Annotated in this window: 37 protein-coding genes; 19 read left to right on the top strand and 18 right to left on the bottom strand. The window is 71.9% G+C overall.

The features are described from left to right. The 5 genes from ACRX5S_RS28345 to ACRX5S_RS28325 form a co-directional block, all read right to left on the bottom strand. The coding region (locus ACRX5S_RS28345; protein ID WP_436775962.1) for a phytanoyl-CoA dioxygenase family protein at positions 1-733 on the bottom strand (733 nt) is incomplete at its 3' end. A 52-nt stretch (positions 734-785) separates the two neighbouring features. Continuing rightward, positions 786-1,715 carry an LLM class flavin-dependent oxidoreductase gene (locus ACRX5S_RS28340; RefSeq protein WP_436775961.1) on the bottom strand — a complete coding sequence of 310 codons (930 nt, stop codon included), beginning with the start codon at positions 1,713-1,715 and terminating at the stop codon, positions 786-788. Further along, on the bottom strand, positions 1,712-2,590 hold the full coding sequence (locus tag ACRX5S_RS28335; protein WP_436775960.1) for a phytanoyl-CoA dioxygenase family protein: 879 nt from the start codon (positions 2,588-2,590) through the stop codon (positions 1,712-1,714). The genes ACRX5S_RS28340 and ACRX5S_RS28335 overlap by 4 nt, the downstream gene beginning before the upstream one ends. A gap of 432 nt (positions 2,591-3,022) precedes the next feature. Next, entirely contained in the window at positions 3,023-3,562 is a 540-nt protein-coding gene (locus ACRX5S_RS28330) for a TetR-like C-terminal domain-containing protein (protein WP_436775959.1), read from the bottom strand. 495 nt (positions 3,563-4,057) lie between these two features. After that, on the bottom strand, positions 4,058-6,694 hold the full coding sequence (locus ACRX5S_RS28325) for a family 78 glycoside hydrolase catalytic domain (protein ID WP_436775958.1): 2,637 nt from the start codon (positions 6,692-6,694) through the stop codon (positions 4,058-4,060). A gap of 280 nt (positions 6,695-6,974) precedes the next feature. On the opposite strand from ACRX5S_RS28325, the gene ACRX5S_RS28320 reads away from it, so the two are divergent. The 7 genes from ACRX5S_RS28320 to ACRX5S_RS28290 all read left to right on the top strand — a co-directional run bounded on the left by ACRX5S_RS28320 (position 6,975) and on the right by ACRX5S_RS28290 (position 14,052). Further along, entirely contained in the window at positions 6,975-7,250 is a 276-nt protein-coding gene (locus tag ACRX5S_RS28320) for an alpha-L-rhamnosidase C-terminal domain-containing protein (protein ID WP_436775984.1), read from the top strand. Between the two features lie 30 nt (positions 7,251-7,280). Beyond that, positions 7,281-7,781 (top strand): MarR family winged helix-turn-helix transcriptional regulator, encoded by a 501-nt coding sequence (locus ACRX5S_RS28315; protein ID WP_436775957.1) that lies wholly within the window; start codon positions 7,281-7,283, stop codon positions 7,779-7,781. A gap of 51 nt (positions 7,782-7,832) precedes the next feature. Next, positions 7,833-9,017: an acyl-CoA dehydrogenase family protein gene (locus ACRX5S_RS28310; RefSeq protein ID WP_436775956.1), complete on the top strand. Its 1,185-nt coding sequence runs from the start codon at positions 7,833-7,835 to the stop codon at positions 9,015-9,017. After that, positions 9,014-10,180 carry an acyl-CoA dehydrogenase family protein gene (locus tag ACRX5S_RS28305; RefSeq protein WP_436775955.1) on the top strand — a complete coding sequence of 389 codons (1,167 nt, stop codon included), beginning with the start codon at positions 9,014-9,016 and terminating at the stop codon, positions 10,178-10,180. The genes ACRX5S_RS28310 and ACRX5S_RS28305 overlap by 4 nt, the downstream gene beginning before the upstream one ends. Positions 10,181-10,859: 679 nt before the next feature. Continuing rightward, entirely contained in the window at positions 10,860-12,485 is a 1,626-nt protein-coding gene (locus tag ACRX5S_RS28300) for a hypothetical protein (protein WP_436775954.1), read from the top strand. Positions 12,486-13,195: 710 nt separating this feature from the next. Beyond that, positions 13,196-13,564 carry a MerR family transcriptional regulator gene (locus ACRX5S_RS28295; RefSeq protein WP_436775953.1) on the top strand — a complete coding sequence of 123 codons (369 nt, stop codon included), beginning with the start codon at positions 13,196-13,198 and terminating at the stop codon, positions 13,562-13,564. 269 nt (positions 13,565-13,833) lie between these two features. Next, positions 13,834-14,052 carry a hypothetical protein gene (locus ACRX5S_RS28290; protein ID WP_436775952.1) on the top strand — a complete coding sequence of 73 codons (219 nt, stop codon included), beginning with the start codon at positions 13,834-13,836 and terminating at the stop codon, positions 14,050-14,052. A gap of 147 nt (positions 14,053-14,199) precedes the next feature. Here the strand turns inward: ACRX5S_RS28290 and ACRX5S_RS28285 are convergent, their stop codons facing one another. The 10 genes from ACRX5S_RS28285 to ACRX5S_RS28240 form a co-directional block, all read right to left on the bottom strand. Beyond that, positions 14,200-14,505: an SCO5918 family protein gene (locus ACRX5S_RS28285; protein WP_436775951.1), complete on the bottom strand. Its 306-nt coding sequence runs from the start codon at positions 14,503-14,505 to the stop codon at positions 14,200-14,202. A gap of 112 nt (positions 14,506-14,617) precedes the next feature. Continuing rightward, the gene (locus ACRX5S_RS28280) at positions 14,618-14,941 is read right to left on the bottom strand and encodes a CBS domain-containing protein (RefSeq protein WP_436775950.1); all 324 of its coding nucleotides are present in this window, start codon (positions 14,939-14,941) and stop codon (positions 14,618-14,620) included. Between the two features lie 52 nt (positions 14,942-14,993). Continuing rightward, positions 14,994-16,526, bottom strand: a complete 1,533-nt coding sequence (locus ACRX5S_RS28275) for a DEAD/DEAH box helicase (RefSeq protein ID WP_436775949.1) — start codon at positions 16,524-16,526, stop codon at positions 14,994-14,996. 301 nt (positions 16,527-16,827) lie between these two features. After that, positions 16,828-17,031, bottom strand: a complete 204-nt coding sequence (locus ACRX5S_RS28270; RefSeq protein WP_329421944.1) for a cold-shock protein — start codon at positions 17,029-17,031, stop codon at positions 16,828-16,830. Between the two features lie 376 nt (positions 17,032-17,407). Next, complete coding sequence (gene rpmF / locus ACRX5S_RS28265; protein ID WP_436775948.1) at positions 17,408-17,578, bottom strand: 50S ribosomal protein L32; 171 nt, start codon at positions 17,576-17,578, stop codon at positions 17,408-17,410. A gap of 74 nt (positions 17,579-17,652) precedes the next feature. Further along, the gene (rpsN, locus tag ACRX5S_RS28260) at positions 17,653-17,958 is read right to left on the bottom strand and encodes a 30S ribosomal protein S14 (protein ID WP_436775947.1); all 306 of its coding nucleotides are present in this window, start codon (positions 17,956-17,958) and stop codon (positions 17,653-17,655) included. Next, on the bottom strand, positions 17,958-18,194 hold the full coding sequence (rpmB, locus tag ACRX5S_RS28255; protein ID WP_436775946.1) for a 50S ribosomal protein L28: 237 nt from the start codon (positions 18,192-18,194) through the stop codon (positions 17,958-17,960). The genes rpsN and rpmB overlap by 1 nt, the downstream gene beginning before the upstream one ends. Positions 18,195-18,225: 31 nt before the next feature. Next, positions 18,226-19,389, bottom strand: coding sequence for a GTP-binding protein (locus ACRX5S_RS28250; RefSeq protein ID WP_436775945.1), 1,164 nt, complete (start codon positions 19,387-19,389; stop codon positions 18,226-18,228). Beyond that, on the bottom strand, positions 19,386-19,643 hold the full coding sequence (gene rpsR / locus ACRX5S_RS28245) for a 30S ribosomal protein S18 (protein WP_436775944.1): 258 nt from the start codon (positions 19,641-19,643) through the stop codon (positions 19,386-19,388). The genes ACRX5S_RS28250 and rpsR overlap by 4 nt, the downstream gene beginning before the upstream one ends. A gap of 31 nt (positions 19,644-19,674) precedes the next feature. After that, the gene (locus ACRX5S_RS28240) at positions 19,675-20,835 is read right to left on the bottom strand and encodes a GTP-binding protein (protein ID WP_436775943.1); all 1,161 of its coding nucleotides are present in this window, start codon (positions 20,833-20,835) and stop codon (positions 19,675-19,677) included. 154 nt (positions 20,836-20,989) lie between these two features. Here ACRX5S_RS28240 and rpmG point away from each other — a divergent pair, with 154 nt between their 5' ends. The 6 genes from rpmG to ACRX5S_RS28210 all read left to right on the top strand — a co-directional run bounded on the left by rpmG (position 20,990) and on the right by ACRX5S_RS28210 (position 26,623). Then, a complete protein-coding gene (gene rpmG / locus ACRX5S_RS28235; RefSeq protein ID WP_436775942.1) occupies positions 20,990-21,154 on the top strand; it encodes a 50S ribosomal protein L33 in 165 nt (54 codons plus the stop codon). Between the two features lie 98 nt (positions 21,155-21,252). Then, complete coding sequence (locus ACRX5S_RS28230; RefSeq protein WP_436775941.1) at positions 21,253-21,561, top strand: ferredoxin; 309 nt, start codon at positions 21,253-21,255, stop codon at positions 21,559-21,561. 65 nt (positions 21,562-21,626) lie between these two features. After that, positions 21,627-23,219: an ABC transporter substrate-binding protein gene (locus ACRX5S_RS28225; protein ID WP_436775940.1), complete on the top strand. Its 1,593-nt coding sequence runs from the start codon at positions 21,627-21,629 to the stop codon at positions 23,217-23,219. A gap of 40 nt (positions 23,220-23,259) precedes the next feature. Then, the gene (locus tag ACRX5S_RS28220; RefSeq protein ID WP_436775939.1) at positions 23,260-24,207 is read left to right on the top strand and encodes an ABC transporter permease; all 948 of its coding nucleotides are present in this window, start codon (positions 23,260-23,262) and stop codon (positions 24,205-24,207) included. Then, the gene (locus tag ACRX5S_RS28215; protein WP_436775938.1) at positions 24,204-25,040 is read left to right on the top strand and encodes an ABC transporter permease; all 837 of its coding nucleotides are present in this window, start codon (positions 24,204-24,206) and stop codon (positions 25,038-25,040) included. The genes ACRX5S_RS28220 and ACRX5S_RS28215 overlap by 4 nt, the downstream gene beginning before the upstream one ends. Beyond that, entirely contained in the window at positions 25,037-26,623 is a 1,587-nt protein-coding gene (locus tag ACRX5S_RS28210; protein ID WP_436775937.1) for an ABC transporter ATP-binding protein, read from the top strand. Before ACRX5S_RS28215 ends, ACRX5S_RS28210 begins: the two co-directional genes overlap by 4 nt. 30 nt (positions 26,624-26,653) lie before the next feature. On the opposite strand, the gene ACRX5S_RS28205 is transcribed toward ACRX5S_RS28210, so the two are convergent. Both ACRX5S_RS28205 and ACRX5S_RS28200 read right to left on the bottom strand, forming a co-directional pair. Beyond that, positions 26,654-26,845 carry a tautomerase family protein gene (locus ACRX5S_RS28205; RefSeq protein WP_436775936.1) on the bottom strand — a complete coding sequence of 64 codons (192 nt, stop codon included), beginning with the start codon at positions 26,843-26,845 and terminating at the stop codon, positions 26,654-26,656. Between the two features lie 153 nt (positions 26,846-26,998). Next, positions 26,999-28,216: a DegT/DnrJ/EryC1/StrS family aminotransferase gene (locus tag ACRX5S_RS28200; RefSeq protein WP_436775935.1), complete on the bottom strand. Its 1,218-nt coding sequence runs from the start codon at positions 28,214-28,216 to the stop codon at positions 26,999-27,001. Between the two features lie 220 nt (positions 28,217-28,436). Between ACRX5S_RS28200 and ACRX5S_RS28195 the strand changes: the two genes are divergently transcribed. Beyond that, entirely contained in the window at positions 28,437-29,504 is a 1,068-nt protein-coding gene (locus ACRX5S_RS28195; RefSeq protein ID WP_436775934.1) for an LLM class flavin-dependent oxidoreductase, read from the top strand. A 36-nt stretch (positions 29,505-29,540) separates the two neighbouring features. After that, positions 29,541-30,692: an N-methyl-L-tryptophan oxidase gene (gene solA, locus ACRX5S_RS28190; protein ID WP_436775933.1), complete on the top strand. Its 1,152-nt coding sequence runs from the start codon at positions 29,541-29,543 to the stop codon at positions 30,690-30,692. Positions 30,693-30,697: 5 nt separating this feature from the next. Here solA and ACRX5S_RS28185 read toward each other — a convergent pair whose 3' ends face one another. Continuing rightward, positions 30,698-32,317 carry a (2,3-dihydroxybenzoyl)adenylate synthase gene (locus ACRX5S_RS28185; protein ID WP_436775932.1) on the bottom strand — a complete coding sequence of 540 codons (1,620 nt, stop codon included), beginning with the start codon at positions 32,315-32,317 and terminating at the stop codon, positions 30,698-30,700. A 212-nt stretch (positions 32,318-32,529) separates the two neighbouring features. Here ACRX5S_RS28185 and ACRX5S_RS28180 point away from each other — a divergent pair, with 212 nt between their 5' ends. The 4 genes from ACRX5S_RS28180 to ACRX5S_RS28165 form a co-directional block, all read left to right on the top strand. Continuing rightward, positions 32,530-39,105: an amino acid adenylation domain-containing protein gene (locus ACRX5S_RS28180; protein ID WP_436775931.1), complete on the top strand. Its 6,576-nt coding sequence runs from the start codon at positions 32,530-32,532 to the stop codon at positions 39,103-39,105. After that, positions 39,102-44,564: an amino acid adenylation domain-containing protein gene (locus ACRX5S_RS28175; RefSeq protein WP_436775930.1), complete on the top strand. Its 5,463-nt coding sequence runs from the start codon at positions 39,102-39,104 to the stop codon at positions 44,562-44,564. Before ACRX5S_RS28180 ends, ACRX5S_RS28175 begins: the two co-directional genes overlap by 4 nt. Continuing rightward, positions 44,561-45,715, top strand: coding sequence for a saccharopine dehydrogenase NADP-binding domain-containing protein (locus tag ACRX5S_RS28170; RefSeq protein WP_436775929.1), 1,155 nt, complete (start codon positions 44,561-44,563; stop codon positions 45,713-45,715). The genes ACRX5S_RS28175 and ACRX5S_RS28170 overlap by 4 nt, the downstream gene beginning before the upstream one ends. After that, positions 45,712-46,525, top strand: an 814-nt coding sequence (locus ACRX5S_RS28165; RefSeq protein ID WP_436775928.1) for a Gfo/Idh/MocA family oxidoreductase, incomplete at its 3' end; no start/stop codon positions are given. The genes ACRX5S_RS28170 and ACRX5S_RS28165, both read left to right, overlap by 4 nt.

Genomic DNA, 46,525 nt, shown 5'->3' with positions numbered 1-46,525 from the left:
CGGGGTCGAGGTGGCGCGCCACCTCGGGCGGGCAGGACAGGTACTGGTTCTCCTCCTGGCGCAGCCAGGCGAGCGAGTACGTGAAGGTCATGCCGATCCGCGGCCCGTCGGAACGATTCTCCCCTCCGCCGTGGATGACGGTGCCGGTGTAGAGGAGGACCGATCCGCGCGGCATGACGGCCTGCACGCACTCCTCCGGTACGGCCTCGCGGTCGAAGTCCCAGGTCTGGCTGCCGGGCACGACGTTGGTCGCGCCGTTGTCCGCCGTGAAGTCGGTCAACGCCCAAATGGCGTTGAACTGCGGCTCGATGGGACGGGGGATCCCGCCCGCGCCGACGAAGCCGGTGCCCGCCCCGCCCCACACGAATCGGTCGCGGTGCAGGGGTTGTGCGCCCTGCCCCGGAAGGATCGTGATGAGCTGCGTCAGGTTGAGCTGGATCTTCTCGCAGTACGGGCCGAGCACCGCGTTGGCCGCGCCCAGCACCAGCGGATGCAGAACCGTCGGTCGGCTCGCCGGGCACAACGCGATCAGGCCGCCGGTGCGCTTGGTCTTGACCCCGGCCCACTCGTGGCCGCTCGGCTCGGTCCGGTCGATCAACGGCGCCACGTCCTCGTCGATGCGGCGCAGCGCCTCCGGCGAGAGCAGGTCGCGCACGATGCACGCGCCGTCCCGTTCGATCGCCGCCAAGATGTCGTCGACACCGCAGTCGGGGCCCAGCGTCTCAAGGTTCACGGAAGTCCTCGCTTCTCCAGGGTTCGTGCGGACGTGCGGACGGCCCAGCGCACTAGAGGCCGAGCACATCCCGGGCGCGGTCGATCTCGTCGGGATCTGCGGTCGTGGGGATGAGCCGGAGTTCGTCGAGACCTGCCTCGCGCGCGCCGTTCACGGCGTTCCGGAGCCCGGCGGCCCCGCAGTTCAACGTGCCCGCCCCGGGGCGGACGAGGAAGGAGCCCGGGACCGCGTCCGCGACACCACGCCCCCAGAACTCCATGACGTGGTCGGCCAGTTGGGTCTTCGGGTCGGGACCGAGCGCGAACCAGACCGGCGCGGAGAAGTGCGGCCGTTCGGTTCTTCCGGCGGCCTTCCACGCCTCCACGACCCTCGTGCGCTGCCTGGCCAGTTCCTCGGCGTCGAAGTGGAGGGACTGCGCGGGGTCGCTCACCCCGACGGCCCATCTCGCCGCCCGGGCAAGCGCCTTGGGGCCGGAGACGCCGGCCACCAGGGGCACGCCGCCCTCCTGGAGCGGCGCCGGGCCGACCGGGTGGTGCCCCGCGACGGGAGGCTCCTGCGCCCAGACCTTGCGCATGGCCGCGACCATCTCGTCCATGCGCTGCCGTTTGCGTTGGAGGTGGCTCCCGACCGCGACATAGTCCGCGTCCCACCCGCCGATCCCGACCCCGAGCGTCAGCCGCCCGCCGGAGAGGACGTCGATGGTCGCCAGGTCCTTCGCGAAGAGCACGGCGTTGCGGGTGGGGAGGGCGACGACGTCCGTCCACAGGCGCACCCGCTCGGTCATCGCCGCCGCGGCGGCAAGCTGCGGGACGACGGACCACCCGTCGGGGTACAGCAGGCGGTCCCACGTCGCGAGTCCGTGCCACGGTCCTTCGTCGATCCTGCGGTACCAGGAGAGCTCCACCTCGCGCCCGTGGGGGAACAAGGTGGGAAGCCCCATGCTGATGCGCAGCTCCGAGGTCCCGGCCGACTCCGCACTCAACGCTGTTCCCCGAACAGGACCGTGTACGGGTCGACCATGTCGAGGCGGTGCGAGCAGATCGGCGACTTGTCGCCGTACGCGTGGTACCCGGCGAAGCTGCACAGCTCGCGCATGCGCTTGGGAAGCGTCCGGGCGCGGTCCAGGGAGACGGCCAGCGTCTGCGCCTCCTCCGGCTTCAGCCACCCGACGCAGCAGGTGACGGACATGCCCCGGCGGCGGTGGTCGGCGGTCCGGTTCGCTCCCCCGGCATGGACCAGCTTGCCGGTGAAGAAGAAACCGCTGCCGGCCTTCATCACGACGGGGGTCGTGTCCCGGTCGATGTCGAGGGCGTACGGGTCGATCCCGGCCTCGGGGCGGTGACTGCCGGGTACGACGCGCGTCGCGCCGGACTCCTCCGTGAAATCGGTCAACGCCAACATGCAGCTCGCCATGATGTCGTGCGGCCCACCGGCCACCTGCGGCCAGGTGGACTCGTCGCGGTGGAGCGTCTGCGCGGGCTCCCCCGGGCCGATCTCGATGACCTGTCCGGCGTTGTACTGGTGGTCCGTGCCCCAGGTGAGGACCTCCGAGACCCACGCCTGGTGGTGGTCGTCGAGGATCACCTCGACGACCGCGTCGCTCTTCTCCACGAGGCCTTCCAGCCGCTTCGTGCGGGGCATGAACCCGCCGCCGGGCATCGCCCCGAAGTCCCGTACCGGGTCCATCCCCACGAGGTGGGGGTCAACGTCCGCGTTGATGCGCGCCAGGAGTTCCGACGACAGCACGTCCTCGACGATGACGCCGCCGTCGCGGTCGGTGATCTCCTTGATCTCCGCTGCCGTGGCCGTCGCCGGCAACGTCGTCAGCGGCGCGGGCACCCCGCCGGAAGCGCGCATAAGGGAATTCCTTTCACAAAGGACCGCGAGAACCGCGAGGACCGCAGTGGCGGTCAACTCCGGCTGGCATCAACGACGTTACTCAGCCCATGGCAACTAAGTCAACACATTGTCGTTTTACTGGTCGGCGTGCGGGGCTCCAGCGGGGCTTCGCCGGACGGAACGCGGAAGAGGGGACGTCGCGGGAGCGGACCGCACGGGAACGGACGGCGCGGGAACGGACAGCGCGGGAGCAGACGGCGCAGGAACGGACAGCGCGGGAGCAGACGGCGCAGGAACGGACCGCGCAGGAGCAGACGGCGCAGGAACGGACCGCGCAGGAGCAGACGGCGCAGGAACGGACCGCGCAGGAGCAGACGGCGCAGGAACGGACGTCGCCGCCGGACAGGCTTCTTCCGACGGCGTCGTCCGAGGGGCCTCGTCGGGCGGGTGTCAGCCCGGCCGCGCGGTCGTCGCCCGGCAGACCAGGTCGATCAACTGGTCGAGCTCGTGCGGCGACGTCCCGCCCTCGCCCAGCAGCGACGTGGCGATGAGGGGCGCCAGCAGGATCTTCACGACGCTGTACGGGTCCACCTCCGGGCGGACCTCTCCGCGGTCGACGGCCCGCTGGACCATCCCGGTCCACTGGGGCAGCGACTTCCGCCAGGCGCCCATGACCACCGCGCTGAACGCCGGATAGCGGCCGGTCGCCATCGCGGCCATGATCGCCCGTTCGACGGGCTCGTCGACCAGCGCCGCCACCTCGGTCACCACCGCGCGGACATCGCCTTCCCACGAGCCCGTGTCCGGCGGGTCGATGCGGTGGTCCCAGTGGAAGGCCACCGCATCGGCGAGCAGGTCGGCCGGAGTCGGCCACCACCGGTAGATTGTGGCGCGGTTCACTCCCGACCGTCCCGCGACCTCGGTCGCGGGCAGCTCGACCATGCCTTCCACCAGCAGGTCCAGACATGCCCGAAGGACGGCCTCCCGCACCCGCTCGCTCCGGCCGCCCGGCCGGACGCGGCTCCGCGACGGACGGTCCGTCCGGACGCCGCCGTCGTTCGCCGAGACGCTCACAAGGCCCCCGCGGATCCGCGCGAAGGGGCCTGCGGAGCACGGTGATCGCCGTCAACCGCAGCCGGCGTCCGCGGTTGCGGCACCGGACGGACGGTCCCCGCCGCGACCGAGGCGTAGGCCGCCTCCACACCGTGTACCTCGTCGATGTCCATACGTTCCTTGTCGTCGATACCGGGAGCGAGGGCGCCCATGCGCATGACGCCGGACCCGAGCGCGAACGCGCGTACCCGCCGGAAGCCGGGCGGTTCGCCCTCGAGCCACGAGCCCGTACGGGGAAGGCTAGCCACGCCGCCGCCCTTACGGCAACAGTCAGTGGCGTTAACACCTTGGGCCTATGTCGGTCGCGACCGCGGCCCGCCCTCGAACGGCTCAGAGGGTCGCGCATCCGGAGGGGCGGTGATGCGCGGTTCCCTACCCGACCGCGCAGGCGAAGTGGTGTTCTCCCGGCCCGACGTCGGCAGTGTTGCCGTCGGGCAAGGTGACGGTGGCGCGGGTGCCGGGCGGAACGGCGGTGGTGAGGTGGAAGGTGTCCTCTTCGGTGCGCCAGTGGCTCGTGATGCGGCCGTAGGGGGTGTCCAGGTCGGCCTCGGCTGACGTGAGGCCACCGCCTGGGTGCGGGTGGATGTCGAAGTGCCGGTAGCCCGGGGCGTCTTCGCGGGGGCGGATGCCCGCTGTATAGCGGTGCAGGAAGGAGACGACGGCGCCTTTGCTGTAGTGGTTCTGGGAGGCGTGCGGGATGGCGTCGGCGGACATGCCGTCCCAGTTCTCCCAGATCGTGGTGGCGCCGCGGTCGATCATGACCAGCCAGGAGGGCTCACTGTCCCGGAACAGCAGGTCGTACGCGACATCGAGATGGCCGGTGTCCGCGAGCACCGGCAGCAGGAACGGTGTGGCGAGGAACCCTGTGCCCAGATGCGTGTCGGCCGCGCGAACGAGTTCCACCAGCCGCCGCGCGGTCCGCGCACGCAGCTCGGGGGGAACCAGGCCGAACGCGAGGGCCCGCACGTGGGTGGCCTGGGTGTCGACGACCAGCGTGCCGTCGGGCCGGATGAACTCGGCGCGCCAGGCGGCCAGTACGTTCTCCGCATAGGAGGCGTGGCGGGCGGCGTCCTCGTGCTTGCCGAGGACCGAGGCGGTCCGGGCGAGCAGGGTCGAGGAGAGATAGAGGTACGCGGTGGCCACGACGCCCTGGTCGATGGCCCAGAAGGGCTGCTCCTCGTGCGGCTCGGTCCATTCTCCCCAGTGGAAGCCGGAATCCCACAGGAACTCCTCGTGCGGTGCCGGTTCCGGGCGTGCGACGGCGCGCTCGTGGTACCGGCCCTCGCGGGCACGCGTGGCGGCGAACGCCACCCACCGGGTCATGGACGCGTACTGCTCGGCGAGGACGCTCTCGTCGGCGTAGGCGAGGTAGGTCTGCCACGGCACGATGACGGCGGCGTCGCCCCAGCCGGCCGAGCCGTTCATGTAGTTGTACGTCTCGTCCGCTCGGCGGGCATGGCCCGGTTCGGGCGCCCAGTTGGGGACGCGTCCGTCGGGCCACTGGTCGGCGGCCAGGTCGCGCAGCCACTTCACGGAGAAGCCGGCGACGTCGTACAGGAACGCGGCGGTCGGCAGGAAGATCTGCCAGTCGCCCGTGAACGCCGCGCGTTCCCGGGTGGGGCAGTCGGTGGGCACGTCGCAGGCGTTGCCGCGGAAGCTCCACACCGCCGCCTCGTGCAGCCGGTTGATCCGCTCGTCGCTGCACCGGAACCAGCCCGTGCGCCGGAGGTCGGTGTGCACGACGACCGCTTCCAGGTCTTCGACGGTCAGCGCACGCGGGTGGCCTTCGATGCGGACGTACCGGAAGCCGTGGGTGGTGTGCCGGGGTTCGAACGACTCGCCGGGTCGGCCCGAGGACACGACGCGGTCGCGTTGGCCGACGCCGTACGCGGTCCCGGCCATGGCGTCTTCGGCGGCGAGGTGGTCCAGCGTCACGTCGCCGTCCGGACCGAGCGCCTCGCCGTGCGTGAGGGCCAGTTCGGTGCCACGCGGTCCCAGGTCGCGCAGCCGGACCCAGCCGTTGATGTTCTGACCGAAGTCGACGACCTGGACGCCTGGGCGGGGTGCGGTGATCGCCGTCGGCGTGAGCGTTTCGACGCCGCGCACCGGCGGCGCCGGGCTGGTGGTCAGGCGCGCCGGTTGCGCGCAGAGCGCGTCGCGAGCCGCCTCGGCCTTCGCCCACCCGGAGTCGTCGAACCCGGGCTCGGCCCAGCCGACGAACGCCTGGGTGAAGTCGGTCTCCTGACCGTCCATCAGGTCTACCGCGGTGGTCTCGCTCCGGTGGCAGCGCCAGTCGGGGCCGGTGCCGACGATCACGGGGCCGGCTTCGGTCTCCACATGCAGTTCCGCGAGCAGTGCCGTCCGGGTGCCGTAGCCGTCCGGGACGCGGTGGAACCCGGTGCGGCCGCGGAACCACCCGTCCGACAGCATCGCGCCGATGCTGTTGGCTCCCGGACGCAGCAGCGCCCCGACGTCGAACGTCTGCACGTGCAGTCGGGAGCGGTAGGCGGTGAATCCGGGCGTCAGCTCGTGGTCTCCGACGCGGACGCCGTTGACGAACAGTTCGTAGACGCCGTGCGCGGTGGCGTACACGCGGGAGCGGCCGGGGGCGCCGTCGAGGTGGAAGTCGCGGCGCAGCAGGTGGGCCGGACGCCGTCCCGCCTCGGGGACGACGGGCTCGGACGGTGCGATCCACTCCGCCGTCCAGTCGTCAGCGCGCAGCCCGGCCTCCCAGGAGCAGGGTTCCGACCACGGGCTCTCTCCCAGGTCGGTCCACACCTTGACCTGCCACGACACCGCCTGCCCTGGCGCCGGTCGGGGCCCCGCGTACGGGACCAGCACGCTCTCGCCGCCCTCGGTCCGCCCGGAGTCCCATCCGTCGGTGCGGATGCGGTACGCCAGCTGCCGATCCGCGCCTTCGGGCAGCCACCACGACAAGCGCGGTCGGACGACGTCGATGCCGAGGGCCTCGTCGAGATGCTCGACGCGGAGCCGGGTGGGGCGGGTCACAGTGGCCTCCGGGGGCGGGAGTCATGGGGTCCGTGTCATTGAAACGATTAAAACCTTGAAGTGCAAGGTTTCTTCGGCCCAGGTTGGACGCACGGCAGCATGCGCTCCGTCCCGTGCCGTGGTGGGAGCACCGGGAGGGCATCGACGCCGCCGGGGAGCCGCATGCCTCGCCCAACCACTACGGCAAGGGCGCGGTCATCCAGTTCCTCACACCCACGTCGCGGACATCCGCCCTCCGGCCGACCCCGGCGAACACACCGCCGCATAACGGCGCTTCACCATCGAGCCGGTCCCCGGCGGCGGCATCGACCGGGCACAGGCCGAACTCGACACCCCGTACGGCACCATCACATCGGCATGGCGCATCCACGACGGCGCCTTCCACCTCACCGCTACCGTCCCCCCAGGCACCACCGCAACCGTTCGACTCCCGGACGGACGCACCTTCCACGCCCCGCCAGGCACCCACACGTACCGGTGGGCACAGTCCCGCACCCGCCCAATTCGCGAGCGCACGCCGCCGAACCCGACCGTCGAGCGAGCGCCGGCCTTGTAGTTATGCATTGATGCATGTATGACTGGGGACGTGGCAGGCACTGTGGAAGACGACCCGGCGGTCCGGCGCATCGAGGCGTTCATCGGCCAGATCACGGCCATGAGCCGGTTGCCCGCCTCGCGACGACGGCTGCGGCGCCTCGCCGAGATCGACACCCACGAGTCCGGGCTGTCGATTCTGCTGCTCCTGCGCCGAACCGGCCCGCTCTCGGTGACCGACCTGGCCCGCAACCTGGGGGTCAACCAGTCGACCGCAAGTCGGCAGGTCGCCCCCCTGGAAGAGGACGGATTCATCACCCGGACCGTCCACCCCTCCCACCGACGCATCGCCCTGTTGAACCTGAGCGACGAGGGGCGCGCGGCGTGCGAGCGCGCCCAGGCCGTCGGCCGCCGCGACATCGCGTGGGCCATCAAGGACTGGACACCCGAAGACCGGGCCGTCCTCGGCGAGTTGCTGGAGCGCTTCGGAGAAGCCTGGTCCAAGGGCGCCGCCGTCGAGGGCCTCACGCCTGATCCCCCCGAGGGGCTGTAGTCCCACCGGTTCACGGCCGCACCACCGCTCCTACGTCCTTCGGAGAGTTCGTTGGAAGACCACGACAGCATTCGCAGCCGGGTTCGCGCCCTCGTCGCGCGGCACGACCCGGCCGGCCTGCCGCAGCAGGAGTTCCTCGGGTACCGCTTCGACGCGGGGCTGGCGTGGGTGCACGCGCCCGTGGGCCTGGGCGGTCTGGGGGCCTCCCGTGCGCTTCAGCGGGACGTCGACGACGAACTCGAAGCGGCAGGCGTACCCAGGCTCAACGCCGCCCGCAATCCGATCGGCCTGGGCATGGGCGCCCCGACCGTGCTCGCGCACGGCACCGGCGCGCAACGCGAACGCCTGCTGCGCCCCTTGTGGACCGGCGAGGAAGTGTGGTGCCAGCTCTTCAGCGAGCCCGGCGCCGGCTCCGACCTCGCCGGCCTGGCCACGCGCGCGGTCCGCGACGGCGACCACTGGGTGGTCGACGGGCAGAAGGTATGGACGTCCCTGGCCCACCACGCGCGCTGGGCGATGCTGCTCGCCCGCACCGACCCGGAGCTGCCCAAGCACCAGGGCATGACGTACTTCATCCTGGACATGCACGCCCCGGGCGTCGAGGTCCGCCCCCTGCGACAGGCCACCGGACAGGCCGAGTTCAACGAGGTCTTCCTCAGCGACGTGCGCATACCCGACAGCATGCGCGTCGGCGAGCTCGGCCAGGGTTGGACGGTCGCCACCACCACGCTGATGAACGAACGCGTCGCGATCGGCGCCGCCGCGGCGCCTCGCGAAGGCGGCCCGGTCGGGGACCTCATGCGCCTGTGGCGCGAACGCCCCGACCTGCGCACCCCCGGCCTGCACCACCGCCTGCTGCGCCTGTGGGTACGCGCCGAAGCCGCCCGCATCGGCAACGAACGCACACGCCAGGCGAGCGCCGCGGGCAAACCCGGCCCCGAAGGCTCCGCCGCGAAGCTCGCCTACGCCGCCATCGCCCAGGAGACCACCCGCCTCCACCTCGAACTCACCGGCCCGGACGCCCTGACCTACGACGACTGGACGTTCCGCCGCAGCGAGATGACCGGCAGCGGCCGGGTCCGCTGCCCCGGCTTCCACTACCTGCGCACCCGTGCCAACTCCATCGAAGGCGGCACCAACGAGGTCCTGCGCGGCGTCATCGCCGACCGCGTCCTCGACCTGCCGCGCGAACCGCGCACGGACACCAAGCTCCCCTGGAAGGACGTCCCCCGATGACCCCCGTCCGCCCGGCCGACCCGCCGATTCCGTCGCTCGTCCACAGCGACGTGGAGGACGACCTGCGCGCGACCCTGCGCGCGCTCCTCGGCGAACGCAGCTCCTGGCAGCGGGTGTTGGCCCGTCTCGACAGCCCGGACCAGCCCTACGACGACGACCTGTGGAAGGTGCTCGCCCAAGACCTCGGCCTGAGCGGCCTGCTGATCCCCGAACGTTTCGGGGGCGCCGGCGCCACGGCCCGCGAAGCCGCGGTGGTGTGCGAGGAGTTGGGCAGGTTCCTCACGCCCGTCCCCTACCTGGCGAGCGCCGTACTGGCCACCACCGCGATGCTCAGCTGCGGACCGTGGGCCGAGCCCGGCATCGCCGACGACCTCGGCGCGCTCGCCGCGGGCACCACCACCGCGACACTCGCCGTCCCCGCCCAGCACGCGCCCGACGCCGAATTCCCCCGAAACGTCACGGGCGTCCGCAGCGACGGCGGGTTGGCGCTCACCGGGACGGTCTCACATGTCCTCGCCGCGGACCTCGCCGACCTGTTCGTCGTCCCCGCGATCGTGGACGGCGCCGCCCATCTGGCCCTGGTCCGCGGCGACACCGACGGCGTGGCCGTCAGCCGCGAAACCGTCCTGGACGCGACGCGGCCGCTCGGCACCCTCGAACTGCGCGGCGCCGAGGCCCGCGTGCTCGCGGACCCGGTCGTCGCGGTCGGCGCCTTGCGGCACACCCTCGACACCGGCGCGGCCCTGCTCGCGTCCGAGCAACTCGGCACCGCCGAACAGGCACTGGACACCGCGGTCGAATACCTGCGCACCCGCCACCAGTTCGGCCGACCCATCGGCTCGTTCCAGGCACTCCGGCACCGCGCCGCCGACCTGTGGGCCGACCTCGCCGCGGCACGCGGCACCGCCCGGTACGCCGCCGCCTGCGCCGCCGAGGACTCCGGCGACTTCCCGCTGGCCGCCGCCCTCGCGTCCGCACACGTCGGGGAGATCGCCGTGCACACCGCGGAGGAAAGCCTCCACCTGCACGGCGGCATCGGCTTCACCTGGGAGCACCCCGCCCACCTCTACCTGAAGCGCGCAATGAGCGCCTCCTTGATGCTCGGCACCCCCGACCACCACTACGCGGCCCTGACCGACCTCGCCGACATCCCCGGCGCCTGACGCGTCCTTCGACACGAACGAGGTGTGGAAGGCGTCCGCGCAATGCCCGGGCTCGCGGGGCACAGGGCCCGGGCGAGAGTTCGTGAGTCCTGGTGCGGGCACCGACGACGTGTGGCGGCAGTCCGGGGTGCCACGCGTTCGGCTGAGCATCTGTCCCGCGGCGCGTGGTTGTCGGACGCCGCGTGCCGCGGTGCGAACGCCGTAACTCAGGTCGGTGCTGTGCCGGAGGCCTGTGCCGGAGGCGGCACGTGGTTTCCCGGGACGATGAGGCGCCGGTGCCGTGGTGCGGCGCCGGGAAGGGCGCGTCCGGTGGCGGTCCATTCGGCGGCCAGGGCGTTGTAGACAGGTGTGTTCAGATCCGCTCCGGGACGCCCCGGCAGCGGCGGGGGGTGCGGAGCACGGGGGTAAGGCAGCGTCATGTCGGGATTCAACGAGCGCGGCCCGGTCCTGGTCGTGGCCATCCGTGGTCTTTGACGGGAATGACAGGGTGACGCGTCGTTTCGGCCACAGTCGGGACCGGACTGTCAGGTGTGCTTGTCGGACGCGGGTGCTCGCGTAGGCCGGTCCGGCGATTTGCGCTGGGCAGTCGTCGACGGAAACCATGTCGCCGGCTGTCTCGCGAAGCGCCGCCGACCGCCAACGGCAAGCTCGCCCCCCGCTCCCCGACGACTGGATACGCATGTTCACGCCGATCGCGCGCCGTCGGGGCCTCCCCCGCGCGTACCACGACTTCCCCGAGACCCCGATCGAGGTGTCCGGCCAGTCCGTCCAGCGGATATGCCGGCAGTACGGGTTGAACCTGGCCGACACGATGAACGTGATCGACGCCTACCGCACCCTCGCGGCCGACTACGCCCCCTTCAACACGTGGCTTGCCGCCTCCATCCTGCGCGACCTGCGCGAGGCGGTGAGACTCGATCCCGACGTACACATCGTGTTCCTCGGGCGCGACGGCCACGCCTTGGCTGCCGGATGCCGCGGGCTGGATCCCGCTTTCGTCGCAAGACACACCACGGAGGCCCGTCTTTCGCGCCCCGTGATGAAAGCCCTGCTGCGACAGCACGAACGGCGCGAGGCACGCACAGCCGGCCGGCCCGCGCCGCGTACTGCCGCGAACAAACGGGATGAGGGAACCAGCAGGACGAGATTCGTCCGATCCGAAGTCGCCCGCATGTTCCGTGAACGCGGACAACTGCGCAATACCCGTGCGTACTTCCGGCGCCTCGGCTTACCGGTGGACGACCCCGACGCACGGGTGATCGTGGTCGACAACGGCTTGCTCGGAAGCACGTCCGAGGCGATGCACAAAGCGTTCGCCTGGGACGTCCAGTCGCATCTGGCCCTCGCGATGGTCACACCTGACCACCCCAGGCCCAACCGGATCAAAGGACATCTCGTCCACGTCCCTCCGGAACGACCGATAGGCACAGGGATCCTCCCCTACGTTCCGAACGACCCGAAGCTGGCGCTCTTGAGCAATCAGGTGATCACTCTCTGGGAGTCCATCACGCAAGGACCGCGTCAGAGTGTGGCGCGTGTGTCCGTTCGGGGACCGGTCGACGAACGCTTCCGCAAAATGGCCCCGAAATTCCATCTCACGCCCCCGCGCTGGAAGAATCCGCAGGCCGTACGAGCCATGCGCACGGCCGCGCTGCTGCTGGCCTACCGCCATGCGGCCGGATACCGCGACCGGGACCTCGACGGAGTGCTCGTCGAACTCAACGAAGCCCGCGACCGGTTCCCCCGGGAAGTACGTCGAGTGGCTGCCGGAGACCCGACGGTGGACCGGTCGCTCGCCGATCTGTCCTGGGCAGGCTCGTGGCGCTGGCAATTCGGAGGCGAGGCCGACTACAAAGCCGGAAAGCTCGCCAAATCCAGGGCAGTGGGCCTCGCTCCCCCGGAGCGACAGCCTTCCGCCCTCGACCCTGCGCCCGGACGAGCACCATTGCCGGGTATCGCGGCCTACGACAGCGTCGGGGCCGCGACCGGAGACACATGCGCGTGGTGCCTGCCCAGCGCCGATCCCGCGTTCGCCCCCCGGACAACAGCGCGGAGCGATGCGCGGCATCCGCGCCTTGAGGCCGCCCCCCCGGGACGCAACACACCTCCTGTACACGTCGATCCCGCCTACGATGCCGTGGCAGATGTGCTGAGGCGGTCGTTGGGACCCGTGCAGGACTCCGCAGCAGTTCCGAACCGGGGGCACCAGATCGCTCCGCCGGTGAAGACCGGCGTCTATCCCGACATGCACGTCACGCTCGGCCGGGGGCGGCACCTCGCGAAGGGCCTCCAATGGGGACTGTGACGCCCGAACCGGCGTGGCAGCCGGGTGACTGTCATTACCTCACCGGCGGACACGCGTAAATCTATCTTTGTCAGAGTAGACATTGGACGGTGGCGTGGCTATGGTTTCTGTTGTAGCCAGAAGGACAGCAGGGCCTGGCAGAGGACGAACTGCCGGCAAGCAGTACTCGTAGGGCGGTGCGGAGGTCGGGGTCTCGACGCCGGATTTGTGGTGGAAGGGCAACGGGACCGGTATCCGCACCGGGCGGCCTGCGACACAAGGGGCCGCCGCTAGCAGGACGGTAGAAGCAGCACGAGTAGATGCAGTTCGCAGTAACCGCGGTAGGTGGCGCTTGCGTCAGGCCACCCGCCTTCAACATCAGCGGTTCGCAACACCAGCAGGACACAGCAACACAGCAGTACCCCACCCCCAAAAAGTCGACCGCCGAGGAAGAACGGAGGCGCCGAACACCATCAGGATCGCCCGGACGCAGACGAATCCGGGTACCGCAGGACATCGATAGTGAGGTGGTCTCCGGTCGAGAATCAGCGATCCCCGCATCCCGACAACATCACGGTCGGGTCCGCGGACAGCACGCCGACAGAGGATTAGGTCGGCAGATGGTGTAGAAGTTCCTTCGGGGCCCTGGTGCCGTATGGCGCCGGGGCCCCTCCACGCGTTCCCCGACACGACGTCCCACAAGGGACAAGGCAAGAAGCAAGAGAGGTGCAATGACAGCTGAGGACTCGTTCGGCCGTCTCGACGACGACGACTACCCCGCCTACACGATGGGCCGGGCCGCCGAGATGATCGGCGCCACCCAGGGCTTCCTCCGCGCCCTCGGAGAAGCCCGCCTGATCACCCCGCTGCGGTCCGAGGGCGGCCACCGCCGCTACTCCCGCTACCAACTGCGCATCGCCGCCCGCGCCCGCGAACTCGTCGACCGCGGCACCCCCATTGAGGCCGCCTGCCGCATCGTCATCCTCGAAGACCAACTGGAAGAAGCACTCCGCATCAACGAACAGCTCCGCAAAGACCGCCCGCCCGGCCAGGACGGCAACGGCAACAGCGACGGCAACAGCGACGGCGACGGCGTCTAGGTTGCGTCTGCCGGATCTTTGTGGCGCTCACAGTCTCCGGTGCCGTGCGTCGGCAAGGCATCGGCCCGAAGCTCGCACTCGGTCGTGCTCGCCGCCCGGCCCTGACGGCCTCCTTACGCCCGCGACGCCGCGAGGCGCTGTGCCCAGGCGCAGTGAGCGGTGCGAACATCCGGCGGACCCGGTCCGGCCGACTTGTCCTGGGCAACCACCGCCCTGGCGGCCCGGGGATCCGAGACCACCCCTGGAACGAGACAGCACGGAGGACGGCCGTGGACCACGACCCGCAGGCACTCGCGGCACTCACGCGGCAACTCACGGCGGCTGCCGGGCAACTGCGGCTCGCCGTCCGGACGATGGACGATCTGGGGTGGACAACCGACAGCTACGGCAGACATCATCTGCGGCACCTCGCCGACTGCCTTGAGGACACCGCTCGGCAGGCCGCCGCCCTCCTGCGCCACGCGGGGCCGCCGCCCCTTCCCGGGTGAGCGGGTCGTCGCTCGCGCGGTCGGCGGCAGGCCCGGCGGTCCGCCGGGGGGCGTCGGCGCCGGCGGTGCTACGTCTTGGGCATGACGCGGCCGCCGATACGGAGCCACGGCATTTGCGGTGCCCTGATGCCCGTCCGCGGGACTGTGCTACGCGGGGGCGGTGGTGCCGAGCAGCGCCGAGGCGGTCTGGAACGGCGTCGGTCCGGGCTGCGGTGCAGCTTCGGAGGGGTGGCATGTGAAGCCGAGCCGGGACATGGCTCGGGTGACTTCGTCCGCGGTGAAGTCACGCTGGTCCTGCCGGGTGAGGATGCTCCCCACCTGCTTGACCGGGTACCGACGGCGGCCGATGACCACAGAACCGCTCGTGATGGGCTCGGGCTTGACGCCCTTCATGGATTCCAGAACTCCGTGCCTGGAGAAATCGAATGCGAAACCGGCGATGACGCAGCGCATTGTGCCTCACAGAAGTAGAGGGCCGATCGGGGTCGAGAGGCGACGGCGGCCGGCGGTGGCGCCCCGGGGTCGTCACTCTCTCGGGGGACGGGGTGTACGCCGCCCCGATGTGTCACACCGCGAGTTCCGCGCCCCGCGTCTCCGGCGCGGCTGCGGCGAAAGCCTCGTTCGCGTCGATGACGTCGCGGAGGCGGACGTCGTCCGTGTATGACGGGCTGTCGCGTACGGCAGCCAGAAGGGCCCGGGTGACCAGGCCCGTGCACTGGTCGTCCTCATCGCAGAGAAGCAAGTGCTCGGCGAGGGCTCCGGCCATCACGGCCAGGGCCACCTCGACAGTCATGTCGGCGCCGACCCGCGGTCCGGAAGCGTACGAGGCGTCGACAAGGACCGCGGGGGCGTCGCGCGCCGGGTCCGGATGCGTCTGAACCGGTTTCAAGGGTGCCTCCTCAAGGACGAGCGGCTGAATGGGCGCCTCGGTCGCCAAGGCGTCAGGCCGCCGTGTCGGAGGCGGACTGCCAGGAGGACGCGCGGCGCGGGGCTCGGCCGGTGCTCCGACCCTGCGTGGGACGGCTACGCCGGCCCCGGTTCACGGAAGAGCCGCGGCGGGGTCGTTCACGGGGAGCACCGTCCGCGGCGGGCGAGGAGATGGTGACCGGGATGCCCGAGGGTGCCTGCGCGCCCGTGATGCGGCTCAGTTCCGCGTCGCCGGAACGTACCTGGGTGATCTGCGCGCTGACACCCGCAGCCGCCATCAGTCGGCTCATGCCGCGGCGCTGGTCGGGCGTGACGAGGGTGACGACGCTGCCGGACTCGCCGGCGCGGGCGGTGCGGCCGCCGCGGTGCAGATAGTCCTTGTGGTCGGTGGGCGGGTCGACGTTCACGACCAGGTCGAGGTTGTCGACGTGGATCCCGCGCGCGGCGACGTTGGTGGCCACCAGCACCGTCACGTGACCGGACTTGAACTGGGCGAGCGTACGCGTGCGTTGTGGCTGGGACTTGCCGCCGTGCAGTGCCGCGGCGCGTACGCCGCTGTCCAGCAGGTGCCGGGTCAGGCGGTCGACGGCGTGCTTGGTGTCCAGGAACATGATCACCCGGCCGTCGCGCGCCGCGATTTCCGTGGTCGCCCGGTGCTTATCCGAGCCGTGCATGTGAAGCACATGGTGTTCCATCGTGGTGACCGCACCCGCGGAGGGGTCGACCGAGTGCACCACGGGGTCGGTCAGATAGCGGCGCACCAGCCGGTCGACGTTGCGGTCCAGCGTGGCCGAGAACAGCATCCGCTGCCCCTCCGGCCGTACCTGGTCGAGCAACGCGGTGACCTGCGGCATGAATCCCATGTCGGTCATCTGGTCGGCCTCGTCGAGGACGGTGACGCCGACCTGGTTCAGGCGACAGTGGCCCCGGTCGATGAGGTCCTTGAGCCGACCCGGTGTGGCGACGACGACCTCCACCCCGTTGCGAAGTGCGTTGCCCTGCCTGCCGATCGGCATGCCGCCGACCACCGTGGCCAGCCGCAGATGCACGGCGCGGGCGTACGGGGTGAGCGCGTCGGTGACCTGCTGGGCCAACTCGCGCGTGGGGACCAGGATCAGGGCCAGCGGCTGTCGCGGCTCGGCGCGCATCCCGGCCGTGCGGGCCAGCAGCGCGAGGCCGAAGGCAAGGGTCTTGCCCGATCCGGTTCGGCCGCGGCCGAGCACATCGCGCCCCGCAAGGGCGTTGGGCAGGGTGGCCGCCTGGATCGGGAACGGCTCGGTCACGCCCTGGCTCCCGAGCGCCGCCAGCAGCGGCGCCGGCATGGCGAGGTCGGAGAACGCCGCCACGGCCGGGAGTGCCGGAGTGACCGTCTCGGGCAGCGCGAACTCGCTCCGCGGTGCGGACGGCCGACGTCCGCTGCCCGCCGAACGGCTCGGTCCGCCGGAACGGCCGGAGGGGGCCGCCCCGTGGCGGCCGCCGCGCTGCGCGGAGCCCGAACGGCCGGTGCGGGTACGGGCGAAGGGATCGGCTTTACGTGTGCGGTTCATGCGGAACCTTCCTTGATGCGGCGCGCGCCAAGGAATTCCCGCGGCAGACCGGCCGGTGCGGAGAATTTCGGAACGAGCCGAGGGAGTTTCATCGGAAACCCGGCGGGTGTGTCGTCCGGCCGGCGGATCCGGAAAAATCGGTACGGGAAGCAGCCAGGGCGAATGCCGCCAGTGCAGGCCCCTCGTGAGCTCGGAAACGGCGGGAGCGCGCGGACGTGCGCGCGCCGGGCGTGCCGAACAGAAGCGCAGCCAGGGCCCGCACCCTCAGGTGCGGGCCCTGGCTGCGAAGTACGTGTGCGCGTCAGGCGGAAACGATGTTCTCGGCCGTCGGGCCCTTCTGGCCCTGCGCGATGTCGAAGGTCACCTTCTGGCCTTCCTGGAGCTCACGGAAGCCCTGGGCGGCGATGTTCGAGAAGTGGGCGAAGACGTCAGGTCCGCCGCCGTCCTGCTCGATGAAGCCGAAGCCCTTTTCCGCGTTGAACCACTTCACTGTGCCGCTTGCCATGTCAAATCTCCTCGAAAGGGGCCGGGCCCGGAGCCCGCACTTCACGGACTCCGCGTCGCCGCGATGATCACCCCACCGGTAATGATCCGGACCTTCAAAAGCGCTTCCCGCCGGGAAAACACGACGGGGACGCTCGGAGATTTTGGGAACCACAACTGCAACTGAGGACGACAGTAGCACGCGGTGAAGAAATTCCCGCAACAGGCGAACTCGTTCGTTTCGTCGCGAAAGAAATCCTCGCCGCCCGTCGAGGCAATTTCTCACTCTGCGGCCACATATTTTGCCTCTCGTCGGGCCCAGGACCTCATTCGATCACTCCCGCCGACGGCATGAGCCGGCGCACGAAAGCCGGCCGGTACTGGTCCGGGCTTCGCGGTCAGGCACCCGGCCGGATCAGTCCCCTCTGGTAGGCGCGGACGAGGCGGCGGGGGACGAGGTGTTCTCTCCCGTCGAGGGTGATCGGGATCAGGTCGGGAGTCGTCGCCTTCCACCGGGCCCGGCGGGTGCGGGTGTTGCTGCGTGACATGCGGCGCTTGGGAACGGCCATGGTGTTGTACGTCCTTCGAAGGTTCGGTCGGTGGTCCGGGACGAGGCGCTCGGTCGGTGGTCCGGGACGAGGCGCTACCAGCTCGCTTTGCGTACGCCCGGGAGAAATCCGGCGTGGGCCTGCTCGCGGAAGCGGACGCGGGACAGGCCGAAGGTGCGCAGGTGGCCCCGCGGACGGCCGTCGACCGCATCGCGGTTGCGCAGCCGCGTCGCACTGGCGTCGCGCGGCTGGCGGCGGAGTGCGCGCAGGGCGGCGGCGCGCTCGGCTTCGGTGGAGCGGGGGCTGCGGAGGACTTCCTTGAGTTCGGCGCGGCGTTCGGCGTACCGGGCGACGATCACGCGCCGCCGGTCGTTCTTCGCGATCTTGCTCTGCTTCGCCATCAGACCTTCTCCCCCCGCGCCCGGATGGCGGCGACGACGGATTCGATGCCGCGTCGGTCGACCGTCTTGATGCCCTTGGCGCTGAGCGTGAGGGTCACGTACCGGTCTTCGGAGGCCAGCCAGTACCGCTTGCGCTGGATGTTGGGATCGAAGCGGCGCTTGGTCCGGCGGTGCGAGTGCGAGATCGTGTTGCCGAACGCGGGTTTCCTGCCGGTCACTTGGCAGTGCGCGGACATGTGTCTCCTCCGGAGTCGGTGAGGTCGCCGGTCACGCGTGTGCGTGTGGGGCGGTGTCCCAGGTGGGGAAGGGGTCGTCGGACCCGCCGGGTGGCGGCTCCGCGGGGTCGAGCAGGCAGCGCGACAGGGCGTCGTGGAGCGGTTCCGGGTGCAAATCCGTGCCGATGAAGACGAGTTCCTGTCCGTCGGGGAGGTCCGGGTCGGCGATCCCGGCCGGTTCGAAGCGGGCGACCGGTCCGGCCTGCGACCACATCCCGGTGACGGTGGGTCGGGTGGCGAGCCGGAAGAACCCCTTGGCGCGGATGACGTCCCCGAACCGGCCGTTGCCGAGGTCTCCGCACAGCAGTTCCCAGAGCCGGCCGGGGTGGAAGGGGCGCGGGGCGCGGAACACCGTGCTGGCGATGCCGTACGCCTCGGTCTCCGGTGTGTGCGGGTCGCCGTTCAGTTCGGCGACCCAGCCCGGTGCCTGCCCGGCCCTCGCCACGTCGAACAGCCCGGTGCCGAGCACCTGGTCGAGCGGGACGACGCCGCGGTGGGCGCGCAGGATCCGGGCGAGCGGATTGAGCCTGCGCAGCGTGGCGTGCAGGCGCTGCTCGCGCGCGGCGTCGACCAGGTCCGTCTTCGACAGCACGATGACATCGGCGAACTCGACCTGGTCGATGAGCAGATCGCTGACCGTGCGGTCGTCGTCCCGGTACGCGGCCAGACCGCGTTCGGCAAGGTCGTCCCCGGAGGCCACGTCCGCGGGGAACGCCGACGCGTCCACCACCGTGACCATGGTGTCCAAGCGGGCCAGCGCCCTGAGGTCGGCGCCGTCGTCCCGTTCGAAGGAAAAGGTCGCCGCGACGGGCATCGGCTCGGACACGCCCGTCGACTCGATGAGCAGGTAGTCGAAGCGGCCGGTGCGGGCGAGGCGGGCGACCTCGTCCAACAGGTCCTCGCGCAGCGTGCAGCAGATGCATCCATTGGTCAGCTCGACGAGCCGTTCGCCGGTGCGGGTCAGTACACCCGTACCGGCGATGAGGGAGGCGTCGATGTTGACTTCGCTCATGTCGTTGACGATGACGGCGACCCGCAGCCCGTCGGTGTTGCGGAGGACGTGGTTGAGGAGCGTCGTCTTGCCCGCGCCGAGGAAGCCGGACAGCACGGTCACCGGCAGGCGGCCGTCGTCGGGGGACGGATCCGGCCGACTCACCGCTTGGCCCGGGCGGCGTCGGCGGACGCGAATGCATAGGGCAGCAGGGCCATTTCGCGCGCGTTCTTGACGGCGCGCGACACGGCGCGCTGCTGTTGCACCGTCAAGCCGGTCACCCGGCGGCTGCGGATCTTGCCGCGGTCGGAGACGAAGCGCCGGAGCAGGGTGGTGTCCTTGTAGTCGACGTACGTGATGCCCGCGGCGTCGAGCGGGTTCTTGCGGGCTTTGCGCGGGGCTGCGCCGGAGCGGGCCATGCGTGGGTTCTCCTTGCGGTGGGTCGTGCGGTCAGACGGCGACGTCGTCGAGGAACTCGGCGAAGGGATCCGCGAGTTCCCGCCAGCCGGCTGGGCCGCGCAGGTATTCCTCGTCGGTCAACAGGCAGGTGTCCAGGAGCTCGAACAACGGCTCGCGGTCGAGGTCCGGGGCAATGAAGCACAGGTGCTGGCCCCGGTCGCCGTGCAGCGGGTCCCAGTCCACCGCGGCGGCGGCCTGGCGGAGCGGCGGCATCGCGTCCCATTCGGCGTCGGTGAGCGACGCGAGCCAGGGCCCCGCCGACTCGACGGAGAGCGATCCGCCGGCGGCCTCCCAGGCGAGCAGTTCGTCGGGCCGACTCGCGAGCCACAGGCGACCGCGGCTGCGCAGCGCGGCCGGGACCGCGTCCTCCAGCGCGTCGTAGAGGCGCTGGGGATGGGCCGGTCGGCGGCGACGCCACACCGCGGCGACCACGCCCGCGGACTCGCCTTCCTGGGGGAGCAGCGAGCACGCCGGGTGTACGCGCGCCGCGGCGGCAGCGGCGTCGAAGGCCGCCGTCGTGAACGAGTCCAGGCCGCGTGCGTTCAGCGGGAGGAGCGTGGCCGCGGGATGCATCAGGCGCATGAGCGCCAGCCCGGTGGTCTGCCGGTGGTCGCTGACAGGGGGATGCGCGAGGACGGTCGCGTACTCGATCTGCCGGGCCAGAACCTCCGCGACGGTGCCCTGGTCGTCGGGCGAGGACGCGAGTCCCAACTCGGCCAGGTCGACGGGTCGGGCCAAGTCGTCGACGAGACGGCCCGGCGCGACGGCGGCGACCACGGCGGCGAGCCGCAACCGGGCGCCGGCATGCGTCGCGATCGCCTCGGCCACCTCCTGGGGTTCGACGCTGTCCCAGGTCTCGATGACCGCGAGCCTGATCCTGCGAGCCGTCGCAAGATGCCGCAACCGGGGCAGGACGTCCTCACGGATCCCGCAGCAGACGCAGGAGTTGGTGAGCGGCAGATCCACCCGTTCCACGACCTTCTCCGCGTCGCGAACCACGAGTTCGACCCGGGTCTCGGCACCGTGCACGAGACGCTGGTGGACGAGGACCGCCCCGGGGACCGCGCCGAGCAGGCGGTCGCCCGCGGCCCGGCGGACATCGGCGTGCAGACCGGTCAACAGGACGACCGGCAGGGGCGGATCGGGGAGCATCAGCGGGCCTCACACACTCTCAGATGGAAATGATTGTCATTACCGTACATGATGTCGCGGACGGCGCCACCCCCCGAGGCGCCGCTCTTGATGAAAATCATGTTCAGTAAGGTCGACATCGACATCGACCCCGACACCCCTTGGGAGTAGACGCATGGCCCGCAATGACGTACGTCCGATCGTCAAACTGCGCTCGACGGCCGGCACCGGCTACACGTACGTGACGCGCAAGAACCGCCGCAACAACCCCGACCGGCTCGAACTGCGGAAGTACGACCCGGTGGTGCGTCGACACGTCGCCTTCCGCGAGGAGCGCTGACCGGGACCCCGAACGGCGGGAGGGGTGCGCGACCGGAGGACCGGCGCCACCCCTCACGCTATCGATAATGAAAATCATTTCATGTACGGTGTGTGCCCGTGCCCACGACTTCACCGGAGGGCGGCGCCCCGGACGGCCCCGGCCGCCGCGACCCGTCGCTTCACCCGACGCACCGTCAAATCCCGCAGGCAGGCGGCCGCTTCGTGGTCCTCGTCGACCGCGAACGATGCGTCGGCGCCGGTCAGTGCGTGCTCGCCGCCGCCGACGTCTTCGATCAGGCCCCGGAGGACGGCCGGGTCCTGCTGCTGGACCACGCTCCTGGCGCCGACCACGCCGACGGAATCACCCGCGCCGCTCACGACTGCCCGTCCGGCGCCATCACTGTGACGGCCCGCGATTCGACGTGACGGCCCCGCGTCGGATCCGACTTGCACCGATCCCACGGCATCCGCACCTCACGACCAGGAGAGTCATGTCCCACAACCTTGATCGCCGCCGATTCGTGCTCGGCACCGCGGGCGGCGCACTGGCATTGGCGACCGGATCGGCGCTGCTCACCGCCTGCTCCGACGACGCGGACCCGGCCGCGGACCAGGCCGGGCGCGGCAAGCAGCCCGGGGGAACCCTGCGCGCCGCCTTCGTCGGCGGCGGCGCCGCCGAGACGCTCGACCACTTCCGCGGACCGACACCCATGGACTTCGTCCGGGCCCGGGCATGGCACGGCAGCCTCGGCAACCTGGACCCGAGCGCGCCGGACGGCGTCCGCTACGGCGTATTGGAAGGCATCGACGTATCGGACGACCTGGCCACGTACACCCTGCGGGTGCGGCCGGGCGTCCGGTTCACCGACGGCTCGCCGGTGACGGCGCGGGACGTCCTGTACTCCCTGGCCGGACCGGCCCAGGCCAGTCCGCTGCCCGTCTACAAGATGCCGACCGCGAACTTCGACCTCGACCGCGCCCGGGTCGAGGGCGACCTCACCGTGACCCTGCCGACCCGCAGGCCGATCGCGGACGGCCGGCTGATCCTGTGCCAGGGCAACTTCCTCGTGGTGAAGGAGGGTACGACCGAGTACTCCCCCAGGACGCCGACCTGCGGTCCCTTCAAGCTCACCCGGTTCGAGCCCGGGCAGGGCGCGGCGTTCACCCGCAACGACGACTTCTACGGCCTCGCGCTCGGCGGCGGCCCCTACCTCGACGGACTCGAACTGCGATCCATAGTCGCCGGCGACGCCCGCGCAGGGGCTTTGACGGGTGGTCAGGTCGACTTCGCGCACGACCTCCCCCCGGTGACCGCGCGCACTCTTGAAGCCGATCAGCGCGTCGTGCTGACGCCGACCGAAAGCCCGTACCTGGTCGGCCTGTCCTTCCGGATGAACATGACCGTCAAACCGTTCGACGATCCGCGCGTGCGGGAGGCGTTCAAGCTCGCCGTCGACCGGGAGGCCATGGTCGAGACCGTGCTCTTCGGCCGGGGCACGATCGGCAACGACCTGCCCTCGATCGGATTCTCCGACTACGCGCGGCAGATCCCGCAGCGCGCCCACGATCCCGAGCGGGCGCGCACGCTCCTGCGCGAGGCCGGCGCGGAGGGTATGGAGGTCACCCTGACCAGCGGACCCGAGACGCCGGGCATGATCGAGGCCGCGACGCTGTACATCGAGGACCTGAAGAAGGTCGGGGTCCGGGCGTCCCTGAGCGAACTACCCGCCGGACAGCTTTTCGCGGACTTCCCCGCGTACACCCGTCTGCCGTTTGCGGCCGCGTTCAACGTGCCGGTGCCCGCGCTGTCCTCGTACCAGGTGACCACCGCCGGCGGCGCCCCGGGCGCCCTGGGTTGGAACCGCCCCGACGTGGACGCGCTGGTCACGCAGGCGCGGGCGGAGCGGAATCCCTTGCGGGCCAAGGAGATCGGTGCCGCGGCACAGCAGGCCATGTGGAGCGACGGCAACACGGTGATGCCGGTGTTCAAGCCGTACGTCAACGCCGCCACGCGCAACGTCGCCGGCGTCGCCGACGACCTCTTCCAGCAGTTCCCCGGGTTCGGCCAGGCGACGGTGCGATGACGGCCGCACGGCGGCGGCACCCGGCGGCAGGCGGACCGCGGTGAACCTCCTCTGCTTCGTCCTGCGGCGCACGGCGGGCGCGATCGCCGTTCTGATCGTGCTGTCCGCCGGGGTGTTCGCCGCCACCGAAGTGCTTCCCGGAGACGCCGCCGACGTGATGGCGGGCGTCGACGCCGCACCCGCCCAACGCGCACAGTTGCGGGCCGAACTGGGCCTGGACCGCCCGGCGGCGGACCGCTACCGGGAGTGGGCCTCGGGTGCGGTACGCGGTGACCTGGGAACCGGGACGGTCGGCCGCCGCCCCGTGTCCGACGTGGTGGGCGCCAGGCTGCCCAACAGCGCCCTGCTCGCGGGCCTCGCGCTGGCCGTCGCCGCGCCGCTCGCCGTCGTCCTGGGCCTCGTCGCGGGGATGCGCGCCGGCGGGGCACTCGACCGATGGATCACCACGGCCACGCAAATCGCGGTGGGAATACCGGAGTTCGTGACGGCCGGCGTGCTTCTCGCGGTGCTCTCGGTGTGGCTCGGCGCGCTGCCGCGGGTGTCCCTGGTGCCGCTGGGGCAGTCGCCGCTCCAGGCCCCGGAGGCGCTGGTCCTGCCGGTGCTGACGCTGTCCGTGGTCGGCCTGGCCGCCGCGACCCGCCTCATCCGGGCGACGGTTGCCGACATCCGTACGGCGCCCTACATCGAGTCGGCGCGCCTGAACGGCGTGCGGGGGGTACGCCTGGCGGTGCGCCATGTTCTGCCCGGGGCACTCGCACCGGCCGTCCAGGCACTCGCCCTGACCACCGGCGGCCTCGTCGGCGGAACCGTGGTGGTGGAAAGCGTGTTCGGCTACCCGGGCATCGGCAACGAACTGCAACAGGCGGTCGCCGGCCGGGACGTGCCCATGGTGCAGGGCATCGCGCTCACGCTGTGCGCGGTCATGCTTCTGAGCCTGCTTGTCGGCGACGTGGTCGCGCGAATGCTCGACCCTCGGGCGCGCGCATGACGACGACATCGGAAGCCGCGCCCCCGCGTCCACGGCCGAAGGTCGCGACCGTCTGCGCGGGCGCCGGACTGCTGTTCGTGCTGTTCGTCGCCCTGGCGGGCCCGTACATCGCGCCGCACGCACCGACCGACCAGGTCGGCGTGCCGTTCGAATCCCCCGGTGCGGGACACCTGTTGGGCACCGACGTGCTAGGCCGCGATGTGCTCTCCCGCGTCCTGCACGGCGGGCGCACGATCGTGGTCGCGGGCGTGTGCGCCACGACGCTGACCACCGTGGTCGGCGTGCTCGTCGGGCTCTGGGCGGCCTTCACCGGGAAGCGCGCCGGCGACCTGCTGGTGCGGCTCGTGGACATACTCGCCGCGGTGCCCGCGCTGCTGCTGATGCTGGTGCTCGCCGCCGGGTTCCCCGGGAGCGACACCGCCGTCGTCGCTGCCGTCGCGTTGACCACGCTGCCGTTCTCGGTCCGCGTCGTGCGCGCCGCCGGACAGCGGCTCGCCGGACGCGGATATGTCGAGACGGCTCGCGCGCGTGGCGACGGCGCGCTGTCCGTGCTCCGTTACGACGTGCTGCCCAATATGGTCGGGCCGCTGCTGACCGACGCGGGAATCCGTCTGGTCGCCGCCGTGCACCTGAGCGCCACGGCCGGGTTCCTGGGCCTGGGTCGAGGGGCGCCGTCGGCGAACTGGGGGCGCATGGTCCAGGAGAACCTGCCGGGCGCCCCCTTGACGACCGTGCCGTTCCTGGCTCCCACGGTCCTGCTCGTCGTCTTCGCGGTCTCCGTGAACCTGCTGGCGGACCGGCTGGCGGAATCCTTCGGAAGGGAAACGACATGACGCTCGCGGTGGTCCGCGGCCTGACCGTCGCGCCGGCCGGCGGACCCGCCGTCGTGCGCGGAGTCGACCTGACCGTCGCCCCGGGCGAAGTGGTGGGCGTCGTCGGCCGCTCCGGGTCCGGGAAGACCACCCTCGCCCTCACTCTGCTCGGCCACGTGCGTCCGGGTCTGCGGGTGCGCGAGGGTACGGTCCGCGTCGGAGGCGCGGACCCGCTGACCCGCGAGGGCGCGCGCCGCGTGCGCGGGGCGTCCGTGAGCTTTCTCGGCCAGGATCCCGCGTCCGCCCTCAACCCGGTGCGGCGCGTCGGGGCACAGGTCGCCGAAGCCGTTCGGCTGCGCGGTCCGGCCGCCGCCACGCGGGCCCAGGTGGGCGCGGACGTCGCGCGGCTTCTCTCCGGGGTCGGACTCCCGGTGGACCGCGCCTTCCTGCGGCGGTACCCGCATTCCCTGTCCGGCGGGCAGGCGCAGCGCGTCGCCCTCGCCATCGCGCTCGCCGGTTCACCCGACCTGATGGTGCTGGACGAGCCGACCAGCGGTCTCGACAGCGTCCTCGCGCAACGCACCCGCGTGCTCGTGACGGAAGTGCTGCGTGATCACGGTCGGGCCGCACTGCTCGTGAGCCACGATCTCCATCTGGTGGCGGGGCTGGCCGACCGCGTCATGGTGATGGAAGCGGGCCGGGTGGTGCGGGAAGGGGCACCGCGCGACGTGTTGGCGGAGCGGTTGGCCCCGGTACGGGTCACCCCGCGGCCTCCGGGTACCGAATCGCCGCCGGGAGGACTACTCGTCCACGGCGTGTCCGCTTTCCACGGTTCCACACGGGTGCTGGTCGATGTGTCCCTGCGCGTTCCGACCGGTTCCTGCACCGCGGTGGTCGGCCCGTCCGGGTCCGGCAAGACGACGCTCGCCCGCTGCGCCGCGGGTCTCCACCGGATGGCGTCGGGTGGCGTGGACTGGGACGCGAGCGGCTCGCCCGGTCCCGCGTCCGCCCGAACTCGCCCGCGGCGCGGGCACATCCAGTTCGTCCAGCAGGATCCGGTCGGCGCGCTCAATCCGCGCGAGACGGTGCGCGGAGCACTGCTGCGTCCGCTCCGAGCACTGCGGGGCCTCGACGAAGCCCGCGCCGAACGGGAAGTCGATCGGCTGCTGGACCTGGTCCGCCTACCGCCGGACGTCGCGGGCCGCCGACCCGCCGGTCTGTCCGGAGGGGAACGCCAACGGGTCGCCCTCGCCCGGGCGTTGGCCGCGGATCCGGTGGTCCTGATCTGCGACGAGGTCACCTCCGCGCTGGACCCCGAGATCGCCCGATCCGTGCTGGACCTGCTCGATTCGCTGCGCCGCGAACTCGGGCTGACCCTGCTGCTGGTGACCCACGACCTGGCGGTGGTGGCTCGGCACGCCGATCACGTGACGGTCCTCGATCGGGGGCGGGTGGTCGAATCAGGTCCGGTCGGCGAGGTGCTGACCCGACCTCGTGAGGCCGTCACGCGACACCTTCTCGCATGCGCGCCCTCACTGGCCCGAGCCGAGTCGGCGACTGTGCCCGGGGTACCGGGGCGGAACCGCGGGCCCACACCCGTCTGAACGGATGTGCGCCCACGGCCCCGACGCATCTCAGCGCGCCTCCCCCCGCTGCCCGCCGATCCCCCAGCGCGCGGCGGGCGTGCCGCTGAGGAGTACCCACGTCTGTGCGCGGGCGTTCTCGCCCAGCGCGGCCACCACAGCCTCGGTGATCCCGCTGACCAACGCCTGCTCGGTCTCGGGGGTCAGCCGCTCCTCATACAACTTGACCTCGACGAAAGGCATGTGCACGTCTCCTTTTGGCGTTCGGTTCGGTTTCAGGCGGAGCGGTCGGTCCGCGGTCGGTCGGCTCCTCGCGGTCGGGCCGCGGTCGGTCGGCTCGACGCGCTCGGCCCGCGGTCGGTGCGCTCGACGCGGTCGGTCCTACTCGATGGTCATTCAGTCGGCGAGCGCCCTGGCGAGGCACGAGCGCAGCGTCCGGGCCAGGTAGTCCACGTCGTCGTCGGTGAGGCCGGGGTGGCAGGGCAGGTTCACCTGCGCCTCGAACCACGAGCGTTCCGCGACCGGGCAGGCGCCGCGTCCGTTCCCGCGAGCCCGCCACTCCGGGACCAAGTGCAGGGGGAAGTAACGCAGTTGCACCTCCACGCCCGCCTCGTCCAGCCCGCGGATCAGGCTCTCCCTCCGGGCGGCGTCGTCGAGGAAGAACGTGTACAGGTGACAAGCGTGTTCGTCCCCGGCCGCGGCCCGGTGGGTGCGGGTTCCGGCGAACTCGCCCACGACCGCGTCGAGCCGCTCGGCCACCGCCCGGCGGCGCAGCGTGGCCGCCGCCATGCGCCCCAACTGCACGACGCCCACGGCGGCCGCTGCCTCGGACATGGTCGCGTTCGTCCCGGCCCGGCGCACCCGGGTGCACGTCCGGCGGTACACCTCGTCCGCGTACCGCATCCACGGCAGTAGCGACGGCGCGTTGTCGGGTCCGGCGTACGGCAGGAACTCGTAGTCGGTGTCGTTCGATCGGACGCGCTCCAGGCGCTCGGCCCACTCGGGCCGGTCGAACGTCACCATGCCGCCCTCGCCGAGGGTGGTGATGCCTTTCGAGCCGTGGAAGCTGAAGCAGCCGATGTCGGCGAGCGAACCGGGCCGTCGACCCTGGTGGCGGGCCCCGAGAGCGTGCGCGCAGTCCTCGACGACGAGTGCTCCGTGCCGCCGCGCCAACGCCGTGATCTCCGACATTCGGGCGGGCAGCCCGCCGTAGTGGACGAGCAGGACGGCCGCGGTGCGGTCGGAGATGAGGCCGGCGAGGGCGTCGGGATCCAGGTTGAGGGTGTCGGGTTCGACGTCGCAGAACACGACGTCCACGCCGAGGTCCAGAAGCGGCTGCACGGTCGCCTGAAAGGTCTGCGGTGTGACGATGACCTCGTCGCCGGGCCGGAGTTCGAGCAGGCGCAGCGCCGTTTCGAGGGCGACGGTCCCGCTCGTGACGCTCGTGGCGTAGCGGGTGCCGACGTACTCGCGGAACTGCTCCTCGAAACGGTCGCGCCAAATTCCCTGAGTCAGCGCCCCGCCCCCTTCTATCACCTCGGCGACCGCTTCCGTCTCGGCACGGCCGAGGACCGCGCCGCGACTCGGATAAGAAATACGCATGGCGGAATTCACGATTCTCCCCTCCTGGGAAATCGATGGAATGTTCTACAAAATGGCAGGTCAAAGCGCATGCATGAAGCCGACGAGTGCATTCCGGCAGCCGAGATCAGGCACGCTCACGCTATCGCCATCGGCACCGTCTGAAAATCTCGGAGAATCCCGAAGCCCGGCTTGACTTTTCCGTTCACGGCTTTATTGAATACCGACGAGCCCCCTCCCTTCTGGAGTTTCCATGAAATTCGGACTGACCTTTTTTCCGGTACTCGGTCCCGCGGAGCGGTCCGCGTCCGCGTACTTCGACGACTGCCTGCGCCTGGCGGAGGTGGCCGACGGGCTCGGCTTCGACCACGTGCAGACCGTCGAGCACTACTTCTCGGCGTACGGCGGTTACTGCCCCGACCCGGTGACGCTGCTGGCGGCGATCGCCGCACGTACCCGCCGCATCCGCGTGGTCACCGGCGCGGTGGTCCCGGCCTTCACCCACCCGGTCAAGCTCGCGGGCAAGCTGGCCATGCTCGACAACCTCTCGCACGGCCGGCTCGACGTCGGATTCGGACGCGCCTTCCTGCCCGAGGAGTTCGCCGCGTTCGGGGTGCCGATGGCGCAGAGCCGGTCCCGCTTCGCCGAGAACGTGGAGGCGTGCCGCCGTCTGTGGGTCGAGGAAGATGTCGTGCATCGCGGCGAGTTCACCGAGTTCGGCCCGGTGACGATGCTGCCGCGCACCGTCCAGCGACCCCATCCGCCCGTCTTCGTGGCCGCCACCACGAGCACCGAGTCGTGCGCGGCGGCCGGTGCCGCCGGCCACCACCTCCAGGTCGTGCCGTCGGTGGTCGACACCGACACGCTGCGGGCCATGCTCGCCGCTTTCCGCGCCGCACGCGCCGAGGCCGGGCACGACGGACCGGGACGCGTGCAGATCAAGTACACGTGCTACCTGGACGACGACCGCGAGGCCGCGTTGGCGGCCGGCCGCCGCTGGGAGAACAACTACATCGAGAAGATGACCGCCGCCGTGGCCTCGTGGGCCGCCCCCGGCGCGGGCGGCGGCGACTACCCCGGCTACGCGGCGCTGGTGGACAAAGTGCGGGCCTACGACTTCGACCGGGCCCTGGCCGACAACAAGGTCCTGGCCGGTACCTGCGCTGATGTCGCGGAGCAACTCGCTTGGACAGCCGGGGTGTTCGGGCCGGATCTTGAGGTCAGCCTGCAATTCAACCCCGGGGCGCTGCCCTCGAAGACGGCCGAACGCGCGCTGCGGGACTTCGCCGCGCGTGTCGCCCCACGACTGGCCGATCTGTGATGACGCCGACTCCCCCCACCGGTACTGGAGATACGCATGGCTGACTTCGACGCGGACGTCGCGGTGATCGGGCTCGGCGCGTTCGGCGCCTCCACACTGTGGCGCCTGGCCGCTCGCGGCGTGGATGTCCTCGGATTCGAACGGCACACCCCAGGGCACGCGTTCGGCTCCTCGCACGGCGGCAGCCGGATGTTCCGCACCGCATGCCTGGAACACCCGGGCCTGGTGGACCTCGCGCGACTGTCCCTCGACCTGTGGCGGGAGTTGGAGAAGGCGAGCGGCGACGACCTTTTCACCGCGTCGGGGGGACTGCTCGCCGGTCCCCGGCAGGGCCACCTCGTGCCCGCGGCACTCGCGGTGGCCCGGGCGCACGGCGTCGAGGCGGAGCTCCTGGACGCCGACGAGGTGCGCCGCCGCTTCCCGGCGCACGGCAGTCTCCCGGACGGCCATGCCGCGGTGTGGGAACCGGGCGCCGGGCTCGTACGGCCGGAGGCGTCGATCAGGGCCGCGGTCGCGGTCGCGAGCGACGCCGGCGCGCGTGTCCACGCGGACGCGCGCGTGGTGGCCGTCGAGCCGGGGCCGGATCACGTGCGGATACGAACGGCCGTACGGGAGTTCCGGGTTCGTCAGGTCGTGGGCACCGCCGGTGCCTGGCTCGGTGGCCTGGTGCCCGGACTCCCCCTCGCGGCGGTGCGAATGCCCATGACGTGGTTCGCCGCGCGCCCCGAGGCGGCCGACGACTTCCGCCTGGCACGGTTCCCGGCCTTCATCCGGGAGTTGGACGACGGCACGAGCCTGTGGGGGCACGGAACCGTACGCGCCGGCGAGGACGTCAAACTCGGCCTTGAGGACGGCGGTTCGACCTTCGACGTGGTGGATGCCGAATCGCTCGACCGGGGGTTCCGCCGCGCGGACTGGACCGGCGTCGGCGAGCGACTGCCGGCGGCCCTCCCGGGCCTGGAGACGGTGCCCGCACGTGGTGAGATCTGCCTGTTCACCCGCACCCCCGACCGGCAGTTCGTGCTCGGCCGTCCGGGCGGCGACCCGCGCGTGGTCGTGGGCGGCGGGTGCAGCGGCCACGGCTTCAAGCACGCCACCGGGGTCGGCGAGGTGCTCGCCGCACTCGTGGTCGGGGAGGAACCCCCGGTCGGGGTCGGTTTCGCCGACCCCGACCGGTTCCTCCGGTAGCAGGGTCACCGGTCGGCCCGGGAGGCCGCGAGCGCCTTCTTGTCGATCTTCCCGACCGGCGTCATCGGCATCGCGGCCAGCGTGACGACTTCCTGCGGTGCCTTGTACGCGGCGAGGCCGCGTTCCCCCAGGAACGCGGCCAGTTCGCGCACGGTCGGCGAGGTGTCGGCCGCGCGGCACACCAGGAAGGCCACCGGCCGCTCACCCCACTGCTCGTCGGCGACGCCCACCACCGCGGCCGAACTGATGTCGGGGTGGGCGAGCAGGTGGCCTTCCACCTCGGTGGCCACGATCTTCTCGCCGCCCCGGTTGATCTGGTCCTTCACCCGGCCCACCACCACGAGGTGGCCGGTGGGCAGGCGGCGCACCAGGTCGCCGGTGCGGTAGAACCCGTCCGGGGTGAAGGAGACGGCGTTGTGCTCGGGCGCGCGGTAGTACCCGCGCAGGGTGTAGGGCCCCCGGGTCAGCAGCTCGCCGGGCTGTCCGTCGGGAACTCCCGCGCCGTTCTCGTCGACGACACGGATCTCGTCGTCCGGACTGCCGGGGCGGCCCTGGGTCGTGGTGACCAGCGCGGCCGGGTCGTCGAGGCCGGTGTAGTTGAGCAGCCCCTCCGCCATCCCGAACACCTGTTGCAGCCGCACCCCGAGCGTCGGCTCGACGCGACGGGCCACGTCGTCCGCGAGCCGTGCGCTGCCCACCTGCAATACCCGCAGCGAGGACAGGTCCCGGCCGGTCGCGGCGTACTCGTCGAACCAGTGCGGGACCAGCGGAGGGTTGATCGCCGTGATGGTCACGCCCTCGCGTTCGATCAGCGCGAACGCCGCCTCCGGCGCGGGGGTGGGCGCGAGGACCACGGTGCCGCCGAACATCAGCGTGCCCAGGACCCCGGGGCACGCAAGGGTGAAGTTGAAGGCGATCGGCAGGATCGCCAGGTACACCGACTCGGAGTCCAGGCCGCATGCCTCGGCTCCGGAGCGCGCGTTGTAGGCGTAGTCGTCGTGCGTGCGCGGGATCAGTTTGGGCGCCCCGGTGGTCCCCCCGGACAGCAGCAGGATCGCCAGGTCCTCCGCGCCGATCGCCGGATCGTGGTGCGCCGGTGCGTCCGCTTCGACCAGGTCGGCAAGGCTCGTGTACGGTCCCGGCTCGCCGACGACGATCACATGGGCCAGGCTCTCGGCCCCCTCCTCGGCCAGGACCTCGCCGGCCAGCGCGCGGTGGTCGAAGCGCTGGTACAGGTCGGGCACCACGTAGGCGACCGCTCCCGACACGCGGACCAGGTGGACGATCTCGGTCCGCCGGTGCCCCGGCAGGGCGTGCACGGGTATCGCTCCGACGCGCAGCAGCGCGAACCACACGTGCACGAACTCCGCCACGTTCGGCAGTTGCACGACGACCCGGTCCCCGCGCCGCAGACCGAGCCGGAGCAGTCCGGCCACCAGCCCGTCCACGTGGGCGTCCAGCGCCGGGTACGTCCAGCGGCGGTCGCCGTCCACCAGCGCCGTGCGATCGGGGTGGCGTGCCGCCCAGTCACGCAGCCGGTCGCCGAGTGTGCGGCCCTCCCAGTAGCCCTTCGCGCGGTACTGCCGGGCGCTTTCCTCCGGCCATCCGGGCCAGTCCTGAGTCACGGGTGTCCTCCGTCGGTTCGCTGTCTGCCTGTCACACCGCCCTGGCGGACCGGCGTTTGGCCGCACTGGTGTTCGCCGTCGGGATGTGCTTAGGATGTGGATACCGGATATGAAAATCATTTTCAACTGACCGGGCCGCCCGTTGCCGGCGCATGCCGGGGGCGGGCTTCGCCGTGCGCACCATCGACCGACAAGCTGGAGGGAAACCGCCCGTGAGCGACGAACGTCGAACGTTCGACGCCGAGGCCGTACGTCGTACGGTCGCCCAGGCGTTGCACCTGGCCCCCGATGAACTCCGGGACGCTGCCGACCTGTTCGAGTTCGGCCTGGACTCACTGACGCTGATCCGGCTGGCCGGCGGCTGGCGGCGTGCGGGAATCGCGGTGTCCTTCGAGGACCTGGTCGAACGCCCGACCCTGGCCGACTGGCTCACCCTGCTGGACGAACGCTCATCCACCGCACCGCGGTCCGCGCCTGCCGCGGCCGTCGCGTTCGACGACGAGGCGCCGTACCCGCTCGCCACGATGCAGCACGCGTACTGGACCGGACGGCAGGACGGACAACCGCTCGGCGGTGTCGGCGCGCACTTCTACACCGAGTTCGACGGATCCGGGGTCGACCCGGTCCGGCTGCGCGAGGCCCTGGCCGCGCTCACCCGGCGGCACGCCATGCTGCGGGCACACTTCACCGACGACGCCCGGCAGTACCACGCCTCCCCCGACGAGGTGCGGGCCGCACCGGTGCTGCACGACCTGCGCGACCTGTCGTCCGACGCGGTCGAGCGCCGTCTCGCCGAACTGCGCGAGACCTGGTCGCACCACCGCATGGACGTCGCGGCCGGCGAGGTCTTCCGGCTGGGTCTGTCGCTGCTGCCCGAGGGGCGGACCCGGCTGCACGTCGACCTCGACATGATCGCGGGCGACGCGATGAGCCTGCGCATCCTGCTCCACGACCTGCGGCACCTGTACGAGACACCGGACCGGCCCCTGCCCCCGATCGGGATCGGGTACGGGCGCTACCTCGCGGAACACGCCGAGGCCCGGACGGACGCGCGGGACAGCGCACGGGAGTGGTGGCGCCAACGCCTCACGGACCTGCCCGCGCCGCCCGCCCTGCCCACCGTCGTCGATCCGCTCACACCGGTGCACGCGCAGGACACCGCGCTCAACCGCACCAAGCGCCTGCACCACCACTTGGACGCACGGGCGAAGGCCGCACTCCTGGAACACGCCCGCCGTCACGGCGTCGCCCCCACCGCGGCACTGGCCGCCGCCTTCGCGGAGGTCATCGGCGCATGGAGTGCCGGCCCCCGGCTGCTGCTCAACCTTCCGCTGTTCGACCGCGAACCGCTGCACCCCGATGTAGGCCACCTCGTCGGGGACTTCAGCGCCTCGATCATGCTCGGTGTGGACACCGCGGAACCGTCCGCCTTCGCGGAACGGGCCCGCCGTGTCCAGGACGACATGCACGCCGCGGTGGCCCACGGCGCGTACGGCGGCGTGGAGGTGCTGCGCGACCTGTCCCGCACGACCGGCGAGCCCGTGCTCGCGCCCGTCGTGTTCACGAGTGCGGTCGGCCTGGGCGAGGTCTTCGACGCCGAGGTCCAGGCGCTGTTCGGCGCGCCGGTGTGGATCATCTCGCAGGGCCCGCAGGTATGGCTGGACGCCCAGGTCACCGAACTCGACCAGGGCCTGCTGCTGAACTGGGACGTGCGCGAGGCCGTGTTCGCCCCGGGAGTGCCCGAGGCCGCGTTCGCCGCCTTCCGCGACCTGGTCACCACCCTGGTCACCGACGAACGGGCGTGGCTCGCGCCGGTCGGCACACTCGCGCCCTCCACGCAGCTCGAACGCCGCCCCGAGCCGGACGCGTCGGCGCACGAACCCCGCACGCTGCACGGCGCGTTCTTCGCACACGCCGAGACCGCCCCGGCGCGGATCGCGGTCGTCGACGGGTCGAACGACGCACCCTGGACGTACGGCCGCCTCGCCGAACGCGCCCGGCGCCTGACCACCCGCCTGGTCCGCGACGGCGTACGCCCGGGCGACACCGTGGCCGTGACCCTGCCCAAGGGGATCGACCAGATCGTCGCGGTCCTCGGTGTGCTCGCCGCGGGTGCTGCGTACGTCCCCGTCGGCGTGGACCAACCCGTGCACCGCAGGCGGACGATGCACCGGACGGCACGCGCCCGGGTCACGGTGACCGACGAGGCGCACGCACACCTCGTGGACCCGGTCCCGGACGCGGTGGTGGTGCGTATCGAGGAAACCGCCGGGGAGGCGCCCGCCGCCGTCATCGCGCCGTCCTCCCCCGCCGACATCGCCTACGTCATCTTCACCTCCGGCTCCACCGGCGTACCCAAGGGCGTCGAGGTCCCGCACCGCGCCGCGGCCAACACGATCGACGCCGTGGGCAGCCTGTTCGGCATCGGGGCCGAGGACCGCACCCTGGCGATGTCCGCCCTCGACTTCGACCTGTCCGTGTACGACATGTTCGCCTTCCTGTCCGTCGGCGGCTCCCTCGTCACCGTCGACGAGCCCCACCGCAGGGACGCCGCGCACTGGGCCGAACTCGTACGGCGCCACGGCGTGTCCGTCCTGTCCTGCGTACCTGCGCTGCTCGACATGCTCGTCACCGCCGCCGCCGAGGACGGCCTGGGGAGCGAACTGCGCCTGGTGATGCTGGGCGGCGACTGGGTGGGCCTGGACCAGCCCGCCCGCCTGCGTGCCCTCGTGCCCGGATGCCGTTTCGTCGCCTTGGGCGGCATGACCGAGGCGGCCATCCACTCCACGGTGTACGAGGTGCACGAGGTGGACCCCGCCTGGCGGTCCGTCCCGTACGGCGCGCCGCTCCCCGGCACCCGTGCCCGTGTCGCCGACGCCCGTGGGCGGGATTGTCCCGACTGGGTCGTCGGCGAACTGTGGGTCGGCGGCGCCGGCGTGGCCGACGGATACCGCGGGGACCCCGAGCGCACCGCCGCCCGCTTCGTCGAGCGCGACGGAACGCGCTGGTACCGCAGCGGCGACCTGGCCCGCTACCGCGACGACGGCGTCCTGGAGTTCCTCGGCCGTGCCGACCACCAGGTCAAGGTGCGCGGGCATCGGATCGAACTGGGCGAGATCGAGGCGGCGTTGGAGAGCCACCCCGGCGTCCTGCACGCGGTCGCCACCGTCGTCGAGGGTCCCGCCCGCAGGCTCGCCGCCGCGGTGTCGCCGGACGGGCCCCAGCCCCCCGACCCCGCCGCGCTGCGCGCCTGGGCCGCCGAACGGATCCCGCCGTACATGGTCCCCGAACACGTGCACGTGTGGGACGCCATGCCGCTGACCGGCAACGGCAAGCTCGACCGGCGCGCGGTGCAGCGGGTGCTGGATCGGACCGACCGTGCCCGATCAGGCGCCGGCGACCCTCCCGAGGGCGAGATCGAGACGGCGGTGGCCAAGGTCTGGGGTGAACTCCTGGACGCCACCACCGTCACCCGCGACGACGGCTTCTTCGAACTCGGCGGCGACTCGCTGGTGGCCACCCGCATGCTGAGCAGGTTGCGGGCGGCGGGCATCGCCGGAGCGAGCGTGGCCGCGGTGTTCACCTCGCCCCGGCTGCGCGACTTCGCCGCCCGGCTCACGACCGCGCCCTCCCCCGCGGCCGCACGCGCGATCGTCGCGGCCGACCCCGCACACCGCGGCGACCCCTTCCCGCTCACCGAGGTCCAGGCCGCGTACCTGGCCGGGCGCTCCCCCGAATTCACCCTGGGCGGCGTCGGCACCTGGCACTACAGCGAGTTCGAGGGCACCGGCATCGACATCGAGCGCATGCAGCGGGCCTGGCGCGCGCTGATTCGCCGGCACGACATGCTCCGCGCGGTGATCGACCGGGACGGCACGCAGCGGGTACTGGCCGACGTCCCGGACCTCGTGATCGACGTGGTCGACACGGACGCCGCCGGCGCGGAGGCGGCTCTGGCGGTGCTGCGGGCGGAAGGCTCGCACCGGGTCCTGGACCTGGGCACCTGGCCGCTGTTCGAGGTTCGCGCCGTCCGCTGGCCCGGCGCCGACGGGCAGTCGCGCACCAGGTTGTCCATCGGCCTCGACTACATCGTCTTCGACGCCCTGTCGATCATGACGCTCTACACCGAACTCGACCGCCTCTACCGCGATCCGACTGCGACGCTGCCGCCGATCGAGGTGTCCTTCCGCGACTACCTCGGCCACACCGCCGACGACACCGAGGCCGAGAACCGCTCGCGGGAGTACTGGTCCTCCCGCATCGCCGAACTACCGCCCGCCCCGAACCTGCCGCTCGCCAAGCCGCTGTCCGAGGTGGTCGCACCGCGGTTCACGCGCCGAACGTTCCGGATCCCGCCCGACCGCTGGCGGGCGATCCGCGAACACGCCCGGGCCGACGGCCTCACGCCCTCGACCCTGCTGCTCGCCTGCTACGCGGAAGTACTCGCGGCGTGGAGCGGATCGGACGCGGTCACCGTCACGCTGACGCTGTTCAACCGACGCGAACTACACCCGCACATCGCGCGCGTGCTCGGCGACTTCACCGCGCTCGCCCCGGCCGGCTACCGCCGAGCCGACGCCGACCTGTTGCCGGCCGCGACCGAACTCCAGCGGCAACAGGCCCTCGACCTGGACCACCGAGACGCCTCCCCGGCGTGGCTGCTCCGCGAGCTCGCCCGACGTGGCGACGGGGAAGGGGCCGTACCCGTCGTCTTCACCAGCGCGATCGGCGTCGGGGACGGGGTGTCCATGGACCTCTCCGACACCTTCCCGACGCGCGTGTGGGGAGTCTCGCAGTCGCCGCAGGTGTGCCTGGACAACCAGGTCACCGAGGAGGACGGCGGCCTGCGCGTCACCTGGGACGCGGTCGAGGAGGCGTTCGGCCCTGAGGTGCTGGACGGCATGCTCGACGCCTACCTGCGGCTCCTGCACCACGTCGCAGACCGGGGAACGCGCACGCCCGTGCCCGACTTGCTCCCCGAGGCGACCCGCGCCGTACGTGCCGCGGTGAACGCCACGGAGACCGGGATACCCGTGCGCACGCTGCACTCGGCGTTCTTCGAGCACGCCCGGTCGGAACCGGACGCGGTCGCACTCATCGCCCCCGACGGGGCGAGCACGACCTACGGCGAACTCGCCGACGGTGCTCTCCGGATCGCCGCGTGGCTCCGGGCGAGGGGTGTCGAGCCCGCCGAGCCGGTCGCGGTCACCCTGCCCAAGAGCGCCGCGCAGATCACCGCCGTCCTCGGTGTGCTCGCCGCCGCGGGCACGTACGTACCGGTCGGCACCGAGCAGCCGCCGGTACGCCGCGAGCGCATCCTCAGCGCGGCCGGAGTGCGCGTCGTCCTCGACCGCGAGGCGCTCGCCGAAGCGCTGACCGCCGAACCGCTGCCCGCACCGGTTGAGACCGAGCCGCACCGAGCCGCCTACGTCATCTTCACGTCGGGCTCCACCGGGGAGCCGAAAGGCGTCGAAATGACGCACGCAGCGGTGTGGAACACCGTCGCGGACGTTCGCGACCGGCACCGCCTCGGACCCCGTGACCGCGTCCTGGCGCTCTCGGCGCTCGACTTCGACCTGTCCGTGTTCGACGTCTTCGGGCTGTTGTCCGTCGGCGGCGCCCTGGTCCTGCCCCACGAGGACGACCGGCGCGAACCCGCGACCTGGCGCGAACTCGTGCGCGAGCACCGAGTCACCGTCTGGAACACCGTGCCCGTGCTGCTGGACATGCTCCTGGCGGCCGACGAGAACGCACCCGGCGGCGACCACGCACTCACCACGTTGCGGGCAGCGCTCGTCTCCGGTGACTGGATCGGCCTCGATCTGCCCGGAAGGTTGCGCGAACGCACCGCAGCGCGCTGCCGCTTCACCGCGATGGGCGGTGCCACCGAGGCCGCGATCTGGTCCAACTCGCTTACCGTGCACGCGGTTCCGCCGACGTGGACCTCCATCCCCTACGGCCACCCGCTTGCCAACCAGCGCTTCCGCGTCTGCGACCGGGCCGGACGCGACGTCCCGGACCTGGTCGTGGGCGAACTGTGGATCGGGGGCGCCGGGCTGGCCACCGGTTACCGGGGCGACCCGCGGCGCACCGCCGCGAAGTTCGTCACCCGCGACAGGGAACGGTGGTACCGCACCGGAGACTTGGGCCGGTACTGGCCGGACGGCACGCTGGAGTTCCTCGGACGCGCCGACGAACAGGCCAAGATCGGCGGCAACCGGATCGAGCCCGGCGAAGTCGAGAACGCGCTGCTTGGTCACCCCGGTGTCACCCGTGCCGCCGTGGTGGCGATCGGCGGCAGGGCGGCCGCGTCCCTGGTCGCGTTCGTCACTGTCGAGGGCACGCTGCCCGAGGACCTGATGTCCTGGACGTTGGACCGGCTGCCGCCCTATGCGATCCCCACTCGCGTCACGGTGCTCGAATCGCTGCCGCTGACCGGCAACGGCAAGGTCGACCGCGGAGCGTTGCGCGAGTTGGCTCGCGAGGCAGCCCCCCATGACACCGTCGGCGAGGCACCCTCCGGCGACGTCGAACGCGCGGTGGCCGCGCTGTGGGCCGAGCACCTGGGTGTCGCCGTCACGGACCGGCACGCCAACTTCTTCGCCCTGGGCGGCGACAGCCTCGCCGCCATCCGGGTCGCCGCCACGGTCGAACGGCGTTTCGGCGTGCCGCTGCCCACCCGGCACTTCCTCGCCGCACCGACCGTGGCCGCCCTGGCCACCCGCGTCGCGGCACACATCACCACCGGTCCGGCGGACGCCGCCGAGTTCGAGAACGGGGTCCTATGAACATCACCGACCTGCTGGCCGACTACTCCGATGCCGGCATCACCATCTGGGCGGACGACGGACGACTGCGCTACCGGGCCAGGGCGGGCGCGATGACCGAGGAGCGCAAAGCCACGCTGCGTGCCCATCGCGAAGTCCTGCTCGCCCACCTGACCGCCCCCGTCGAGGACTTCCGCATCACGCCGGACCCGGCCGCACGCCACGAGCCGTTCCCCCTCACCGACCTCCAGGCCGCCTATCTGGTCGGCCGGGCCGACGCGTACGAATACGGCGGCGTCGCCTGCCACGCCTACCTCGAACTCGCCTATCCGGACCTGGACCCGGACCGTGTCACCGCGGCATGGCGCACCCTGCTCGCCCGGCACGACATGCTCCGGGCCGTCGTGCACCCGGACGGCTACCAGGAGGTGCCGCGCGACATACCCCGGCCGGTCGTCGCGGTGGACGACATACGCGGGCAGGGCGCGAGCGTCGGCGCCGCCGCGGTGGAACGCACCCGCGCGGCCTTGGCCGAACGCGACGGCCATCCCCGCGAGGGACTGCCGCACACCGTGCATGTCACCCGGACCGATACGGGGGCGACCCTGCATCTGTCCGTCGACCTGCTCACCATCGACCACGCGAGCCTGCGCAACCTGGTGACCGAGTTCCACACCGAGTACAACGCCCCGGGCACGCTTCCCGCGGCCCCCGAAGTGACCTTCCGCGACTACGTCCTGGCACGTCGGGCACTGACCGAATCCCCCGGATACGAGCGCGACCGCGCCTACTGGCTGGACCGCGTGGACGCCCTGCCGCCCGCTCCCGAACTCCCGCTCGCCGAGCCCTGGGCCGACCCGGCGGACACCGTCGGCGGAGCGAAGTTCCGCCGCCTGGAGACCACCGTCCCGGCCGCGCTCTGGCACCGGCTGCGCGCTCACGCGGCGGAGCACGGCGTGACGCCGTCCGGCGCGCTGCTCACCGCGTTCGCGGAGACCGTCGGCCGCTGGAGCCGCAACCCTCGGTTCACCCTCAACCTGCCGGTCGTCGACCGTCCTCCACTGCACGACGAACTGGACTCCGTCGTCGGCGAGTTCACCCGCATCGAACTGCTCGCCGTCGACCTGACGGCGGACGAGCGGTTCGCCGACCGGGCCCGCACCGTCGCGGCGCAGTTCCTCGACGACCTCGCCCACCCGTTGTTCGGGGGCGGCGAGGTCCTGGCGGAGATCTCCCGCCGCACCGGATCGCGCGTCCTGATGCCCGTCGTGTTCACCAGCGCCCTGGGCGGCGGAACCGTCGCCGATGTCGTGCACGCCCGGACCCAGACACCGCAGGTGTGGATCGACGCCCAGGTCATGGAACGCGGCGGGGACCTCGCGCTGTCGTGGGACGTCCGCGAGGGCGTCCTGCCCGCGGGTCTCGCCGACGACGCCTTCGCGGCCTTCGCCGCTCTGGTGGACGTCCTGGCGACCGACCCGGCCGCCTGGGAGCTCCCCGCTCGGCTCGAACTGCCGCCCGCGCAGGCCGATCGGCGTGCCGCGGCCAACGACACAGGCGGACCGGTCAGCGAGGCGCTGCTGCACGAGGCGTTCGTGGCCCAGGCCGCCGCGACGCCGCACGCCGTCGCGCTGCGCGCCGCCGACCGCGACCTGACCTACCGCGAACTCCTGGACGCCGCAGAGGTGGTGGCGTCCCGCCTCACCTTCGGCGGACAGGCGCCCCGGACGCCCGTGGCGATTCTCCTGGACAAGGGCTGGGAGCAGATCGCCGCCGTCCTCGGCACCCTGCTGGCGGGCGGCGCCTATCTGCCGATCGACGTCGCGCAACCCGCGCTACGGCGCGACGCGATCCTGCGGGACGCCGGGGTCCGGCTCGCCCTGACCCGATCCGACCTCGTCGAGGTCGCGCCGCTGCCCGAGGGCGTGACCGCGGTCCGCGTCGACCTCCTCCCGGCAGGCGGCGCCGCGACCGCGACCTTGGTCGAGCGTCGCGACCCCGACGACCTGGCGTACGTCATCTACACGTCCGGCTCGACCGGCACACCCAAGGGCGTGATGATCAGCCACCGGGCCGCACTCAACACCGTCGCGGACATCAACCGCCGCTTCGGTGTCACCGCGGACGACCGCGTACTCGGCGTCGCGAGCCTGGGCTTCGACCTCTCCGTCTACGACATCTTCGGGCCCCTGGCGGTCGGGGGCGCGCTCGTCCTGCCGAACGCGCCACGCCGGGGCGACCCGTCCCACTGGGCCGAACTGATCGCCGGCACCGGCGTGACCGTATGGAACTCGGTCCCCGGACAGTTGCGCATGTTGCTCGACTGGCTGGGTTCGGACACGGCGGCACTGGGCTCGCTCCGGCTGGCGCTGCTGTCCGGCGACTGGATACCGGTCCCGCTGCCGGACGACGCCCGTGCGATGGTCCCCGGGCTCGAAGTGGTGGCGCTGGGGGGCGCCACGGAGGGCGCGATCTGGTCGATCGTCCACCCGGTCGGGGCCGTCGACCGCCGCCGCCCCAGCATCCCCTACGGGCGCCCCCTCACCAACCAGAGCTTCCATGTCCTCGACGAGCACCTGCGTCCCCGGCCGGATTGGGTGGCGGGTGAGCTGTACATCGGTGGGCTCGGCGTGGCCGAGGGCTACCTCGGCGACGCCGAGCGCACCGCCGAGCGCTTCGTCCGGCACCCCGTGACGGGCGAACGGCTCTACCGCACCGGGGACCTGGGCCGCCACCTCCCCGATGGGGACATCGAGTTCCTGGGGCGTGAGGACGCGCAGGTCAAGATCCGCGGCTACCGCGTCGAACTGGCCGAGATCGAGGCCGCGGTGCACGGTCACCCCGCGGTCGGCGGATGCGCGGTCGTCGTGGACGGCCAGGGCGACGGCCGGCGGCTGGCCGCCTTCGTCGAACCCGCGCGCCGCGACCGGCCTGTGCCCGTGGCGGACGGCGCCGACCGGGCGGCCGCCGAAGCCGTCCGGGAAGCGGCGGCGAGTATCGACGGGGACCGCCTGACCGCGTTCCTCGGCACTCTCGACGAGGTCGCCCTCGCCGTGATGTCCCGCACGCTGTTCGGGGCGGGCCTGTTCAGCGGCGATGACGCGCACACGTTCGACGAGATCTGCGCCGGACTGAACGCGACTGCGCGGCACCGCCGGCTCGTCCGTCGCTGGATCGACGCGCTGGTCGCGGAAGGACGCATGCGGGAGCAGGCGAACGCGTACACCGGGCTGCTCGCCGTCACCCCCGGCGACCTCGCCGCGGCGTGGGAGGAGGCGGCCGTCCGCGAGCGGGAGGTCGACTGGAGCACCGAACTGCTGGACACCATGCGGACCTGCGCGGACCGCGTCGACGCGCTGCTCGACGGCTCGCTGGACATTCGGGACCTGCTGTTCCCCGGTGCCTCACGTAGCTCGATCGAGTCGGCGTACCGCGACAACCTGGCCGTCCGGCATCTCGGCCACGGCCTGACCGCCGCCCTGCGTGCCGCGGCCGCGGCGCACGTGGGCGAGCGCCGGCTGCGCGTCCTTGAGGTCGCGGGCGGTGTCGGCGGAACCACGACCAGGCTGATCCCGGCCCTGGCCGAGTACGGAGTCGACTATCTGTTCACCGACGCCTCGCCGTTCTTCCTCGCCGAGGCGCGCGACCGCTTCGTCGACCACCCGTGGGTGCGCTACGGCCTGCTGGACATCGACCAGGACCCCCGGACCCAAGGCCATGCCCCCAACAGCTACGACGTCATCGTGTGCGCCGACGCCCTGCACGCGAGCACGGACGCCGGAACCGCACTGTCCCGGCTGTGCGAGCTCCTCGCCCCCGGCGGCCGGCTGGCCTTCGTCGAGAACACCCGGGACGCGCACTACCCGCTGATGGTCTCCATGGAGTTCCTCGAACTCACCGGCTCGCCGTGGACCGATGTACGCGCCGCCACCGGACAGTCCTTCCTCACCCGCGACCAATGGCTCGGCCTTCTCGCCGAACAGGGAGTGCACGACACCCTTGTGCTGCCGCCCACCGGCGACCCGATCGCGGCGACCGGCCAGGAACTGTTCCTGGCGTCCGTCAAGACCGACCGCGTGCGCACCGACGCGGACGAGCTCGCCCGGCACACCGCCACCCGGCTGCCGGAATACATGGTCCCGGCCGCCTTCCATCTGGTCGACGCGCTCCCGCACACCCCCAACGGCAAGGTGGACCGCGCCCGGCTGATGTCCTGGCTGCCCGCCGAAACCGCCGCGGCCCCGACCGCCTCCGCCCCTCCGGCGGACGACCTCGAACGCGAACTCGCGGCTCTGTGGTCGCAATTGCTCGCCGTGGAGCCCATCAGCCGAGACGACGACTTCTTCGCTCTCGGCGGCGACTCGCTGCTGGTCGCACGCATGGTCGGCAGGCTGCGCGAACTCATCCCTTCGGCCGCCGACCTGGAATGGGAATCGGTCCTTCGGCACATGTTGCTGCGCCCGACGGTCGCCGGTCTCGCCGCGCACCTGCGGGCCGCCGGCACCGACCGGCCCCCGACACCCGAAGAGGCGCCCGCCTCACCCCTGGTCCACCTGCACGGCCCGCCCGCCGGTGAGGGGCCGGTCACCGTCCTCGTGCACGCGGGCACGGGCACCGTGATGCCCTACCGCGCACTGATCACCGAGATCCGACGCCGCTCGCCGGGCCGCGGAACCGTGCTCGGCCTGGAGATCCCGGGCCTGGACGGCTACCTCGACGCACCCCCCGACGGCCTCATCGAGGCACTGGCGGCCGACTACGCCAAGGCCCTGGCCGCCACCGGCGCGGAGGCCTTCCACCTGGTCGGCTACTGCCTGGGCGGCCTGATCGCCACCGAGGTCGCCCGAGGGCTCACCGAGTCCGGCGCCGACGTCGCGAGCCTGACCGTGATCAGCAGCCACAGCCCGCGTTTCCGGCTCGACGACGAGATCCTCTCCGAGTACTCGTTCGCGGTGATGATGGGCATCGCGCCCGCGGACCTGGGCTTTCCCGCCGACGAGAACGCGGTCGCGGCGGCGGCGGACGCCGTGTTGGCCGGAAGCCCGGGAGTACTGCGCGACGGCGGGATCGCCGGTCTGGACGGCGAACACGCGCCCGTCGCAGCGTGCTTCCGCGAGCTCGGCGAGGTTTCCCGGCAAATCCGCGTGACCCGCATGTGCGACGCGGTGCCCGCCGCGGCCGGAACGTACGAACCCGACCACATGAACCGGCTTTTCCGCACGTTCCGGCAGAGCGTGTTCGCGATCACCCGCTACCAGGCGGAACCCTACGCCGGGGACATCACCTTCCTGCGCCACAGCGGCGCCTACCCGTTCCCCGGCAGTCGGGACGCGGTCACCGAGCACTGGCACGACCTGGCCTTGGGCGAGCTCCGCATCCTCGACATCCCCGGCGACCATTTCAGCTGTCTGTCCGTCGACCACGCGCCCGGCATCCTCAAGGTGCTGGACGACCTCACCGACGGCGCGGTGACCCGATGACCGGGCCCGTGATCGGCGTCCTGGGCGCCACCGGATCGGTGGGCCGCGAGGCGGTCCGCGAGTTGGCCGAACTCGGGTACGGGCGCCTGCGGTTGGGCGGGCGGCGCGCCGATGCGTTGCGGGAGCTCACGTGCACCTGCCCACCCGCGAAGGACGCGGAGACCGTCGCGGTGGACGCAAACGACCCGCACGACCTGCGCACCTTCGCCGAGGGCTGCGCGACCGTTCTCAACTGCGCCGGTCCCAGCTACCTCCTCGGCGACCGCGTCGCCCGAGCCGCGCTCGCCGCCGGTGCTCACTATGTCGATGTGGCCGGCGACGACCCTGTGGCGGAGAAACTCGGCGCCCGGAACCTGCCGTCGGACGACCGCGTCGTGGTCCTGTCCGCGGGTGCCCTGCCCGGACTGTCCAGCCTGCTGCCGCGCCTGCTCGCCGCGGAGTTCGAGCACGTGGGCCGGCTGAGCGCGTACACCGGCGGCATGGAGGACTGCTCCGCGACGGTCGCGGCGGACATGATGCTGTCGCTGACCACGGGCGGAGCCGACGGCGCTTCCTTCGGAGAGGCCCTGGCCGCCTGGCGCGGCGGGCGCCGGGCCTCGCGCGTGTTGCGCACCGACGAGCGAGGCCGGGCACCGCACTTCGCGGGGGACGTCGCCCTGGTGCCCTTCCTGAGCACCGAGACCGAACGCCTCGCCGCGGCCCTCGCCCTGGACGAGGTCGACTGGTTCAACGTCTACCCGGGGCCGCAGGTGCGTACGGTGTTGGGCCGGCTCCCCGGCCGCCTGGACGCGGGCGACGATCCGGACGCGCTCGCCGTCGAGATGATGCGGGCCGCCCGACTGGACCTGGCCGGGCGCAGTCCGTTCTACACGATGGTGTTCACCCTCTCCGGCGTCGCCGACGGCGTCATGGGCACGCGGAGCCTGGTCCTGCGCGCGCGCAGCAGCTATCGGCTCACCGCGACGGTCGCCGCCGCGGCCGTCGACGCCGTGGCGACGGGGCGGGTGCCTCCGGGCGTGCACTTCGCCGCCGAGGTGCTGCAAGCCGGGGCGGTGGCCGCCCGGCTGCGCGAATCCGGTGCCTGCGAACGCCTGGAGATCCACCGCGCCGACGCCGCGGAGCCGTACGAGGACGAGGAAGGCGAGCTTTGAGCCCGCGACGCGTGGTGGTGTGCGGCACCAACTTCGGCCGCTTCCACCTCGAAGCCATCGCACGACGGCCCGGCGAGTACGAACTGGCCGCGATCCTGGCCCGCGGCTCGGCGGCGTCCCGCGCCCTCGCCGACCGGCTCGGCGTGCCCTTCCACACCTCTTCAGACACCCTCCCGGAGGACGTCGACATCGCCTGCGTCGCGGTCGGCGCGGCGATCTCCGGCGGCTCGGGCACCGAACTCGCGCAGACACTCATGCGGCGCGGTGTGCACGTGCTCCAGGAACACCCGCTGCATCTGGCGGAGTTCACCGAGTGCCTGCGCGTGGCCCGGAAGCACGGCGTGCAGTACCGGGTCAACACCCATTACCGCCATGTCGAACCTGTGCGCCGATTCCTTGCTGCTGCACGGCAGTTGCGGCAGCGTCAGGCCCCCTTGTTCGTCGACGCCGCCACTCCTGTGCACCTTCTGCACCCGCTGGTGGACATCCTCGGCGCCGCTTTGGGGGCGGTCCGGCCGTGGCACATCGGCGACCCGGCGCCCGCGGAACCCGGGCATCCGTTCCGGAGTTTGCACGGGACGCTCGCGGGCGTCCCGCTGACGCTGCGCGTGCACCACCAGCTCGACCCCGCCGACCGGGACAACCACGCCCTGCTGTGGCATCGCGTGGCCATCGGCACCGCGGGCGGCGTACTCACCCTCGCGGACACCCACGGGCCCGTGTTGTGGAGCCCCCGCCTGCACGCCGACCGGGACGTGGAAGGCCGCTTCGTCCTGGAAGGCGCCGGCACGGCGCGCTTCGACCTGCCGA

The sequence above is a fragment of the Yinghuangia sp. YIM S09857 genome, from assembly GCF_051388915.1.
Classification (GTDB): domain Bacteria; phylum Actinomycetota; class Actinomycetes; order Streptomycetales; family Streptomycetaceae; genus Yinghuangia.
This window is presented reverse-complemented; position numbering and strand designations above follow the sequence as displayed.

Bases quoted from the DNA above. Each gene is read 5' to 3' on its own strand.
- ACRX5S_RS28335 (WP_436775960.1), bottom strand. From the start codon at position 2,590: ATGCGCGCTTCCGGCGGGGTGCCCGCGCCGCTGACGACGTTGCCGGCG.
- ACRX5S_RS28305 (WP_436775955.1), top strand. From the start codon at position 9,014: ATGACCCCCGTCCGCCCGGCCGACCCGCCGATTCCGTCGCTCGTCCAC.
- ACRX5S_RS28300 (WP_436775954.1), top strand. From the start codon at position 10,860: ATGTTCACGCCGATCGCGCGCCGTCGGGGCCTCCCCCGCGCGTACCAC.
- ACRX5S_RS28295 (WP_436775953.1), top strand. From the start codon at position 13,196: ATGACAGCTGAGGACTCGTTCGGCCGTCTCGACGACGACGACTACCCC.
- ACRX5S_RS28285 (WP_436775951.1), bottom strand. From the start codon at position 14,505: ATGCGCTGCGTCATCGCCGGTTTCGCATTCGATTTCTCCAGGCACGGA.
- ACRX5S_RS28275 (WP_436775949.1), bottom strand. From the start codon at position 16,526: ATGAACCGCACACGTAAAGCCGATCCCTTCGCCCGTACCCGCACCGGC.
- ACRX5S_RS28270 (WP_329421944.1), bottom strand. From the start codon at position 17,031: ATGGCAAGCGGCACAGTGAAGTGGTTCAACGCGGAAAAGGGCTTCGGC.
- rpmF (WP_436775948.1), bottom strand. From the start codon at position 17,578: ATGGCCGTTCCCAAGCGCCGCATGTCACGCAGCAACACCCGCACCCGC.
- rpsN (WP_436775947.1), bottom strand. From the start codon at position 17,958: ATGGCGAAGCAGAGCAAGATCGCGAAGAACGACCGGCGGCGCGTGATC.
- rpmB (WP_436775946.1), bottom strand. From the start codon at position 18,194: ATGTCCGCGCACTGCCAAGTGACCGGCAGGAAACCCGCGTTCGGCAAC.
- rpsR (WP_436775944.1), bottom strand. From the start codon at position 19,643: ATGGCCCGCTCCGGCGCAGCCCCGCGCAAAGCCCGCAAGAACCCGCTC.
- ACRX5S_RS28240 (WP_436775943.1), bottom strand. From the start codon at position 20,835: ATGCTCCCCGATCCGCCCCTGCCGGTCGTCCTGTTGACCGGTCTGCAC.
- rpmG (WP_436775942.1), top strand. From the start codon at position 20,990: ATGGCCCGCAATGACGTACGTCCGATCGTCAAACTGCGCTCGACGGCC.
- ACRX5S_RS28225 (WP_436775940.1), top strand. From the start codon at position 21,627: ATGTCCCACAACCTTGATCGCCGCCGATTCGTGCTCGGCACCGCGGGC.
- ACRX5S_RS28215 (WP_436775938.1), top strand. From the start codon at position 24,204: ATGACGACGACATCGGAAGCCGCGCCCCCGCGTCCACGGCCGAAGGTC.
- ACRX5S_RS28210 (WP_436775937.1), top strand. From the start codon at position 25,037: ATGACGCTCGCGGTGGTCCGCGGCCTGACCGTCGCGCCGGCCGGCGGA.
- ACRX5S_RS28205 (WP_436775936.1), bottom strand. From the start codon at position 26,845: ATGCCTTTCGTCGAGGTCAAGTTGTATGAGGAGCGGCTGACCCCCGAG.
- ACRX5S_RS28195 (WP_436775934.1), top strand. From the start codon at position 28,437: ATGAAATTCGGACTGACCTTTTTTCCGGTACTCGGTCCCGCGGAGCGG.
- solA (WP_436775933.1), top strand. From the start codon at position 29,541: ATGGCTGACTTCGACGCGGACGTCGCGGTGATCGGGCTCGGCGCGTTC.
- ACRX5S_RS28175 (WP_436775930.1), top strand. From the start codon at position 39,102: ATGAACATCACCGACCTGCTGGCCGACTACTCCGATGCCGGCATCACC.
- ACRX5S_RS28170 (WP_436775929.1), top strand. From the start codon at position 44,561: ATGACCGGGCCCGTGATCGGCGTCCTGGGCGCCACCGGATCGGTGGGC.